The following is a 57,671-nucleotide window of genomic DNA, read 5'->3' on the forward strand; positions in this document are numbered from 1 at the left end:
TACATCAGCAGCAGGTGACGCAGATGTATCTAAATATACAACTGCTGCTTCTGAAACGGAACACGGTATTGGAGCATTCATAGGAAGTATTATTCCTGATAACTTTGTAGGTGCTCTTGCAAATGGTGAATTATTACCAACTTTATTTGCAGCGGTATTATTTGGTATGGCTGCAGCAGCACTTGGTGAAAAATCTAGACCAGTCATTTCTTTCTTTGAACAAGTTTCTGAAATCTTTTTCAGAATTGTAGGAATGGTTATGAAATTCTCTCCAATTGGTGCCTTTGGTGCGATGGCTTACACAATTGGAAACTTTGGTTTGAGCACTTTAGGTAACCTTGGTCAATTAATGGGTGCTGTATACATTACTATGTTCTTATTTATCGTATTTGTCTTAGGTTCAATCGCTGCTTATTATCGTGTAAATATCTTTAAATTTATCTCTTATATAAAAGAAGAAATCTTTTTAGTAGTTGGTACTTCTTCTTCTGAATCTGCATTACCATCTTTAATGCGTAAATTAGAACGTTTCGGATGTTCTAAACAAACGGTTGGTTTAGTGGTTCCAACTGGGTATTCATTCAACCTTGATGGTACAGCAATCTATTTATCAATGGCAGCTCTTTTCATTGCACAAGCATACGGTGTTGATTTAACTTGGATTCAAATTTTAACGCTTCTAGGAATCTTAATGATTACTTCTAAAGGGGCTGCAGGGGTAACAGGTTCAGGTTTCATTACGTTAGCTGCAACTTTAGCTGCCTTCCCTATGATTCCTGTTGAAGGTATCGCATTATTAATTGGGGTTGACCGCTTCATGTCTGAGGCTCGTGCTGTAACAAACTTAATCGGAAATGGTCTTGCTACAGTTGTAATATCAAAATCTGAAAAAGAATTCGATCAAGCTCAATACGAAGCATTAAAAGCTGAGCGTGCTCATTAATCAAACGAAAAGAATATTAATAGGGCTGTGCTTTGTGCACAGCCCTTAAATTTATTTATTACATTTAAATTCATATGATGTTGTAATGATGAAGCCACCTTTTTCAACAATAGCTTCTCCCCCATCATTTTCACAATTTGTTACGAGTTGATTGATTTGTTTTTCTGACACAATCGAGAAGATAATTTGAAATACAACTCCGATTATCACCATTAAAACACCAATCATAACCCACACTTTTCCGTTATTACTCACTTTTACACTTCCTATAATCACCTATAAAAATATAAACGGCTCTGTATTAATTTCAGATTGGATAAATTGTACTGCCAATTTCTTTTCGATGCATAACTGCTCCATCTTTTCAGCCACACCTTTAATCATAACCTTTTCCACATGATGACCTGGGTCGACAATATTTAATCCAATACTTTGTGCATCTTGCGCGACGTGGAAATACATATCTCCTGTTACAAACACATCTGCTCCCGCACGTTTAGCAGAATGGATATATTTATTTCCGTCTCCTCCAACAACAGCTACTTTGGAAACGATCTCATCTGTATTACCTACGACACGTACACATGGCACATTTAAACTCTTTTTTACATGCTCAGCAAACTCACGTAAAGTCATTGGTTGTTGTAAGGTTCCAATTCGACCTAAGCCCATTATGTTCGTCTCAACGGCTAACGTGTAAATGTCGTAAGCAGGTTCTTCATATGGATGTGCATTTAATAAAGCTTTTAACACTTTATTTTTAATAGAATGTGGGAATACGACTTCAATTTTTTCTTCATCAGTTTTTTCCATTTCACCTATATCCCCAATAAATGGATTTGCTCCTTCCAATGCTCTAAAACGACCTTGTCCGTTCGTTGAGAAACTACATGAATCATAATTGCCAATTTTCCCTGCTCCAGCTTTTGAAAGTGCAACACGAACCTTATCCGCATAGTCATCAGGAACGAAAACAGCAAGCTTCATTAAATACTCATTATACGTTTTCTCTAAAATTTCTCGATTTTCAAGTTTTAAAGCGTCTGCTAATAAGTCATTTACTCCACCTTCTGCAACGTCTAAGTTCGTATGTGCAGCATACACCGCAATATCGTTTTTAATTAATTTCTCGTATAACTTACCAGCCGGTGTGTCAGTACGTAAATTAGAGAGTTTACGGAAGATTGGTGGATGATGGGCAATGATTAATTGACATCCCTTGTTAATCGCTTCATCCGCCACTTGTTCATTGACATCAAGAGTTACAAGTACTTTTGTAATTTCTTTATTTAAAGTACCAATAGCAAGGCCAATTGGATCATTCTCCATACACGCAATCTTTTTTGGAGACCAACTTTCAAATAGCTGGATTATCTCATTTCCATTTGGATTCTTCATTACTTAATAGCCTCCTCAACAAGACTTATTAAATGTACAAGCTCTTTCTTTTTTTGGACGATTTCTGGTGTTTGCTCTGCTTGTTCAATGGACTGTAGTACACGTTTCCAATTGTCGATTTCTCTTGTCCATTTTTTCATGAAAGTATTAGATTTTTGAGCCACTAAATGGGGGCCTAAAATAATTTGCTCTTCATTTAATTTCATTTTGCCCCGTTGCAATACTAACACTTCATAAATTTTCTCATCTTCTTCCAAAATCACTTCATCTAATATTGCCCACTCATTACGCAATGCCCATTCTCTAATTACTTTTGCATGAATATTCGGCTGTAGAATGAGGCGTGTCACCGATGTTAATGCTCCTGGATTTTTCTCTAAAATCGATACGATTAATGGACCACCCATACCTGCAATTGTAATGGTATCAACTTGATCATTGTCTTCTATCGCTTGTAGACCGTCTGCTAAACGAACAATAACTTTATCTTCTAATCCTTCAAGTTTAACTTGTCTTAAAGCCGATTCATAAGGACCTTTTACTACTTCACCAGCAACAGCTTTATTCACGATATTTTGATGAACTAAGTAACATGGTAAATATGCATGGTCACTCCCGATATCTGCAACAACTGCGCCAGTTGGTACGAAAGAAGCTACAGTTTCTAATCGTTTTGATAATTTTTGTGCGTTCATAACTTACCGCCTTTTTCTATATTTGCCACTCTATTATATAAAAAAACAAAGGGAGTGTCTGATATCTTGTTTAAGACACTCCCTTTGCGACGAGGATAGTCGAAATTTAGTTCGACTACCACAGGAGCAAAGCTATTATATAAATTTTTACTATATGAGAAGAAGGCTGTTCAGTAAAGTTTACTTACTAAACAGCCCTTTGCGAAAAAATTATTATTCTAATGAAGAAATGTACTCAGCGATTGCTTGTGCTTCGTCTGGAGTTTTTAGACCTGGAGTCATTGGAGTACCTTCAATACCGTTTGTTAATACGTCAACGATATGATCAGCTTCTAAACCAACAAGGCTTGGCCCCGTACCACCAGTTAAGTCACCACCGTGACATCCGATACAAGCGCTTACTAATGCTTCACCATCAGCACCACCAGCTGTTTCGCCGCCTTCTTCAGTTCCTTCGTGTCCACCAGCGATTTCTTCTTTGTTCCCTACACCTTCTAATGACATGAAGAAGATAAGTCCGATACCGAATACCATGATTAGAATATAAGGAATAATTGGATTGTTTTTCATTGGTTACCCTCCCTTTTATTATCAATTTTTCTACATCTATTAATATAGAATCTAGTCAACAATCATTATTGTACTGCATATTTCCAAAAACGAAAAGACCTAAACGACAACTTTTACAGGGTTTGACACAAATTCGACAATTAAAAGTCAAAGTTGTAAAATTTGTCTAGCTATTACCAACTTTTGGACCTCTGAAGTGCCTTCACCAATCTCTGTTAATTTAGCGTCCCTTAAATATCTTTCCACTTCATACTCTTTAATATACCCATAACCACCATGAATTTGAATAGCTTCGTCACAAACTTCCATCGCAATTTCTGATGCATAGTATTTGGCCATGGATGCTTCTTTACTAAATGGTCTACCTTGATCTTTTAACCACGCTGCTTTATACATCATATTGCGAGCTAGCTCAATTTTCACTGCCATATCAGCTAATTTAAATTGTGTGGCTTGGAAATCTGCTAATGTTTTTCCAAATTGTTTTCTCTGCTTAGAATAGCTAATTGCCTTATCAAAAGCCGCTTGTGCTATTCCTACAGCCATTGCAGCAATCCCTATTCTTCCCCCATCTAACGTTATTAAAAACTGTTTAAATCCATCGCCTCTTTTTCCCAAAAGGTTTTCTTTTGGAACTTTCACATTTTCAAATACTAATTCAGTTGTATTTGAAGCATTAAGACCCATTTTTTCATAGTCACTTTTAATTGTGAATCCTTCAGCATCGGTTGGTACAATAATTGCACTGATTTCTTTTTTTCCATTATTCATGCCGGTAATGGCTGTAATCGCAACATGCTTTGCAAAACTCGCATTCGTAATAAAAACTTTCGATCCATTAATGAGATAGTAATCACCCTTATCTTCTGCTTTTGTCTCTGTTCCCCCTGCATCTGACCCTGCATTAGGTTCTGTTAATCCAAAAGCACCAAAGGATTCTCCTGTACAAATTGGCACTAAATATTTTTCTTTTTGTTCTTTTGTACCGAAAAGGGATATAGGTGCACCACCTAGTGATATATGTGCCGAATAAGTGATTCCTGTTGAAGCACAAGCGCGGCTTAACTGCTCCGTAACAATGGCAAAACTAATAGTGTCTGCCCCTGCTCCACCAAATTCCTCAGGAAATGGTAGACCCATAATCCCCATTTCAGCTAACTGTTTAAAAACATCTATTGGAAATGTTTTTGTGCGATCCCTTTCTGCCGCGCCTGGAGCAACGACTTGATCTGCAAAATCTCGAATCATTTTATATAACATCGTTTGTTCTTCTGTCAGGTCGAAATTCAATATAAGTCACCCCTAGTTAAGGAAATTTTTCAATATCATAATAGATATATTCTTTCAACTATCGAAAAATTAGCTTAACATTTGGGGAATTTAAGAAGTTTGAATTTAAACAAGTATATAAATTTGATATCCAATTAAAATGACTAGTCCTAAAACACCAGATAGTGTAAAATACATCAATTTTAATTTAATACCTGAAACAAGCCACATTACACAATTCACAATAAGTAGTATATACAGAATGACTAATTGATCCGTAAAATATGTAAGACTTACCTTTACAGAGAGAGCTAAAATGAGCAATGCGGCTATTACTTGCAAGATGGGCGTAATAAGAGCATTTTTCTTTGCTAGGAGATATGCACTAATGATGAATGCACATGCAGCAACTCCAGTTAATAAGATAATTATCCAAACATAACTCGTAATGAACAATACGAGAGCAATAAGTACCAACGCGATAGTAGACAAGGAAATACTTAGTGTAATATGTTTGCGTTTCTCCTTAGCTTTTACTGCCTTTTTATGGCTAATTTCCTCTTCAGTTTCAACCTCATTCCCTTCTGAGTAGAGAGTCATGAGAAAATCACAATAGTGCTCAGGTAACAGTTTATTTTGTTTCCAAAAAAGCACTTCATTTAGAATAATTTTTTTTCTATTATTTGGCATAATCTTTTTCTCCAAATATGTTTAATTATGTATATTAATTATTTTATCTTAAATTTTCCATCTACACATGCATATAAAGTCGTGGTCTGGAAAATTTTACAGCAACATTTCCTATTACCATTTTCACTATAAATGTAAAAAAGAAAGGCATCCAAAATTTTGGATGCCTTCTCAATATTATTCTAAGAAATCTTTTAGACGTTTACTTCTAGATGGATGACGAAGTTTTCTTAATGCTTTCGCTTCAATTTGGCGAATACGTTCACGCGTTACACCGAAGACTTTTCCTACCTCTTCTAATGTACGAGTACGACCATCATCTAAACCAAATCGAAGGCGAAGTACATTTTCTTCTCGATCCGTTAAAGTATCTAGCACATCTTCTAATTGCTCTTTTAGTAACTCATAAGCAGCATGATCAGAAGGTGATTGTGCTTCGTGGTCTTCAATGAAGTCTCCTAAATGTGAATCGTCTTCTTCCCCAATTGGCGTTTCAAGTGAAACAGGTTCTTGAGCAATTTTTAAGATTTCACGAACTTTTTCAGGAGTTAAATCCATTTCTTCTCCAATTTCTTCAGGAGTTGGTTCGCGCCCTAAATCTTGAAGTAATTGACGTTGCACACGGATTAATTTATTGATTGTTTCAACCATGTGCACAGGGATACGTATTGTACGGGCTTGGTCAGCGATTGCACGAGTAATTGCTTGACGAATCCACCATGTCGCATACGTAGAAAATTTAAATCCTTTTCGATAGTCAAATTTCTCAACAGCTTTAATAAGCCCCATATTACCTTCTTGAATTAAATCAAGGAACAACATCCCTCTACCAACATAACGTTTCGCAATCGATACAACTAAACGTAAGTTCGCTTCAGCTAAACGTTTACGCGCCTCTTCATCGCCATTTTCAATACGTTCTGCAAGACTAATTTCTTCTTCTGCAGATAATAAATCAACTCGACCTATCTCTTTTAGGTACATACGAACCGGGTCATTAATTTTAACACCAGGAGGAACACTTAAGTCATTTAAATCAAATGCTTCTTCACTTTCTTCGTGTTTTGCAAGCACTTCATCTTCAAATTCTTCTTTTCCTTCAACTTGAATACCATAGCTTTTCTCTATGTCTTCAGCAAAGTGGAAAATCTCCTCATTCTCCAACTCATATTGTGCAAGATTATTTGAAATTTCCTTCATTGAAATTTCATTATTCATTTTTGCTTTTTCTTGAAGAATTGTTTTTACTTCTTCAACTGTAAGTCCATTCACAACTTCTTTTGATTGTTCTGACTTGTCCGCCATAAACCTTCCTCCTTAAACAAAACGAATCGGTTTAAATTGCCGATAATGATTTCTTTAATTGAATAATTTGCATTGCGATTTCAAGAGCGCGTCTATGCTCGTGTAATTTTTCCGCTTCTTGGGATTCATGAAGTAATTTTTTAATTTGCATTTCAATTTTATGTTTTTTTAATTGTTTTAGACAGTCTGCAATTTCAGCTTCAGCATGTTCAGGATCTCTTTCAACTAGTGCTGCTTCCATCGCAATTTTCCTTAAAGCAGGGTCTTCGATAATTTCCAAAAACCTTTGATAATCTGCTGATGAATGTTCTTCATAAAATCCAATTAGTCGTACAAATACTGCCGCATAATCATCCTTTGCAAAGGGCTGCGGGTCTTCACTTTTTAAGATTTTATCTACAACTTCATAATTACTTAACATATGAGACAATAATAATCGTTCAGCTCGATCTGTGGCTGATAGGGTTTTTTTCTGCTGTATTTCAAATGGTTTTGTTTGATTTCTTTGTTCAGCTCGTTTAAAATTTTTCTCATTATCAGCTGTAAATTTTCGAAATTGTGCTTTAATTGCTTCTTCGGATATATTAGTTTCACTTGATAGCTGTTTTATATACAAATCACGTTCAATTGGAGAAGATCTCCCTACAAGTTGCTCTAACACTTCCTGAATATATTGAAGAACATCATTTTCAAACTGAAAATTTTTATTTCGCCTTGCATGCATCATCATAAAAGAAATATATGCATGAGGTTTTTCTAAAATTTGTTTTTCAAAAGATTCTGATCCAAATTTTCGGATATATTCGTCTGGATCTAATTCTTGTGGTAATACAGCGACTTCTACTTTAAAGTTTTCCGTATATAGCATCTCTGCAGCTCTTTTTGCAGCATCCCAACCTGCATTATCACCGTCATAACAAATAATAATTTGCTCACTTAAGCGTTTCAACTTTGTGATATGTTGCCCGGTTAACGATGTACCCATTGTTGCTACAGCATTGTATACACCAGCTTGATTTGCTGCCAGTACGTCCATAAAACCTTCCATCAAGATAGTTTGACGCTTTTTACGAATATAAGTTCTTGCCTTATCCAAATTAAAAAGAACTTGGCTTTTATGAAAAATTGGTGACTCGGGACTATTTAAATACTTCGCATCATCTGAAGAATCAATTATTCGCCCAGAAAATGCAATTACCTTTCCATTTTCATCCCGAATAGGAAACATGACTCGGTTTCTAAATCGATCAAAGTAAGTATGGTCACTTTCCTTCTGTATGATGAGTCCGCACTCAGCCATTTCTTCTAAGTCATAGCCATTTCTTTTTAACAAAACTGACAATGTATCCCACGATGGCATTGACCAACCTATACCATTCGTTTCGATAAGTTCCTTAGTAAATCCTCTTTTTAGGAGATAATTTAGCGCTTTTTCACCGTCTTCCGTATTCATCAACAAATGATGATAAAATTGCGCAGCAAATTCATGTGCCTCAATCATTTTTTCTTCTTTTTTTGAATAACTTTGGCTATCTTTGTTCATACTATCGTATTGGATGTCTAAATGAATACCGACACGTTCCCCTAGTTTTGCAACGGCATTTGGAAACGGAATGTTCTCAATATCCATAACAAAAGTGATAGCATTTCCACCCGCGCTACATCCAAAGCAATGGAAAATTTGTTTATCTTGAGACACAGAAAATGAAGGTGTATTTTCTCCGTGAAATGGGCATAATCCAAACCAGTTACGTCCTCTTTTTGTTAACTGCATGTAATCACTAATTACATCCACTATATCAACTTGAGAACGAATTTGTTCTATCATTTCCTCAGGTATTTTCCCGTTCACTTTAACCACCAACTTCATTTGCTAATAACAATATTCGCGATGAATTTTAAAAATCCTCTATTTTACGACAAAAAATAGCGAATTAAAAAATCATGATTTTTTAATAATATTTTTACCACAATTCTTTTATTATAAAACAATTTCTGCATATTTTCCACTTTTTTATGAAAAAAATTAATAAATACACGTTAATTCACAACAAAAAACCCCTCTTATGTTATAAGAGGTGGTTTTTGTCATTTATTTTGTTCAATTCGTTCAATAATATCGTTTGCAGTTTCTTCTACCGCTTTATTCGTTACATCAATTACTGCACAACCAATTCGTTCTACCACTTTATTAAAATGTGCTATTTCTTGTTTAATCCGTTCTTGTTTAGCATAAATCGCATCATCATTTAAACCTAGTGCAATTAATCGCTCTTTTCGAATAATATTTAATTTTTCAGGTGAAATCACTAACCCAAAACATTTTTTAGGATCTACTAAAAAAAGTTCTTCGGGTGGATTTATTTCTGGAACGAGTGGAACATTTGCAACTTTATATCGTTTATGTGCTAAATATTGGGACAGTGGAGTTTTAGATGTTCGTGAAACACCTACAAGAACAACATCTGCCAATAATAATCCCCTTGGATCACGTCCATCATCATATTTCACGGCAAACTCGACTGCCTCGATTTTTCTAAAATAGTCATCATCTAACTTATGGACAAGTCCCGCTTCTTCTAATGGTAGTTCCCCAATTTTATCTTGAACTACTTGGATAACTGGACCTAATAAATCCACTGATTGGATATTATTTTGTTGACATTGCCCATGCATTTTCTGTCTCATTATTTCTTCAGCCAATGTATAAACAATTAGTGCATCTTGAGCTTTAGCAATTTCGACAATATTTTTAATCTGATCTTCGTTTTCTATATGAGGAAATCTTCTAATTACTGTGTCTTCAAAGTTAGGTCTAAATTGGGCTACAACAGCTTTTACAACATGCTCTCCTGTTTCACCTACAGAATCCGAAACAACAAATACTTTTAAACTCTTCAAATTAGCACTCCTTATAAGTCATGGGTTTCAGCTAAAGAAATAAATGCTTTCGTTATATTGGTTTTTGTAAGTCGGCCTACAATTTCTAAACCTTTATCAGTCTCATGAACTACTGGTAAGGAGTCGACTTGTCGTTCAATTAATTTTTTAGCAGCAACAATTAATGAATCCGTTTTTTTACAATAAACAATGTTCGGCATTCTAGTCATAATAATATGAACCGGTATTGTATTTAAGTCTTGGCTCCCTATACTTGTTCTTAATAAATCTTTTCTGGACAATACACCCTGTAACATTGTGTTTTCATCTACAACAAACAAAGTACCGACATCTTCTAAAAACATATGTACAATCGCATCGTACACAGTCATATTTTCAGAAACAACTACTGGTAATGACTGAAAATCCTTTACTTTTAAGTTCATCATCGACTCTGTAACCGTAGTCATCGTTTTCTTACCAGAGTAAAAATAACCGACACGGGGCCTTGCGTCTAAAAAGCCAGCCATTGTTAAAATAGCTAAATCTGGTCTAAGCGTTGCCCTAGTCAAATTAAGGCGCTCAGCTATTTGCTCACCCGTTATTGGACCGTTCTCCTTAACTATTTGCAGAATTGTATCCTGCCGTTTATTGAGTTCTATTGGACTCACCCACTTCAAATAGTGTTATACTGATTACCTAATTATTATATACTATTCTGCGTAATATTGCGAAAAAAAGTGTTGGTGCTACAATATTGACACAGTTACAATACTTAACATAAAATATCATATAGAACTTAATATTAGGCAATGAGAGGAAATATAAGTACCTTTTCAACAAAAGCGAGTAGGAACTGGTGAAAGCCTACAAGAAAAGCGAAACGGCACCCTTGAGCCAATTTTTATAAAAGAGGTTTAAAACTGTTTGTAATCGATTAGCATTTGGATAAACGCTGTTCAGGAATCAAAACTGATTGAAAGCGTTTGTCAATCAAGGAACGAGAAACAGCACAACCGGAGCGAACATTATAGTTCGTGAGGATTGGGATGATTCGAGTGACGCAGAGTGCGAACGCTTGCTAACAGTTTTGACAAGCGGGGTGGAACCGCGGGTGTAAGCACTCGTCCCCGGGCATTCAAACGCCCGGAGACGGGTGCTTTTATTATTAATACATGGAGGAATTATTATGACACAAAAATCAATGGAAACAATCGTAAGCCTAGCAAAACATCGTGGTTTTGTATTCCCGGGTTCTGAAATTTACGGTGGTCTTGCAAACACTTGGGATTATGGTCCGCTAGGTGTGGAATTAAAAAACAATGTAAAAAAAGCTTGGTGGCAAAAATTCGTTCAAGAATCTGAATACAATGTTGGTCTTGATGCAGCAATTCTTATGAACCCTCGTACTTGGGTAGCTTCAGGCCATGTTGGAAACTTTAATGACCCAATGATCGATTGTAAATCTTGTAAAGCTCGCCACCGCGCAGATAAATTAATCGAAGAAGCATCATTAGAAAAAACAGGTAAAGAAATTATTGTGGATGGTATGAGCTTCGATCAAATGAAAGCGAAAATGGAAGAACTATCTGTTACTTGTCCAGAATGTGGTAAAAATGATTTTACTGATATTCGTCAGTTCAATTTAATGTTTAAAACATTCCAAGGTGTAACAGAAAGCTCTGCTAACGAAATTTTCCTTCGTCCGGAAACAGCACAAGGTATCTTCGTTAACTTTAAAAATGTACAACGCTCAATGCGTAAACGTACACCATTTGGTATTGCCCAAATCGGTAAGTCTTTCCGTAACGAAATTACTCCAGGGAACTTTACTTTCCGTACTCGTGAATTCGAGCAAATGGAACTTGAGTTCTTCTGTAAACCTGGTGAAGATCTACAATGGCAAGAATATTGGAAAGAATTCTGTAAAAACTGGTTATTAAATTTAGGTATGAAAGAAGATAGTATTCGTCTACGTGATCATGAAGAAGATGAACTTTCACACTATTCAAATGCAACAACAGATATCGAATTCCGCTTCCCATTCGGTTGGGGTGAATTATGGGGTATCGCTGACCGCACTGACTATGACTTAAAACAACATATGGAACATTCAGGTGAAGATTTCACTTATATTGATCCTGTATCAAATGAACGTTATGTACCTTATTGTATTGAACCATCTTTAGGGGCAGACCGTGTTACATTAGCATTCCTATGTGATGCTTATGATGAAGAGGAATTAGAAGGTGGCGACTCTCGTACTGTTCTTCGATTCCACCCAGCATTAGCTCCGTTTAAAGCGGCTGTTCTTCCTTTATCGAAAAAACTTGGTGATGAAGCTGCTGAAGTTTGGGCAGAGTTACGTAAATCATTCCCAGTTGATTATGATGAATCACAATCAATCGGAAAACGTTACCGCCGTCAAGACGAAATTGGTACACCATTCTGTATCACTTATGACTTTGACTCGAAAGAAGACGGCCAAGTAACTGTACGTCACCGCGACTCAATGGAACAAACTCGTATGCCTATCACTGAAGTAAAGGCTTATATTGAAAAACATTTACAATTCTAATAAGCGTAAAATTGAAGGCACTGAACATACAAACCCGTATGTTCAGTGCCTTTTTATTTCAAAAAAGTTAATTTTGTTCATTTAGTTCAATTTATTCATGATTTGTTAGAATATTTAGATTATAATGTAAACAAAAAAGAGGTGAAGATTGATGTTCATTCAAACGCTATTTAAACAAGAGCGAAAAGCTACTTCTCTAGAAAAAACTCCTGCAGATAAGTTATTAGAAATTATCTTAACATTACTAAATAAAGAATTACCTCAACATCAATCCCAACACCATATATTATTTACAGCGAATTCCAATTTAGAGTATTTAAAAAATCTATTAAACTATCATCGTAAACAAATAAATCCAGATTTCCATACCGGTCAATATCATCAAAACGTATATGCGCAATTACAAAAACAAATAAGTCAATTACAAATGTTAGTAGATGGTTACATGGAACTAAGTATCGATATTCAACAAATGAATCATCGTCTACATTTCCACCACGATGCAATTCATTATTTATATAACAACTATAAACAAACTAAGGAACAAAACTTTTATAAGGAAACGGAACCAATGTTTTGGCAATGTCTTAAAGAGGATGTGTTAGAAATCATAAAAAAAATGCTTTAGTTTTCTTTATCCTCACTTTGTTTACGCGTTAGCAGTGGGGTTCTTTCTAATTGTTCAATGAAAGAACGAGATTTTAAACGCATGCCTGTTTGTTCTTCGTAAATAGTTGTTACGATTTTTTTAATAAATTGTTTAGTTTCTCGCTTTAAATCTAACTTCCCTACATGCTCAATAGGTACACTATAAAACATTCTAATTAACTTTAACTGCTTGGGAGATAGTCGAATAATATAAGGGTCGACATGAAAACAACGGTGACATAAAAATCCTCCTTGTGAAAACGAGAAAGCAAATTCACCTGCTACTTCACCACAAGCTGCACATGCATGTAAAATTGGCTGTACTCCTGTAAACGGTAATAACTTCCAATCTACAAAAAGGGTGATTGCTTCTGGATCATATCCTTCTTCAATTGCTTGTAGAGCTTGATATAAAACATCATAGGCAAATGGTTCAGGTCTACCTTCTTCAACGAGTCGATCTATGAGCTCTACAATATAACTAGCATATGCTGTTGATATAATATCCGTCTGTAAATTTCGCATCGAGCTAATATGTTCTCCTTGCTGAAGCGTTCCCATACCCGAAGTTCTTTGCACCATGAACATTGCATGCATAAAAGTTTGTGTCACTCCTGCTAACCTACTCGTTGGTTTTTTTGCACCACGAGCCATAACCGCCACTTTGCCTGCTTCTCTAGTCATAATTGTTACGATTTTATTGGATTCTCCATAAGGACGGGTCTTTAAAACAATGCCTTCCCATTTGTTTAACATTTTGGCGGCACTTCCTTTTCATTATTTCCTTTCATCATTATACAATAGAAAACTTATCCTATTATCACTTTTGTTTTGGCACAAAAAAAGAATACCTACATATATGCAAGTATTCTTTCTTTATCATTAGTATTCGTCTTCTCGGTATCCAAAATCTCGTAAATGTGTCATCTTATTACGCCAGTCTTTTTGTACTTTTACCCATAACTCTAAGAATACTTTTGAACCTAATAGCATTTCAATATCTTTTCTTGCTAGGGTACCAACTTCTTTTAATAAAGCACCACGTTTACCGATTACGATACCTTTTTGAGAATCGCGCTCAACCATGATTGTTGCCTGAACGCGAATCATATTTTCGTTTTCTTCATCACGTTTAATTTTGTCGATCACAACGGCAATTGAATGAGGTATTTCTTCTCTAGTTAAATGAAGAACTTTTTCTCGAATCAATTCAGAAATGATAAAACGTTCTGGATGGTCCGTTATTTGGTCAGCTGGATAATATTGTGGTCCTTCAGGTAAATAATTTTCAATCGTAGCTAATAGATTTTCAATATTATTTCCTTCTAGAGCTGAAATTGGAATAATCTCGGCAAAATCAAATTTTCCTTTATAAGAATCGATGATGCCAATTAATTCATCAGGATGTATTTGATCGATTTTGTTAATGACCAGAAAGACAGGAGTTTTCGTTCCTTCTAGAAGTTCTAGAATAAATTCATCTCCCTTACCAATCGCTTGTTCAGCGTTCACCATAAACATAATCACATCGACTTCTCGCAACGTATTTTTCGATACTTTAATCATAAATTCGCCAAGTTTATGCTTTGGTTTATGAATTCCAGGAGTATCAATAAATACCATTTGTGATTGTTCTCGTGTTAAAACACCTTGAATTTTATTTCGTGTAGTTTGTGGTTTATCTGACATAATAGCGATCTTTTGGCCAATTACTCTATTTAAAAATGTTGATTTCCCAACATTTGGTCGACCAATAATAGAAATAAATCCTGATTTATAGTTACTGATGTTTTCCTGCATTATCTAAATCCTCCGGTGTAAAGGCGCCTGGTAAAAGTTCGCCTACTGTTGTATGTTGTATATTGCCTTTTAAGTTTGTTAAGTAGACAGGCATGTCAGGTGCACAAAACTCGGAAATTACTTGTCGACAAGCACCACATGGAGAACAAGGACCCACAGTATCAGCTACGATAGCGATTGCTGCAAATCTTTTAACTCCTTCTGAAACTGCTTTAAAAATCGCTGTTCGTTCTGCACAGTTCGCAAGGCCGTAACTAGAATTTTCAATATTACATCCATGATAAACCTTGCCGTCTTCTGTTAATAGAGCAGCACCTACTTTAAATTTTGAATAAGGAACATATGCATTTTCCCTTGCAACTTTTGATTGAGCTATTAAATCATTAATATCAATTTTCATAATATCCCCCACTTCTCTTGCTACTCTTTATTGTTCAAACCATTTAGGTATAAAAATTAATAACCCGATGATAGCACTTGCAATCGCAAATACCAGTACTGCCCCAGCAGCTACATCCTTAGCTTTTTTTGCTAGGGGATGAAATTCTGGGGAAACTAAGTTTACAACTGTCTCAATTGCAGTATTGACCATTTCTGTACTAATTACTAATGCAATTAGAAGAATAATCACTAACCACTCAGAAATGCTCAAACCTGTAAAAAATCCCGCAATAATGACAACCACTGCACTAACAAAATGAATTTTCAAATTTTGTTCTGTTAGTGCAGTAAATATGCCGTAAAATGCGTATCGAAAAGATTTGATTAGTTTAAGAAGGTCCACTTAATCACGACCTAAACCAAAAGATGAAAGAATTTCGTCTTGCTTTCCAAACATAACTTTTTCATCCTCAGGAGTCATATGGTCATAACCTAATAGATGTAAAAAACCATGAACAGCTAAGAATCCTAATTCTCGTTCAAAGGAATGTCCATATTCTTCAGCTTGTTCCCGTGTACGGTCAATGGAAATAATTATATCCCCCAATATTCTTGGCAAATCTTCACCTACAATTTCAATTTCACCTTCACCCATTTCTTCTAACGCAAAGGAAATGACGTCTGTAGGTTGATCTTTATCACGATATTCTCGATTGATTTCATGGATCGCTTCGTTCGTTACAAACGTAATAGAAACTTCACTACCATCTTCTATCGATAATTCATTTGCCGCATGTTGAAGTAATTTCTCAACAAGTTCAATATGACTCTCCTGTACTTGATTTGTTTCATCTAAAAAATCAATATTTAACATTATGTCCTCCTACTTTTCATCTTTCGGATATTCAATTCTTGAGTGGAATATTCCATTTAACGTTTCACATAATACTTTTTCAATTTTCTTTAACTCTCTTAAGGATACATCACATTCATCAAATTGATGTTCTTGAACCCGGCCTTGAATGATTGAATGTACAAGTTTTTGAATTTTTTCTGCATTAGGTTGCTTCATAGAACGAACTGCAGCTTCTACACTATCTGCAATACTAATTACAGCTGCCTCTTTTGTTTGTGGTTTTGGTCCAGGGTAAGAAAATACTTTTTCATCAATTTCTCTACCTTCTTCTTTAGCTTTATGTAAGAAGTATTTTAATGTACTAGTACCATGATGTTGTAAGGCAATATCAATAATTTCCTTAGGCATTTTATATTGACGTAATAAATTTGCTCCATCAGTAGTATGTGCAATAATAATTTCAGCACTTCTTTCAGGTGGTAAAGAATCGTGAGGGTTAATCCCCGACATTTGATTTTCAATGAAAAAGGCAGGTCGTTTAGTTTTACCTAAGTCATGATAATAACAGCCAACCCTCGCTAGTAATCCATCAGCACCTATAGCTTCACATGCTGCTTCTGCCAAGTTTGCCACCATTACACTATGATGGTAAGTCCCCGGTGTTTCAGTTAATAATTTTTTCAATAATGGATGATTAGGGTTTGATAGTTCAATTAATTTCATTGTCGACAAAATTCCAAATGCTGATTCAAAGAATGGTAATAATCCCATTGTTAATGCGCCAGAAAGCATACCTGATGTAATACCAGCAACACCGTAAAATACTAACTCACTTAAACCATAATCAGATTGAGACATTAATAAGTAGAATGCTATAAATAAAATATTGACGATTGAAACGACTCCACAAGCTTTTAACAAATCAGATCGTTTTTCAATATTACGCATAAAGTAAATACTTGCGAGTCCACCAAAAATGATATATAAAGCAATATCCATTTGAAGAACAGCAGCATACCCTTCATGGAACATAATCCCTGCAGATGCAGCAGTTAATACTGTAACTAGTGCAGCTGCTTTTTCATTTGCCAATAGTCTTACGAGCATTGTGGCTAGGGCAGTAGGATAAAGGAAAGTAATCGTTTCATCGAATTGGTCTATTAATTGACTTAATATTTTCATTACAACAATAGACATAGAATAAACAATTGCTGTAACAAACACCGTATTACGTCTTTTTTCAAGTTCGACTTTTGATCGTTCAAACAAAATAAACATAAAGGACATTTGCAAAATAACTAAAATTGCTAATCCGATAACTGGTTTTACAGTTGTATCATTATTTAACAGGCCAAGAAGTTCCAGCTGTCTGTATACTTCACGATTAACCAATTCTCCTTCTGAAACAATGATTTGCCCCTGTAATATACGTGTAGGCTCCACTTCTTCTCGAGCTTGGTGAATTAATTCTTTGGTTTTTTCTTCATCCAACATTTCTGTTTCAACGACTGCAGCTCTTCCGATGACAATTACCGCATTTAATATATTTTCATCAATATTCGTTGATTGGCGAATTTTTGATTCAATTTCGTTCCTTTTTAATGTTACTTCTTCTACTCGTATTGGCTCACTTAAAATTGTCTCTATTAAATCAGTCAATACTTTTGTTGCGTTATAGATTGCAGAATCCTGTACTGTTAATAGTGAGTGTAACTGACTATTTGTAAAAACTAATTGCGATTGACTATCGGTAATTTCTTTAAGTTTGTTTCGTAATTGACCTACTTGTGTGTCAGTAATTTTTTCAGATTTTATTTCTTTTCGAAAATCAGAAATAATTTCAAATATAGAATTCGCTAATGCAACCCGATGTTCAGCCGTTTCTTTATTAAAGACATATACCGGCTCCACATTATTCTCAGCATTGTCTCGATCTTGTTCAGTTTTCAATGTATCCTCAACGGTTTTAACGGCACGAATTGTTTCTGGCGCTAATTGAAATGCCTGGATATCGTAGGTTGTACCCCGAACATTGCCCAGCATTAATAAAAACTGAAGCAATCCTGTAAATAGTAGTACAACTATTAATAACGTTCGAAAACTTATCATATCTATAATTTTTTTATAGTGCTTACTCATTATGCACCCCCAAAAAATTCTATATATAATAGTTTACCAATTTATTAATATAATTTCATGAAATGTTACAAGAAAAAGAAAAAAATGTGTACGATTTACGCACACATTTTTCCATCTAAGTGTTATCAGGAAAAAACTATTCATTACTGTAGAGTCTTCCAAAGTTAAACGTGTAGCTTCAATTTTTTATAATTCCTGGTCCGTGTATGCTTGAATAATTTTCGCAACAAGAGGGTGACGTACAACATCACCAGCTTCTAAGATTTGGAAATTAATATCTTTGACATATTTCAATGTGCGTTCAGCAACAATTAATCCAGATTCAGTATTTTTTGGTAAGTCGATTTGGGATTTATCCCCAGTAATCACCATTTTAGATCCAAAACCTAAACGTGTTAAAAACATTTTCATTTGAGCATGAGTCGTATTTTGAGCCTCATCAAGTATAACAAAAGCATCATCAAGTGTACGACCGCGCATATAGGCTAACGGTGCAATTTCAATTGTACCTCGCTCGATTAGTCGTTGCGTTTGTTCCGGCCCGTAAATATCATGCAATGCATCATATAACGGTCTAAGATAAGGATCTACTTTTTCTTTTAAATCACCAGGTAGAAACCCTAATGATTCACCTGCTTCTACAGCAGGTCGCGTTAAAATGATTCGTTTCACGTGTCCATTTTTTAAACTTTGTGTTGCCATTACTACAGCTAAATAAGTTTTACCAGTACCAGCTGGCCCAATTCCAAATACAAGGTCATTATGACGAATCGCTTTTATGTACTCGCGTTGACCAATTGTTTTTGCTCGTATTGGCTTCCCTTTGTAGTTTCTGGCAATTTCTTCTTGATATAATTCAGCAAAATATTCGATTGTCCCTTTATTTACCATTTCTATTGCAGTCGAAACATCACGTAAATCAATATTAATACCTTTTCGAATGACTTTTAATAATGCATGAAGAAGACTTGTAACTTGTTCTTTCTTTTCAGCTTCCCCTGCAATTTGAATTACTTCACCACGGGTAATAATTTGAACTTGAAATGTTTCTTCGATTAACTTTAGATTAGCATCACTCATTCCAAGTAACATTACAGCTTCGTTTGGGTTTTCTACTTGTAATTCTGATAATTGTTCTGTCATAATCAATCTCCTTGGACAATAGGGTAGTTTTTAGCAATATTTTCATTTACCAAAAATAGGACTTTCCCTTTAACTTTATCATCATCGAATGTAACGTGCAAAATGTTTTCTTTTTTTATAATCGTTTTCGGTGGTAAAGATTTTAATATTTTTTCGTGCAATAGCGGCAAAATGAACGATTCTAGTCGTTCTTCGGTAATCTCTTCCGTTACTGTAGTGTACTTTTGAGTCTTTTTGATTTCGATAAATTTTGAAAGCCACTCTGGCAAATCGACTTTTTGAAACGATTTTCCTTGCTCCTTTTCATTATTTATTTTGAAATCAAATACCCACTCCCGATTACTAGCTGAAATATATGTTACTTTCCTTGGTATACTAAATTCTGTTTCAAGCCAGTAATCTGCATAAACTTCTCCAGAAGCCCCTATTACAATCGATTTATCTCCAACTGTAATAACACCTGATACCAGTGTATCCCCTTTATATACAGTTGTATTCGGTAATACACGACGTTCTCCACTCGCGATTTCAAAATGTGTTATGACACCACTTTTAGCAGCTACTAAATGATTTTTGCCTTTTGTTTTATTTTCTTTATTATCTGTAATAGGTGCGAGCTGTGGAACGATCGTCATGCTACTACCTGTTTTTATTATATGCACCCAAGACAAGTCTCTTAACTGTTCCATGATAGTTTGTCGTATTTCAAAATCTGATTTTACTTTTCCTTTGAGTGTTGGATAATCAAAATCTAAATTTTCTTTAATAACTTTTTCGACTGCCACACGAAGTTCAGGTGTTTCTGCTTCAACTTTCACATCCCATATAAATCGAGAGAAAAGAATAGGTATGCAAATTAAAAACAATAACCCTAAAGCTGTCCAACTATTTTTTTGTAAGATTCGCGATTCTTGTAAATAGCGAATCTTAACTTTCAAACGATATTTCTTTCTCGAAGCTCGAATAATCGGTATATCTTTTCGTGTCACTTCAAAGCGGATTTCTTGATCAAGATGTGCTAAATTTTTTATTTTCACATTTTTAACATGTAGATGTTGGATAAAAGCGTTTGCTCCGCTACCTTTATTTATTCGAATTTCAACAGGTCGATTATCGTATTTTTTCATAGTCATTCACCTGTCTCTTCATTTCAAAACTTTGTAGTCCTTCTACATGGATAATGAATTCTTCCTCTTTTAATACATCTATATGTACTTCCTCCGCTTTTATTAAAATTGAAAAATCCTCATATAAAAATGCACAATGTCTATCAGAAGCTTCTAGAAATTTATATGTCCCAATCAATCTTAATTGGCGACAATTTGATATTTCAATTAATGGATCACTTTGGAATAATTTTTTCAAATTAAAATGCCCCCTTTCGCAAAGTATATGCTTATGCGAAAAGGGACATGATTTCAAATTCACGATTTGGTATTTTATTAAATAGATTTTACATTTAATAAAATTAGCGCTGTTTTGCCTTAGGAGGACCTAATATTTCTGAAGTGATAATCGCCTGTACAAGAGATTCTCTATCTTTGGGAATAATGCTTCCAATTTCTTTACTTTTAATTGGATCTTGGAGCTTAGCTTCTTTTCCTTTAGAGATTTGTTTAGTAGAACGATTTACATCAAATTTAGGTCTTGTATTTTCCTTTTTTTCAATAACTACTGGTGTTTCTATTTTTACTTCTGGTTCTGGTTGAACGGTTGGATTTGCTTTTTCATTAAGTTGTTGAAAGATTTCACTAGCAAAATCCTCCAATGTTCTAGCTTTTTTAGGTTGATGTTGTTTTTGATCAAAAACTGGTTCTTTTTTATTATTAAAAGGTGGCATCCCTTTTTGTTCTTTACTTTTTTTATTACCACTAAATAAAGAACTAATGATGAAAAGTACCACCATCATGATTATACCTTCCAAATTCGTACACTCCCTTCATGAGGTGTGTGAAAATTTCTATTTATCTGGTGTATCATTTTTTTCATTTGTCACTTTTGCAATGGAATCACGCATAGATGTATCTGCTTGAATATTTTTATAGTTCATATAATCCATAATTCCAAAGTTTCCAGAACGTAATGCTTCTGCCATCGCCATTGGTACTTCAGCCTCTGCTTCTACTACTTTTGCTTTCATTTCCTGAACTTTTGCTACCATCTCTTGCTCTTTTGCTACGGCCATTGCACGGCGTTCTTCCGCTTTCGCTTGTGCAATATTTTTATCAGCTTGTGCTTGCTCGATTTGTAATTCAGCACCGATATTTTTACCAACATCAACGTCCGCAATATCAATGGATAAGATTTCAAAGGCCGTTCCTGAATCTAAACCTTTTGCAAGTACTGTTTGAGAAATTAAATCTGGATTTTCTAAAACTTTTGAATGGCTTTCACTTGAACCAATTGTCGATACAATCCCCTCACCTACACGGGCGATGATTGTATCTTCCCCGGCACCACCAACAAGGCGATCTAAGTTTGCGCGTACAGTAATACGAGCTTTCGCTTTTACTTCAATCCCGTTAATTGCAACCCCTGCAATAAATGGCGTTTCAATAACTTTAGGGTTAACAGACATTTGCACTGCCTCTAATACATCACGACCAGCTAAGTCAATAGCTGCACAACGTTCAAAAGATAACTCAATATTTGCACGTTGAGCGGCAATTAAAGCATTAATTACTCGGTCTACATTACCACCTGCTAAGTAATGGGACTCTAATTGGTTAATTGTCACATCAAGTCCAGCTTTATGCGCCTTAATTAAAGGATTCACTACTCTTGCTGGAATTACTCGACGTAATCTCATCCCAATTAAAGTAAAGATACTAACTCTAACACCTGCTGCTATAGCACTAATCCATAGCGCTACCGGTACAAATGTAAAGAATACTGATAAAACAATAATAACTACAACTATGCCGATAATTAAACTAATGGCTGCTGCATCAAAAATCATACTTCTTCCACTCCTTTTTTCAGTTCTCTCACTACTATTCTTGACCCTTCAACTCGAATTACTTCAATTTTTTTATTTACATCAATATAGCTACCCTCTGACACAACATCAATTCGTTCATTTCCAATTAAAACTGTTCCCGCAGGACGAAGAGGTGTAATTGTGTCACCGATTTTTCCTAGTAACTCAATACGGTTCACATTCGATACATACCCTTCTTCCGTTGTCGTGGCATCTCTTAAAATAAGCTTGTTGAAAACATGAAGATTTTTTCCGAAGAATTTCATTAGTACCACCATTCCTATAACAGAAATAATCAGTGCGATTAAAATCGAATACGCCATATGAACCACACTTTCTCCTGCAAATAATAAACTTATAATCATCAATGCGCCACCAATAATACCAACAATACCACCTGGTACAAATAGTTCTGCAATTAATAATATAAAGCCTATTGCAAAAATCAATATTGATTCATACCCTGCAAATCCGGCAATAAAATGTCCAAAGAAAAATGCTGCAAACGAAGTAAGTCCAACAATACCCGGTATGCCAAATCCTGGTGAAAATAATTCAATCACTAACCCAAAACTCGCAATTGTTAATAGCAACGTTACAACAATTGGATTTGTTATAAATCGAGCTAGTTTTTCAGCAAAAGTTGGTTCAATGGACACAACTTCACTTTTTGACAAACCAAGTTCAGCGAGAAGTTCATTTAAATTAGCAACTGTACCATCTGAATAACCTACTTCAAGTGCTTCTTCCGCGGATAAAGTTAATAGTTTTCCAATTGGTGCTCGAAATTTTGGTAAATTAATTGATTCATCTGCCATGGCTTGTGCATAAAGCGGATCCTTACCAGAAGATTCTGCAGCAGCCCTCATTTCTGCAATCCACGCACTATTTGCTTTTTTACTAGCTGCATTTCCAGCACTATCAATAATAGCTGCCGCCCCAATTGTTCCATTCGGCACCATGTAGATTTTATCAGCGTGTAAGCTTAAATAGGCTCCTGCTGAATGCGCTTTCGAATTTACAAAAGCGATAATATTCAATGGTGTACTATCCATAAGTTTCGCTATATCCTCAGCGGCATCTGTAAAACCTCCTGGGGTATGTATCTCTAATATGACTGTTTTAGCCTTTGCTTCAACGGCTTCATCAAATGCACGCTTTAAATAGGCATGTAACCCTTTTTCCACTTCATCTTCCAGCAGAATATGATACACTCGGTCATTTGCATGTACTGTTAAACTCGGTAAGAAAAGAACGAATGATAGCAACAACATTATAGTCCAGCTAAACATTCTCCCTTTGTTCATTGTTCCACCTCCCTTTATGTAGCAGTTTTTCATTTGTTATCTTATTTACGAATGAATGATAGGAAAGTTTCAAAATTTAATCAAATAATGTTTTATTTATGTATAAAAAATTTTTCAACCATTAGAATATTATTATCTCATGTATTTTCCCACTTTTGAAATATTTCAATTAATCCTTATAAAAATAAGAAAAAGTACATATAATACACTTTGTAAAAAAGTCCAAAAAAGTAAAATACCCCAGTATCTGTATAATTACAAATACTAGGGTATATCATTTTTTGTCCTCAGTGAATCATAAAATTGCGTGTTATGAACGTAGGGATTGTTAGGAAATTACCACTTACGTTTACGTGCAGCTTCTGATTTCTTTTTACGTTTTACGCTCGGTTTTTCATAAAATTCGCGTTTTCTAACCTCTTGAATTGTACCACTTTTAGATACAGTACGTTTGAAGCGGCGAAGAGCATCTTCAAGCGATTCGTTTTTTCTAACGACAGTTTTTGACATCTCTCTTTCCCTCCCTCCGAACACACGTCAATACACCAATAACAACTTTCCGTTACTTGTGTACTAAAGAATTATAACGTATAGTTTTTAATCAGTCAATAGAAAGAATTATAATTAATAGTTAGAATCGGAAATTAATCCTTGCATGATCGCAACACCTGAACTTGCACCTATTCTTGTTGCCCCTGCTTCAACCATTTTTTTCATATCTTCTAATGAGCGTACCCCACCAGAAGCCTTCACTCCGATAGTAGGACCAACAGTTTTTCTCATTAATGCAACATCCTCAACTGTCGCTCCACCAGTTGAAAAACCTGTAGATGTTTTTACGAAGTCAGCACCTGCTTCAACAGATAGTTCACAAGCTTTTACCTTTTCTTCGTCTGTTAATAACGAAGTTTCAATAATTACTTTTACTAGTGTACCATTCGCTGCTGCTACAACTGCTTTAATATCGTCACGGACAATATCGTATTGACCTTCTTTTAATGCTCCAATATTGATAACCATATCAATTTCTTCAGCACCATTTTCAATCGCATTTTTAGTTTCAAAAGCTTTTACTTCAGATGTAGTTGCACCTAAAGGAAATCCGATAACCGTACATACTTTTACATTAGTACCTTTTAATAATGTAGAGCTTAAGTTAACCCAAGTTGGATTTACACAAACTGATGCAAACTCATATTTTTTTGCTTCATCACAGATTTTTTCAATTTGTGACTTTGTTGCTTCTGGTTTCAGTAAAGTATGATCAATCATCGATGCATAATTTTTTGACATGAAAATTACTCCTTTTACAATTTAAGTTGTACGTACCTCTTAATAATACCATTAAAAATGAAATTATCGAATTTACAGATTGTTTATTTTCTTATTTTGTCCCAAACAGAAAAAATAAAAAGCGACAAAACGGTGCTGCACCCCAAAAGTTAGGGTTCTATATTAATTGTTGGGGTTTTCCTACAATTTTTGAAAAAGAAAATGCACAACATCATCTATTTTTCTATACTTGAATTGACTAGAAACAAGTAGAAAAAAGTGAGTTGTGCAGTATGAATTTTAACATGGAATTACCAGGATTAAAAGGTGTAAATATTGAGGATATCATCGAACAAGAAAATCGTATTTTAGTCTATGTTTCGATGCCTCTAAAAGAACATAGTTGTCCAACATGTGGTGAAAAAACGTCAAAAGTACATGATTATCGAACACGGAAAATTGGGCATCTATCGTTTTGGGGACGTTTAACAAAATTGATGTATAGATGTCGCCGTTATCGATGCACTTGCGGGAAGCGTTTTGCCGAAAAAGCTCCATTTGTCGAGCGTTATCAACGTTTTTCTAAAGAAGTGAATCAAGCGATGATTATTCAATCTGTTCAATCAAAAACTTTTAAAGATGCGGCAATGACACTTGGTACATCTATTTCAACAATCATTCGAAGATTTATCAAACAAGCAAAAGCAGCGTTACCAGAAGGATTCCGTTTACCAAAGGCGATTGCCATTGACGAATATAAGGCAGATACAGATGCCGGAAAATATCAGCTTATTATAGCGAATGCGGAAACACATGAACCCATTGATATTCTGCCAAATCGCCGACTCCAAACGATAAAAACATACCTCCAAAAATACGGACAAGATGTGGAAATCGTAGTGATGGATATGAATGGTAGCTTTAAAGCAGCGGTCCATCAAGCCTTGGCCAAACCAATTATTGTAGCGGATCGATTCCATTATTGTCGTTATATTCATTGGGCTCTGGATGATGTCCGAAGAAAAGTTCAAAAAGAAATGCATGCCTATGATCGTAAAAAGTGTAAGCGAATGCGATTTGTTTTACATAAAAATTCTGCCAAACTATCAGATGATGAGCGTTGGTATTTAAATCGCTATCTAAGTTTATCACCTGAATTGAAAAAGGCATATGAATTAAAAGAAGCGTATAAACAGTGGTTTACACAAGCGAAAGAAGAAAACAATATTCAGAAGATTAAAGAGGGGTTAGAAGCATTTTACCGCAAGGTAGAAGAAGCAAGTATCCCTTCATTTAAAAAACGTATCCAAACACTAAAAAACTGGCAAATAGAAATCTTGAACAGTTTTGTATTTGATTATTCAAATGGCTTTTTAGAAGGAATTAATAATAAAACAAAAGTGCTCAAGCGAAATGCTTATGGATTCCACAAATATGAGCACTTTAAAGCAAAAATTTTATTAGGTCACATGTATAAAAAAATAGGGTTGCATGTTGGATAAGAGAGCGAAGCGAGCCGCGACCTGCCATCTATTCCTTACTCGCTACGCTTCGGAAGAAATAGATGGCAGGAAAGTTACCGTACAAATAGATTTTCTTGTTCTCTCATGTCTTACCCCAACATTTGACAAAGGACCAAAGTTAGAGTAAAAAACTAACTTTTGGGGTGTTTTTTATGGTTAAATATAATGATGATTTGAAATTAGCTGTGGTACTAGATTATCTAAATAATTCATTGAGTTATCAACAACTAGCTAAGAAATATGGAGTAGTTGATAGAACACAAATATCACGTTGGGTTCGTGCATTTAAAGAATATGGTATAGAGGGCTTAGCTAGGAAGAGTAAGAAGCAGTTTTATACTGTTCAATTTAAATTGGATGTATTAAACTTTATGAAACAAACAGGCGCTTCTTATCAAGATACAGCGTTTCAATTTATGATGAATAATCCAAGTTTAATCGTTAACTGGAACCGTAAATTTTTAGAACAAGGATTGGAAGGCCTGCAAGAAAAATCAAAGGGGCGGCCATCTATGTCTAAAAATAGAAATTCAAAGGCAAGTAAACAAGAAAAAGAAATGTCACGTGAGGAGCAGTTAGAACATGAAAATGAATTGCTTCGTTTGGAGGTGGCGTTTCTAAAAAAGTTGAAGGCTTTTCGAGAGAATCCGAACGCCTTCCTCGAAAAGTCCAAGCAGTCATCGCCTTTGAACTCAAACAAGAAGGATTTACATTAAAAGATATCTTGAAACGAGTAGATATTCCAGAGGCAACTTATCACTATCAAATTAAACAAATGAAAAAGGAAGACCCAGATCAAGGGTGGAAAGCTTTGATTTTAAAGACGTTTGAAAAACATGAAGGTCGATATGGTTACCGTCGTATTCATGCAGAATTGAAAGCACAAGGATACAAAATTAATCATAAAAAAGTGCAACGTATCATGCAGGAATTAAACCTAAAATGCGAAAAATTTGTACGCAAATCACGCTATAAATCTTATAAAGGGTCGGTAGGAAAAGTGGCAAAAAACCGTTTAAATCGCCGTTTCAACACACCGTACCCCCTTCAAAAACTAGTAACAGACGTAACAGAATTTAAATGTACAAATGATGAAAAACTGTATTTAAGTCCTATCATGGATTTATATAATGGTGAAATTATTGGATTTAGTATATCAAAACGTCCAACACTAGATTTTGTGATAGATTCATTGAAACAAGCATTACCTATTATTCATGAACGAGCAGAATATCGGACAACGATTCATTCTGATCAAGGTTGGCACTATCAACATAATACATGGGTAAAAACATTAAAGCAGAACAAAATTTTTCAAAGCATGTCTCGTAAAGCAACGTGTGCAGACAATGCGGCAATGGAAAACTTTTTTGGTTTACTTAAACAGGAAATGTATTATGGGGAAGAATTACTCTCTTATGAAGAATTAAAAAAGAAAATTGAACAGTACATCGATTACTATAATAATGATCGTATTAAACAAAAATTGGCAGGCATGAGTCCGGTGCAATACCGAATCCATACCAGCCAATTAGCTGTATAATAAAAACTCTAACTTTAAGGGGTCACTACCAACCGTTTTATTGTTTTGTCGCTTAAAATTATTGTACTTGTTCTGCTAAAACTCTAACAAATTGTCCTTCATTATAAGGATAACCTGCTTTTAAAATTTTTACTTTAATTAATTTTCCAATAAGGTCTTCTGAACCTTCAAATACAACACGTAAATAGTTATCTGTATAACCTACGAAAAGATTTGGATTGTCACTTTCTTTATAGTGCTCTTCTGGAATAATTTCTAATACTTCACCTTCAAAACGAGATGCATATTCTTTTGCAAGTTGGTCGTTTAACGTTAATAAACGGTGTACTCGCTCATTTTTTACATCTTCATCGATTTGGTCTTCCATTCGCGCTGCCGGTGTTCCAGTACGTTTAGAGAATGGGAATACATGAAGTTCAGCAAATTTATGTTTCGCAATAAAATTATAAGTCTCCATGAATTCTTCTTCAGTTTCACCAGGGAAACCAACAATTACATCAGAAGTAATCGCTAAATCTGGTAACGCATCATTTAAACGCTCTAGACGTTCTGCAAAGAAGTCCATCGTATATTTACGACGCATACGCTTTAATACTGTATCTGAACCAGATTGAATTGGAATGTGTAAATGGCGAACAACAATATTTGAATTTTTTAATACATCTATCACTTCATCTGTTAATTGAGATGCTTCAATCGATGAAATACGTAAACGTTTAAGCCCCTTAACGTTTGCTTCTAAATCTCGTAAAAGTTGAGCTAAGTTATAATCTTTGAAATCTTGTCCATATCCACCTGTATGGATACCTGTTAATACAATTTCAAGATATCCTGCATCTACAAGTTGTTGTGCCTGTTTAATTACTTCTTGTGGGTCACGTGAACGCATTAAACCACGTGCCCATGGAATAATACAGAACGTACAGAAGTTATTACAGCCTTCTTGGATTTTTAAAGATGCTCTCGTACGGTCAGTAAAATACGGCACATCTAATTCTTCATATACACGGTTTTTCATGATATTACGAACCGCGTTGATTGGTTGACGTTCTTGTCTATATTGATCTATGTACCCCAACATTTTCTGACGATCTTGAGTACCTACAACAATATCAACACCTGGTATTGCCATGATCTCAGCTGGAGAAGTTTGTGCATAACAGCCTGTTACACAAATTACTGCATCTGGATTTTGACGTACTGCACGACGAATTACTTGGCGTGATTTTTTATCACCAGTATTTGTTACAGTACATGTATTAATAACATAAACGTCCGCTTGGTGTTCAAAATCAGTACGTTCATATCCATGCTCTTTAAAAAGTTGCCATATTGCTTCTGTTTCATAATGGTTTACTTTACAGCCTAATGTATGAAAAGCCACCGTTGACATTTATTTAACACCTCTTTCATTCAAATTCATATGAAATAGCAGAAAGCGCATATAATGGCGCAGTTTCTGCTCGTAATATTCGAGGTCCAAGAGACATAGTTTCACTACCAGCTTCTATTAAGCTTTTTGCCTCATTACGAGATATTCCACCTTCAGGACCGAAAATTAATAAAATAGACTTCGATTCATTATCATACACTTTTTTTAGTTTATCCGCAAATCTTGTACGTATTTCTTGTTTGGCATCTTCTTCATCTGCAATAAAAACTGCATCATAATTCGGGATAATCGATAATAATTGTTTAAATGAGATAGGACTCATAATTTCAGGTATTTGTGTTCGCTGTGATTGTTCAGCAGCTTCTTTTGCAATTTTTTGTAATCGCTCTGTCTTCTTTTCACCCTTTTTGTCATCCCATTTCACGATCGAACGTTCAGCTGCAAAAGGAATCAAGGCATGCATACCGAGTTCTGTTCCTTTTTGAGTAATTAAATCTAGTTTATCCCCTTTTGGTAAACCACAAGCAATCGTTACTTGGACAGGCATCTCCGGTGAAGGAATTGTTTCTCCCGTTTGCTTTACGATAACATTTTGTCCCACTGATACAATTTTGCAAATATAGGCAGTATTATTTTGTACAACAATCAATGATTCGCCGATTTCCATTCGCATCACTTTTAAAATGTGTTTCGCATTTTCCCCTGTTATAATCACTTCATTTTGGTCGTTAAATTGTTCATCTATGAAATAACGCTGCATTTTGCACCTCAGTCGAAAGTAATATGTAATGAAAAAGAAGGAGTTGACCCACGGGTTTGGGACAACTCCTGTACATTATGGTCGTCTTGCAATAATTGCTACCCAATCTTCCATCATTAATACTTCCTCAATTACAAATCCTGAATTGATAAGAGCTGATTTTACATCTTCTTTTTTAGCACCGATAATACCCGATGTTACGTATAGCCCACCAGGTTTTACAATTGAGAAGGCATCATCTGTGAAAGTCATAATAATTTCAGCAAGGATATTTGCTACTACCACATCAGCTGGATCTGATACAGTTTCTAGTAAATTGCCATGAAATACTTCCGCAATATGTTGCACTTTATTTAATTCGATATTTTCTCGAGCTGATTTGACCGCAACTTCATCTAAATCAAGGGCATGAACTTTTTTTGCTCCTAACATCGCTGCAGCAATCGCTAGAACACCAGAACCAGTACCAACATCGACAACAACATCATCAGGTTTCACGACTTTTTCTAAGGCTTGTAAACACATAACTGTCGTTGGATGTGTACCAGTACCAAAAGCCATGCCTGGATCTAGTTCGATCATTAATTCATCCGTGTTAACTGGAGTATAGTCTTCCCAAGTTGGAACAATTGTAAAACGCTCCGAAATTTTCACTGGATGATAGTACTGCTTCCAAGCTGTTGCCCAATCTTCTTCATTAACTTCAGTTGTCGTAAAGTTATTTTCCCCAATATTTATATCAAAATTACTTAGATTTGCGATTGCAAGCTTTATTTCTTCAACTGTTTCAGCTAAAAAACTAGACGCAGGTAAATAAGCTTTTACCACTACTCCACTTGTTGGGTAATCATTTGGATTCAATGCATATATTTCTCCAAATTGATCTACTCTCTCTTTTCCTAATTCAGTTGAATCTTCTATGACAACACCACTCGCGCCTGCTTCATGTAGAATATTTGAAATAGCCTCAACCGCTTCGTTTGTTGTTAATATAGACAGTTCTGTCCATGTCACTTGCAATCAGCTCCTCCTAAAATTTGTAATACATTTTGAATCTTATTCACCTTTGAATGTTTTTTTAATTTTATCAAATAGTGAACTACTTTGTTCTTCTGGGATATCTCCGCTTATTTCAGCAAAGTCACGTAATAATTGCTTTTGTTTTTCAGTTAATTTAGTAGGTGTAACAACTTTTACAATGACATATTGGTGTCCTGTACCATAACCATGTACATTTTTTACACCTTTATCTTTAATTCGGAATTGTGCACCAGATTGTGTACCTGCTGGAATTTTTAATTTTACTTTCCCATGGACTGTAGGAACTTCAATTTCATCACCAAGAGCAGCTTGTGGGAATGTTAGTTTTAATTCGTAATAAATATCATCGCCGTCACGTTCAAAGTATGGATGCTCTTTTACATTGAAGACAATATATAAGTCACCTGCTGGACCACCGTTAATTCCTGGTTCACCTTGACCAGAAACACGTAATTGTTGGCCATCATCTACACCTGCAGGAATTGTAACTTTAATTTTCTTACGTTTTTGAACTGTACCTGCGCCATGACAAGTTGAACATTTTTCCACAATAATTTTCCCGTTACCACGGCATGTGCTACATGTGCGTCTGTTTACCATACGGCCGAATGGCGTTTCAACAGTTTGATTAATTTGACCAGTTCCACTACATGTTGTACATGTTTTTGGATTAGTTCCTGGTTTTGCACCAGATCCTTTACATGTATCACATGTTTCATCTTTTGGAATTTCTATTTCTGTTTGTTTACCGAAGACCGCATCTTCAAATGAAATATTCATGCGATATTGTAAGTCATCACCTTTTCTAGGTGCGTTAGGGTCTTGTCGGCGACTACCTCCACCAAAGAAGGAACTGAAAATATCTTCAAATCCACCGAATCCAGAGCCTCCGAAGCCTCCAAAACCACCTTGACTTGGACCTTCATGACCAAATTGATCATATTGGGCACGTTTGTTTTGATCACTTAATACTTCATACGCTTCTGCTATTTCTTTAAATTTTTCATCTGCACCAGGTTCTTTATTGATATCAGGATGATATTGTTTTGACAGCTTACGATATGCCTTTTTGATTTCATCTTGGCTCGCAGTTTTGCTGACACCTAGTACTTCATAATAATCCCGTTTACTCATACCTCACACTCCGCTCTATTACATAACCAATATTGTATCATAGAATATACTTCATCTGTGCAATGAAAAAGTCAAAGACAAATTCGGTCTTTGACTTTTTACTTTCCTAATTTATACGAATAATCATTGTATTGCTACTATGGTTAGATACTAGTCATTCTACTTTGTCAGTAAGTGCTGCAAACAACACTTCTAATATTCGAGACTAGTCGCTTTTAGCACATTCGTGATTATTTATCGTCTTTTACTTCTTCAAAGTCAGCATCTACTACACCGTCATCTTTTTTACCAGCATCAGCGTTAGCATCTGCGCCACCTTGTGCTGCTTGAGCAGCTGCTGCAGCTTGTTCGTAAACTTTCATAACAAGTGGTTGTAGGATACCTTCTAATTTTTCTTTAGCAGATTTGATTCCTTCGATTTCACCCGCTTCTAATGCTTTTTTCAATTCTTCTTTTGCATCTTCAACAGATTTTTTCTCATCTTCTGAGATTTGTTCACCAAGATCAGTAATTGTTTTATCTACTTGGAATACTAATTGATCTGCTTCGTTTCGTAATTCCGCTTCTTCTTTACGTTTCGCATCTGCTTCTGCGTTCGCTTCAGCATCTTTTACCATACGTTCGATTTCTTCGTCTGTTAAACCAGAATCAGATTGAATAACGATTGTTTGTTCTTTTTGAGTACCTAAGTCTTTTGCTTTTACAGAAACAATACCGTTTTTATCAATATCGAACGTTACTTCAATTTGAGGTACTCCACGTGGAGCTGGTGGAATGTCAGCTAATTGGAAACGACCAAGTGTTTTGTTATCTGCAGCCATTGGACGTTCACCTTGTAACACGTGAATATCTACTGCTGGTTGGTTGTCAGCTGCTGTAGAGAATACTTGTGATTTAGATGTTGGAATTGTAGTATTTCGGTCGATTAATTTCGTGAATACTCCACCCATTGTTTCAATACCAAGAGAAAGTGGTGTTACGTCAAGTAATACGATATCTTTCACATCACCAGTTAATACCCCACCTTGAACTGCTGCACCCATTGCAACTACTTCGTCTGGGTTAACACCTTTGTGTGGCTCTTGGTTTGTTTCTCTCTTCACAGCATCTTGTACTGCTGGAATACGAGTAGATCCACCTACTAGAATTACTTTGTCTAAATCTGAAGCAGAAAGACCGGCATCAGATAACGCTTGACGTGTTGGAATAATTGTACGTTCTACTAAGTCACGAGTAATTTCATCAAATTTCGCACGAGTTAAGTTAAGTTCTAAGTGTAATGGACCATCAGCACCAGCTGTGATGAATGGTAATGAAATTTGAGTTGATGTTACACCAGATAAATCTTTTTTCGCTTTTTCTGCTGCATCTTTTAAACGTTGCATTGCCATTTTATCTTTTGATAAATCAATGCCGTTTTCTTTTTTGAACTCTTCAACTAAATAATCCATTACCTTTTGGTCGAAGTCGTCCCCACCTAGTTTGTTATCACCAGCTGTTGCTAAAACTTCAAATACACCGTCACCTAATTCTAGGATAGATACGTCAAACGTACCACCACCAAGGTCAAATACTAGGATTTTTTGATCTACGTCTTGTTTGTCTAAACCATATGCTAATGCAGCAGCTGTTGGTTCGTTAATGATACGCTCTACTTCAAGACCTGCAATTTTACCAGCGTCTTTTGTTGCTTGACGTTGAGCATCGTTAAAGTAAGCGGGAACTGTAATAACCGCTTTTGTTACTTTTTCACCTAAGTAGTCTTCAGCATAACCTTTTAAGTATTGTAAAATCATTGCTGATACTTCTTGTGGAGTATATTCTTTATCTTCAATTTTAACTTTTTCAGAAGTACCCATTTTTGATTTAATAGACAAAATAGTATTTGGGTTTGTGATTGATTGACGTTTTGCTACTTCACCAACTTGACGTTCGCCATTTTTAAATGAAACAGCAGAAGGAGTAGTACGGTTTCCTTCTGGGTTTGGAATTACTTTTGGTTCGCCGCCTTCTAATACAGCTACACAAGAGTTTGTTGTTCCTAAGTCAATACCAATAATTTTGCTCATATTAAATTTTTCCTCCTATTATTAAAAAAACAACTAAGTTATTTTCTAAAATTACTATTATTCATTTACTGAAACCATTGAAGGTCGCAGTACACGATCTTTTAATTTATAACCTTTTTGAAGCTCACGAAGTACAATTCCAGATTCTTTTTCTGAATCTGCTTCCTGCATAACAGCTTGGTGTACTGTAGGATCAAAGACTTGACCTTCAGCTGGAATAACCTCCAAGCCTTCTTGTTTTGTAGCTTCAATAAATGTTTTATAAACCATTTCAATTCCTTTATATAAAGCTTGAGCATCATCAGAACTTACTTCTACTTGTAATGCACGTTCGAAGTTATCGATTACCGGCAATAGATCTGTTAAAAGCTTTTGAGCGCGATATTTTTCCGCTGCTTCGCGATCTAATTGTGTTCTTCGACGTAAGTTATCAAAATCAGCTCTGAGGCGAAGGAAACGATTTTCTTCTTCTTCTAATTTTGCTTTCAATTCAGCCACTTCTGCACTAAGTTTTTCTTCAGCAGTCAGTTCTACCTCATTTGTTTGCTCATCTTGTGCATTGTTCTCATTATTTAATTCTGTTTCAGTAGTTTGAGAAATTTGCTGCTCTTGCTGCTCTTTGTTTTCTGTCGTTTCAGACACCTGTATATCCTCCTTATAACCCATCATTAAGTTTATTTGAAAGTACACGAGATAGCCCATTACGCATAACGTCTAGTAATGTAATAACACGCTGATAATCCATTCGAGTTGGACCAATGATTGCAATGGATCCTTCTTGATCTTTGCCAACAGAATAACTTGCGGTAATGACGCTTAAATCGTCCATTGCTAAGTGATTATTTTCAGAACCAATTCGAATATGAATACCTGAATTACTCGGTTGGAATAGTGAAATCACTTGACTTTCCTTATCCATTAACTCCATTAGTGCGCGGACTTTATTTAAATCGTGAAACTCGGGTTGATTTAACATATTAGTTTTACCGCCAAAGTAAATTTTGTTTTCATTTTGAACGGCAGTAACATTTTTTAAAGATTGGAAAATTGCATCTGCTGTATGAATATGTTGTTTTAATACTTCAAATGTCTCCAATTCTAGTTTGGATTGTAGCTCTAATAATGGAACACCAACTAAACGTTCGTTTAAGATATTAACTGTTTTTTCAATATCTGATGGATTAAATCCTTCTGGTAACGTGATTGTACGGTTTTCAACGTGACCATTATCCGTGACGATAATTGCTACAGCAGTGTCTCTAGATAAAGGTACAATTTGAAACCTTTTTACTCGATGCTTCCCAACATTTGGTCCAAGTAAAATCGTTGTATATGAAGTTAAATCAGACAAAATGTTAGCAGATTCACGAATTACTTGTTCCATTTCTACAATTTGACTTTTAAAAATTGATTGAATTAAACCAATATCTTCAAAGGACATTGATTTGGGTTGTAACAAGTGGTCAACATAAAAACGATATCCTTTTTCAGATGGGACACGACCAGAAGAAGTGTGGGTTTTTTCTAAATAACCTAACTCCTCTAAATCCGCCATCTCGTTGCGAATTGTCGCAGGACTAAAAGGAATCCATTCTTTTTTTGAAATTTGACGTGACCCTACTGGCTGAGCTGAAATAACAAAATCATCAACGATTACCTGCAATATTTGTAATTGTCGATTTGTTAACATGTCTTCACCTCTGTTAGCACTCGTTTATTCAGAGTGCTAATACTTATTTTAAATTATCAAATCTCTAAAATTATGTCAACGAAAACAACCTTAATCTTAAAGTAAAAATTGCTGAAACACTTCATTACCAATAAAACGACCTTTTCTTGATAACCTGACAAACCGTCCATCATCAATCAATAAACCATTATTCACTAATTGCTGAATTGTATCAACGAATAAACTTTTTAAAGGAGTACCGAATTTCCTTTCAAACTCATCAAATGAAACACCTTCATTTTTCCTTAAACCTAAAAACATCTGTTCCTCAATCATTTCTTCCTTGGTTACTTTATGAGTACTTAATAATGGACGACTCGAATCATTAATTGAAGAAATGTATTTTTTAATCGGTCCAATGTTTGAATACCGATCTCCATTTAAATAACCATGGGCCCCAGCTCCGAATCCTGCATATTCATCATTATCCCAATAAATTTTATTATGTGTAGATTGGTAACCATCTAACGCAAAATTACTAATTTCATACTGTTTAAGGCCATTCTGTTCCATTTTATTCATTAGTAGATCATACATATCCGCCTCTAATTCTTCTGTTGGTAGATTTAACTTTCCTTTAGCATAGCGAATATAAAAAATCGTCTTTGGTTCAACAATTAAAGAATATGCTGAATAATGTGGGAGTTTTAATTGGAAAGCTTTATTTAAAGTGTCTTCCCACTGTTCCATTGTTTGACCAGGTAACCCATACATTAGATCGATACTAATATTTTCAAAACCAACTGCTTTAGCGTGCTCTATCGTTTCATAAACATGTTCATTTGAATGAGTTCTACCTAATTTTTTTAATAATTGTTCATCAAAGGATTGAACTCCCATGCTTAATCGATTAACTCCACCACTTTTTAAAGCTTTTAATTTATCAATAGTCAATTCATCAGGATTTGCTTCAGAACTGAATTCAATTACCTTATTTGTTGGCAAGTATTTAGCAATTAAATCTAGTAGACGTTTGATTTGTTCTGCTGATAAAGCAGTTGGCGTTCCTCCACCTAAGAAAATTGTTTCGATGTTATCAAATTTCCCCGGCATCTGTTGAACGACCAATTCCATTTCTTTTCCGACTGCTTCAATATATTCATCGACTGGCTGATTTTTAAAGAATACTTTATTAAAATCACAGTAATTACAAATTTGATGACAGAAAGGAATATGTATATAGACACCGCGCGCCATTTGTTTCCCTTCTTTCCTTAATTTCTAGTGCTAACCTTTATTGTACCCTTAGACTATAAAAATTCAATTTAATCGCACATAAAATAACAAAATACAACATTTAACTGCAGAAAACTATAGTACTTCACTGATTCTAAATGGGTAACTTTTTTAAAAAGTTCATCCTTATTGGTAGTGTAACAGCACTATATAACTTGTCCTAATCAAAAAAGCCCCAATAATTTGCTTATAGGCAAACTTGGGGACATTTCAAATTAAATCGCATATGCAACTTGTTCACTGTGAAGTTTATGTAATAATTCAACTGCGCTTATTGTAGAAAATTTTTCTGAAAAATCTAGTGCTTCATTTTGTGTTTTAAAAGTAAATGAGCCTAATTCTTTTTCAATATTAAATTTATCGTTATCTAATTTTATTAAATATACACGAATTCTAGGACGATATGGTTTTTCAAGATTAATATTATCACTTGCAATTAATGTGCCAAAAGTCGGATTTTCCTCATTAACTATTGTGTTAATTACAACCAAATCATCTAGTTCAAACCAACTTGGAATATTGACTACTACGTTACTCATTGTTCATAACTCCTCCCTGTTGTTCTTCACATGAAGCTAAACACCCATAAATATCCAGTTTCCAGATATTCACTCACCTTCCACTAATAATATTGTACTATATTTGTTTAGGTAGAGGGAAGGAATTTTTGAAATATTCCACCAATTCAAAATTTCTATTTTAAAAAAACCGCCACATTTTCGTGACGGTTCCATTTTTTACTTTTTATTCGTGTCATCCATTTTCAACACAGCCATGAATGCTTCTTGTGGTACTTCTACAGAACCAACTTGCTTCATACGTTTTTTACCTTCTTTTTGTTTATCAAGAAGTTTACGTTTACGCGAAATGTCACCACCGTAACATTTTGCTAATACGTTTTTACGTATTGCTTTAATTGTTGAACGAGCAATAATTTTTTGACCAACAGCCGCTTGAACTGGGACTTCAAATTGTTGACGTGGGATTAGCTCCTTCAATTTCTCTACGATTACTTTTCCTCGTTCATAAGCAAAGTCACGGTGTACGATAAAGCTTAACGCATCGACTTGTTCACCGTTAAGTAGAATATCCATTTTACTTAACTTAGAAGGCTTGTACCCTGCTAATTCATAATCGAAGGATGCATAACCTTTTGTATTTGATTTTAAATAATCGAAGAAGTCATATACGATTTCCGCTAACGGCATATCATATTGAATACTTACACGCGTTGTATCGATATAGTCCATACCGATGAAATTACCGCGCTTTAATTGACAAAGTTCCATAACAGCACCGACAAAATCGTTCGGTACCATAATTGTCGCTTTTACATAAGGTTCTTCAATGCGATCAATTTTTTGTGGGTCTGGCATCATAGATGGGTTATCGATTTTAATTGATGTTCCATCTGTTAAGAATACTTCATAAATTACGGATGGAGCTGTCGTAATTAAATCAATGTTAAATTCACGTTCAATACGCTCTTGAATGATTTCCATGTGTAATAATCCTAAAAAACCACAACGGAAACCAAAGCCTAATGCTTGTGAAGTTTCTGGTTCATATTGTAATGCTGAGTCATTTAACTCCAATTTTTCTAGTGCCTCACGTAAGTCATTGTAACGTGCTGTATCAATCGGATATAGACCACAATATACCATTGGATTTAATTTACGGTAACCTGGTAACGGTGCTGCAGCAGGATTAGTTGCAGATGTTACTGTGTCCCCTACACGTGTATCTCCTACATTTTTAATAGATGCAGTTAAATAACCAACATCCCCAACAGTTAATTCTGTTTGAGGTACAGCTTTTGGTGTGTGGATACCCACTTCAACAACTTCAAACTCTGCACCTGTTGCCATCATGCGAATTGTATCGCCTGGTTTTACAGTACCATTTACAATACGTATAGAAATAATTACACCTTTATAAGGGTCATATAAAGAGTCGAAAATTAATGCTTGCAATGGTGCATCTGGATCCCCACTTGGCGCAGGAACTTTTTCAACAATTTGTTCTAGAATTTCTTCTATACCGATACCTGCTTTTGCAGAAGCTAAAACTGCTTCTGAAGCGTCTAGCCCAATCACATCTTCTATTTCTTGGCGTACACGTTCTGGATCAGCAGCAGGTAAATCAATTTTATTAATAACAGGTAAAATTTCTAAATCATTATCTAATGCAAGGTAAACATTCGCTAATGTTTGAGCCTCGATTCCTTGAGCAGCATCAACTACTAATATTGCACCTTCACATGCTGCTAATGAACGAGATACTTCATAAGTAAAATCGACGTGTCCTGGTGTGTCGATTAGATGGAATGTATATGTCTCGCCATCTTTTGCTTTGTACTTTAATTGTACTGCATTTAATTTAATTGTAATTCCTCGTTCACGCTCTAAATCCATCGAGTCCAATAATTGGGCTTTCATTTCACGTTGCGTAACCGATTTTGTCTGCTCTAAAATACGGTCAGCTAAAGTAGATTTACCGTGATCGATATGTGCAATTATAGAAAAATTTCGTATGTTTTCTTGGCGTTTTAAACGTTCTTCCCGATTCATGTTATGTCCACTCCCAATCAAATACGCCTCCCGCGCTTATTCTACACACTTGTAGAAATAATGCCTTAAATACAATCTTAGGCATGCGCTGGAGGCTTTAACCTTTATCAGTATAAATTTTACTAATAAATTATTTTAGAAACTTTCTTGTGAGAAAGTCTTTATTACTATTTTAAAAAAGGCTAAACTAATTTGAATTATAGCAGTGAGACATAACCTTTAGCAATGTTGAGTGAGAAAAAAATTTACAAACAAATAAATACACAGTTATTTTTTAGCTATTTGCTGATTGACGAAAGATTTTGAGATTGCCTGTGCCAAAACAGCAATTGTTCGATATACTTCATCTTCTGTGTTATCAATACCACCAATTTCGATTAAAAGCAGGGATTTAGATAAGTCTTGATTATAAACCCCGTCTACTCCGGCACCTTTCTTTTCGATAATGCCTCTTGATAGATTCGGAACGATTTTATTTAATGTTTGACTCAGAGTATTTGCATAAGAAAGGTTTGACTTATAATTTGGATTTTCCGCACCAATAACAAAGGCTACCTTAGCATACTTTACCTTATTATGCGTAATAGTCGATTTATCAGCCCCTGTTGCATCCCTATGAATATCTAATATGAGGTCATAACTATTTTGTTCCAATTCCTTACTAATATAAGGTCGAACTGTTTTGTATGCTGATGCCATTGTCACGCCCTTTTGTTTCATTACTGACATAACATCAACATCAAGAGTCTTTGCATTAAGCCCGTTTAACCGAAAATAATCTTCCATCACTTGGGACATGGTAAACAAATTTGTTTGATCATCATAAACAGCTACCTTGCCCTTTTCGGTTTTTACAAATGGCTTATAGGTTTCATGAGAATGCGTAAATACAAATAATACATCAAAAGAATCTACTGAAGGGGTAACGTCTGTTTCCGTTTGGGTTTGCTCCTCGGGTGTAATCTCTACAGGTGTGTCTGTTGGAGAAGCTTCTTGTGTACTAATATCCGCTGATGCAAAGACGACTTGCTTTTCTTCAACTTGAGGAGGTTCATATTTTTCGTTGTTTGGAAAAGGCAATAGTCCTGCAATGATGGGTAACATAAAAAAGAAGAATAAAAAAACTGCTAGAACTTGAACTTTTTTTAACATGACATCCTCTCCTTCCACTACATTATGGAGAGAAGAGGATGTTTAGAACTACTTTGATTTTTTAACTTTTTGATCCAACCAACTAAATAAACATTTACTAATTAATAGAGAATATTTAGTAATCCATACGTCTACTTCTTTAGGAGTTACAATCAATCTTTCAGGATGAGATGCAAAAGCTTCTTCAAATAATTGAAGTCGATCATTTGTAGACCATGTAGACCATTCACCAAAAATAGGTTTAATTAAATCTAAATTTACTTGAGCATTTGGGTCTGGAGTCCATGAGCGAACAGACAATTTACCAGAAGGCTTATTTTTTTCCTCAATTCTTGCAGCTATGGATCTAAATACATGGTCAATTGCATCAGCAATAATGACTGTCGCATCAACTACAGTAGGAACACCAATCGCTGTTACAGGTACTCCCATTACTTCCTTTGAAACTTCTGTTCGTTGATTCCCTACCCCTGAACCTGGATGGATACCAGTGTCTGTAATTTGAATCGTTTTACATAACCTTGAGCTACCTCTAGTTGCTAAAGCATCGATTACCAGAACAAGGGATGGTTTTATTTTTTCTGTTAAGGCAAGAATAAAATCACTTGTTTCAAAACCAGTTTGACCAGTTACTCCAGGTGCGTACATAACGAAATGGTCACTAGGATTTTCCGATTGCTCCGTTTGCATCGCATCAATAGCAAATGGCCCAACTGCATCAGGTGTAATTGTCTTATTACCAAGACCTACAACAAGAATTTTACTATCTTGTTTAATTTCAATATCTTTATGGATATCATCTAAATATTTTGTGAAGGCTTTTTCTAATTGTTCAAAACCATTTTGGTCATCTATTGTTAAAGTCGGAACAGAGAGCGTAATATATTTCCCTTCTTTTTTACCAATTTGCTCCTGCCCTATTTTATCTACATTAACTCTAGTTATTTTGACTCGACCTTCGTTAAATTCCTCAATATTGACACCGCTCGATTGTTGTAATCTTTCCTTTTGTTGCTTGGTCTGATGCTCAACTACCTCTTTTGATTCATCAATTAAATCGGTTCTGCTCCAGTTAACTTCTATCATTATTAATCACCTCATAAATATGTTGGTCAAACTGTCAAGTAAATATTCTTTGCATTTATGTATTGCAATTATTCTCATGGTTTGGTAGAATGATTTTTGTTGTATTGACAAACGCAATAGTTGAGAAGATACTCATCTCGTACCTTATTTAGGAGGTGAAAGATATGCCAAACATTAAATCTGCAATTAAACGTGTTAAAGTTGCTGAAAAAGCAAACGTTGCTAACTCTCAAGCAAAATCTGCAATGCGTACTACAGTGAAAAAAGCTGAACAAGCTATCGCTACAGGCGCTGATAACGCTAAAGAATTAGTTGTAGCAGCTTCTAAAGCTCTTGACACAGCAGCTTCTAAAGGTCTTATCCACAAAAATGCAGCTGCTCGTAAAAAATCACGTCTAGCTAAAAAAGCTAACTAATGAAACTGCGAAGATCAATTCTCTTATGGGAATTGATCTTTTTTCATTTGGCTATTTCTCCAAAATCTATCATAAGAAACAAAAAACCACCCTCTTAAGGATGGTCTTTTTCATCGGTCTTTATAGAGCTCTTAATAAAAACATTTCTAATAATCGCTCTCGATTTCCCCCAGTAGATTTTAATTTCAAATCGATTTCAGCTAAATTATGTAACGCTTTTAGTAATCTTTCTTCACTTGGTCGATTGCGATTTTCCAACATCAACTTTACACGGTAAGGATGTATTTTTAATTGTTTTGAGATTTGAGTTGGATGATAGCCCTTTTTTTGCAAGTAATAAACATTGTTCATTGTACGAATATTAGATGAAAGAAGACCAACAAGCATAATAGGCTCTTCCTTTTGACGAAGTAAATCATGATAAATCTGTACAGCCTCCGCATTTTGACGGGATAAATAAGCATTTAACATTTTAAAAGCATCATGCTCCAACGTTTTAGCAACAAGGTTTTCTACAATATCTACTGTAATATAACTCTCTTCCCCTAAATACAAACATATTTTTTCAATTTCAATCTGTAATTGAAGCATATTTGCTCCAACCATTTCTACCAATTTATCTACTGCTTCATCATAAATATTTTTATTAAAACGACTTACTTCTGTTCGAATCCAAACTGCCAAATCGTTTTCTTTCGGTGTTTCTGCATGAAGCATCACACTTTTTTCTTTCATTAATTTTGTTATTTTCTTCCGTTCATCTAATTTTTCATAAGGAGCAATCAGAATTGTTACTGAAAAATCAGATGGGTGGTTTAACCAGTTTTCAAGCCGTTTTAAATCATGTTCTATCTTTTCTTTACCTTTTTCAGCTGCTTTTAAAAATGAAGCATTTTTAGCAATCACAAGTTTTCTTTCTGAGAAAAAAGGAAATGTATCAGCTTCATCCATCATCAAATCAACAGGAGACTCTTCTAAATCAAAAATGGATGTTTCAACTTCTTCTGTAGTACTTAAAGCATTCTTTATACGTTTTACAGTTTCATCTACAAAATAGGATTCCTCACCATAGATGCAATAAACAGGAGCGATTTGTCCATTATTAATATCTTTCCATACTTTTGTAAACATTTTGTGCACTCCTTATTGTTATACTAATATTAGTATACATGTTTTTTTATTTTTGGTCGTAGGTATGTATAAATTGTGTCAACAATACAAAAGGTAGTTAATAGAATTTGGCAGATTCTATATAGATTTTTACTATGTATTGACTTATAATTACTTTGAGTAGGAGGGATAGGTATGGCTTCACATAATGAAAACGTTGTAACACACAATCCTTTTGAAGGTAAAAATGGCGCTTCAATGCGTAACCAAGCAACAGATGCTGCAGTAGGATTTGGTGTTTCTTTCGTATTCTTCGCACTTATGTTTATTATTGCAACAATTATTGATGTAGCATCTTAATGCTATTAGGAAAAAGGACTTCTCTTTTCGAGATGTCCTTTTTTCTCTTATTTAGGATAACTGATATCCATTTGGTTATCCTTAACTGATACTTCGATAGTTCCTACTTCACCGGTTGTTAGTATATTCAAATTTAGCTTTTGAAATCTTTCTACTACTTCATTATGAGGATGTCCGTAACGATTATTTTCACCTGCACTGAAGATTGTTAAATTAGGTTTTAAATTCGAAACAAATTCTTCACTACTTGATGTTTTACTGCCATGATGTCCTGCTTTTAATAGCTGAATATCTTTTAAATAAGGGTACAGTCGTAACATCACTTCTTCCCCCTCTTTCTCAAGGTCACCTGTAAATAAACCTCGAAACGTCCCGCTTGTAATTAAAAGCACAAGAGAATCATTATTCCCTTCATAATTAGTCTCTACTGGCCATAGATAACTAAATGAAATCTCATCAATTTTCCAAGAGTTGGATGCCATTTGTTCTTTAACCGGAACCTTTTGATTTTTAGCTTCGGCTAATAAGTCCTTCATCACGTCTTTATGATAAGAATTAGGACTAATGTGTATTTCTCCTATTCTAATCTCTTCTAAAACCTCCTCTGCACCTTCAACATGGTCTGCATCTGCATGGGTAATAATTAACTTATCTATTTTTGTTATTCCCTTCCCTTTTAAATAGGGTACTACGACTTGTCTCCCCACTTCATATGGGCGATTATTTACTTTCCAGGCATCTTGATCAAATCTTAATAATCCACCAGTATCAATCATGTAAACGGCCTTTCTCCGTGGCAATTCCACAAGAATACAATCCCCTTGTCCAACATTAATAAAAGTTATTTTCAAATCGCTAAATAGCTTTCCTGAGAAATGGAGTATTACTAGCGGTATACACAATAGCAAAATGGTTTTAACTAATTTTGATTCGTTCTCTAGCATATAAAAAACGATAAAAATTGATAGATATGCCACAATCATTAATACAACTGTTGGTTTCCCTGGGTTCCACATTTGATAGGGAAGGCTTTGTAAGAAATTAATAATATTAGTTAATAACTCCCGAATAGGTTCATATAATGTGAATAATAAATTAGACAATAACCTTGGAGCAAATGATGCGACTAATAAAAGTATATTAATAGGTAAAATAACAAAACTAAATAGAGGTACAAAGAGAATATTAACAAAAAAGGATGAGATACTTATCTCATAAAAGTGGAAAAGTAAAAGAGGATAAACGAGTAACTGACATACAAAAGTAATGAAAAAAGACTGTACAAGCCAAGAAGAAAATCGTTGAAGAATTTTTCCTGAATAAATTAAACTTGCTGTCGCTAAATAAGACAGTTGAAATCCTATCTGGTAAATAGACCATGGCTCAATAAATACAAATAGAATAAACGTTATCGATAATGCATCATCCACTGTTAAACGCCATTTTAAACGGCTTATGAGTAGTAGCTCGACTACAGTTACTGCCCGCCAAACGGAAGGGGCACCACCGGCAAGTATGCCGTATATCGGAAGGATAACTAGAAGAATCAACGTTGCGAATTCTCTTCTTATTCTTAAACGTATTAATCCTTGAAAAAATATGAGTGTTACAATAGCAACATGTAGCCCAGAAATCGCAAATAAATGGGTGATCCCAAGCTTTTGGTAGGCTCTAGTCATCTCATCATCAACTTGTTCTTGTAACCCTATGAGCAAGGCTTGTGCTTCGCCTATAAGGGATTCAGGAAATGCTTGTTCTATATGCATTTTTAGTTTAAAACGTTGTTGATTTATTTTCTGAGCGATGGATTTTTTTGTACCAACATAAGACCATTTTGATATTTCTAGAGTCCCGATAGCACCGTTACTTTTTAAATATTTTTTCATATTAAAAGCATATTGATGTGCTGGTCTATTTGGCTCTACAAGTTCACCAGAGACTATAAATTGTTCTCCAGCTAATGAAATATGTTTATATTGTTCTATTTCGTTTTCAGAGGAGAAAGTATTCACTACATAAATCTTTCTACCTTGTGAGTCTTCCATAAAACCGCGCAATTTATTACCACTAAATTTATATTCATGTGTCCAAGTTAAAGTTTCCGGCAAAGGTAGTGGCATTTCTAATTTCTTTACCTCATCTGAAACATAATAATAGAATACGAAACAAGTGATGATTACACCGATTATATGTGCAAAATGCAATTTCTTATAGATGAGAAATAAAACTAGAAGAATTAGTATAAACAAAAGCCTCACCGATTCGAAGGCTGCTATTATGGCAACTAGAATTGATAAGGCATAGTAAATCCATTTACATTTGAACGATATCAAATAACGATTTCACCTTCTCTTCAAAAGGTTTTAATTCTTCTTCTGATGCACCAAGACTCCGAAGTTTCGTTAGCATCTCAATAGCTAAATCTAACTTTTCATCCTTTAAAAAATCGATTTTTGACTCTTCAAAAGGAATTTGAACGACATTTACTTTTGCTTTTTCAAATAGTTCCATAGCATATGGACTATTTTTATAATCGTTGGAATAGTAAACATTTTTAATTCCTGCTTGAATGATGGTCTTTGTACAATGTAGACATGGAAAATGAGTAACATAAATATCAGCACCATTGGATGATGTTCCATATTTTGCACATTGTAATAATGCGTTCGTTTCTGCATGTATAGTACGAACACAATGATTATCTACGACATAACACCCTTTTTCAATGCAATGTTCATCGCCTGAAATCGACCCGTTGTAGCCGCCACCAATAATTCTTTTATCTCGAACTATCGTTGCCCCAACAGCAAGTCTTGTACAAGTGCTTCGTAAAGCTAATAAATGACTTTGTGCCATAAAAAACTGATCCCAAGTAATTCGCTCCATATGACTACCTCCAAACTCTATTACACTTAGTTTAGATGTAAAAAAAGAATCATGCAATGTCATATCTACTTAATATCTATTAATTCTTTTAATTTTTCGAAGGTTTTGTCACCAATACCAGAGACATTTGTCAAATCTTCAATATTTTTAAATGAACCAGTTTCTTCTCTGTACGCTATTATCGCTTGAGCTTTAGATGGTCCGATGCCAGGAAGAGTTGTAAGTTGTGATTCATCTGCTGTATTAATATTTATTTTCCCGGCCGAATTTTTTGATGCTTGTCCTCTCGTAACAGTTTGTTCTATTGGAAGATCTGCTAGTTCTTCTCCCTTTTTAGGAATATAGATGACCATTTCATCTTGAAGCTTTTGTGCATGATTTACTAGGTTTGTTTCTGCTTCATTTGTATATCCACCAGCAAGTTGGATTGCATCAATTACTCGATCTTCCGTTGTTAACTCGTATACACCAGGAGAAACTACTTCACCTTTCACATCAACCATAATATTCAAAATAGTAGGCTGTTCATCGATTTTATTGTCAGTATTAAATTGTTCGCTTTGTTGTTGTGGAATTGTTGTTATACTTTCAAAGGATTCTTCCTTTGAGTCTTGTTGAAGGTAATAAAAAAGGATAAGGATTAAAACAAAGCCGGGGAATAGCAGTGTTTTAGTATATTTTTGCAAAAGATGCTTAAACATAAAAACACCTCACAACAGAAGGTGTCATATGGAGTATACAAATAATATACATAATTTCCCTTCTGTTGAAAAGGTGTTTTTTTATTTAATTGCACGTATAAAGATTCGTTCACTTTCATCTGTTGGATTTTCATTATGCCAATCAGCTGTAATTTCAACTTTAGAAAAGCCAATATTCGTCAACCATTCAACATATGTCTCTAATGGAAAAGTTCTTTGAAAATGTTCTTCGTCAAACCGTTCAAAAAGTTCTGTCGTTTCATCTTTTACAAAGAAAGTCATCTGATGATAAACCGAATGTTCATAATCAGCAGGTTCAGTATACCAAATATAAGTAATATTTCCATCATCATAAGTAAAAGGACTATCCATGAAAATTTCATCCATCTTATAAAGGGAATGCACATCAAAAAATAATTGTCCACCATCCCGTAAAATGGTATAGATTCTTTTCAATGTTTCTACTACCGAACTTTCCTCATGTAAATAGTTAATTGAATCAATCGGTATCGTAACAACATCTATTTCTGAAAAACCTTCAATTTGGTCCATCGACATTGCAAACAGAGGTATTGAAACCCCTACCTCTTGAAAGCGATCATTTGCAACAGCCAACATTTCCTCAGATAAATCAATGCCTGTTACATCATATCCAGCTTGATGAAATTGTAAGGTAAGAGTACCTGTACCACAGCCCACATCTATTAAAGTCGGGTAGTCATTACTTGGTGCATATTTCATAACCCAATTGACATATTCATCGTAAGGTATATCTTGCATTAGCTCATCATAAATATGAGCGAATCGTTGATAACTACTTTGTGACATAATTATTGAATATCCAATTGAGGAGCATCTCCCCAAAGTCTTTCTAAATTGTAAAATGCTCGTTCATCTTTATGGAAGATGTGTACAACTATATCTCCAAGATCGACTAAAATCCAACGAGCTGAATCAAATCCTTCCACTCGTTTAATGCTATAACCATTTTCTTCAGCTTTTTCTTGAACTTCTCTTGCAATAGCTTGAAGTTGACGGTCTGAATTACCGTGACAAATAATGAAATAATCTGCTAATAAGGAGATATTTTGCATATTTAGGACAACAATATCTTCCCCATGTTTATCGTCTATTGCTTTATAAGCTATTTGTAATAAGTTTTCTGACATTCTTCACTGTTCCTCTCTTTTATGCGTTCATCATTTCAAATTTTTAGGAAATGATGTCGTTAAAGCATTCAACTGATACTGGAAAAATTGGTTGCTTTGTTTGCACTAAAAATGTTAATGAGTGACTAACACAAGCTTCCAAAGCTAAATCTAAATTATCCTTTGCAATTTGGCGCAAATTCTCAACACCTGGAAATTTACGATTTGGTTCAATCATATCTGCAATGTAAATAATTTTTTCCAACTTTGACATTCCAGCTCTACCTGTTGTATGGAAACGAATCGCATTCAAAATATCTTCGTTAGTAATATTAAATTCATGTTGCGCTATCCATGCTCCTACAGGGCCATGCAAAATTTCTGAACCCCATTCGAGGAGTCTAGAATCAAGTCCATTCGTTTGAACTATCTCACGCATCCAATCTTCATCTGCGTATTTTGCAATATCATGTAAAATGGCTGCAGTTTCAGCTTTTTTTTCATCTTCACCGTATTGTTTTGCTAAAGATATAGCTGTTTCCATTACACCAATAGTATGAATATATCTTTTTTCAGGCATACGTGTTTTCACGATAGCTAAATAATCATCTCGCTCCATACAAACCTTCCTCTCGAATATATTCTTGAACACCTTCTGGCAACAAAAATTTTAACGTTCCACCATTTTTTAACCGTTTCCGAATTAACGTGGAAGATAAATTCAGCTCTGGAGCCTCTACCATCGTGATGTCATAGGAAGTTGTAGATTTCGTACCAGGTCGCTTTAAACCTACAAACTTAACAATTTGAACTAATTCATCGATATTGTGCCAAGTATGGAGGGAGTCGATCATATCGCCGCCAATAATAAAATAAAACTGAACATCCGGCTCTCTTCTACATAATTCAACCATTGTTTGATATGTATAAGAAATGCCTCCCATTTCTAACTCAATTGTTTCCATTTTAAAATGTTCATACGGTTCGATTGCAATTTCAACCATACGCAATCGGTTTTCCATAGAGGCATCCTCAATCATCTGCTTATGTGGAGCAATAGCATTTGGCATAAAACGGACTTCATCTAGTTGCAAAGCATCGTACGCCTCATTTGCCATTATTAAATGTCCAATATGAGGAGGATTAAATGTTCCTCCCAAAATGCCAACTTTTTTCATCCGATAATACACCTTACTTTTGGCTCGGTTTTGGTAATACAATTTTTTTATTATTTCGTGATTCCTTATAAAGCACAACAGTTAAACCAATTAATTGAACTAACTCAGCACCTGTTCCTGCTGCAAGAGCTTCTGCAACATCATCTTTTTCTTCTTCACAATTGTCTAGAATTCGTACTTTTATTAACTCGCGAGCTTCCAATGCATCACGTAATTGACGGAGCATTTGATCATTTACCCCACCTTTTCCAACTTGAAAAATTGGTGTTAAATGATGAGCCTCAGCTCGTAAAAATCGTTTTTGTTTGCCAGTTAGCAATTTTAGTTCCTCCTAAATTTAACAGGTTGTTACCTGTAATTCATCTATTAATTTTTTTGTTGTATGTTCTGTATTTGGGTATTGTCCTAACCAATGATTAAAGGCAATCGCTCCTTGATGAACGAACATCCCTAGCCCAGTTACAACAATTGCGTCTTTTCTTTGAGCTTCCAATAAAAATGGCGTCATTAAAGGATTATACACAATATCAGCCACAATTGTCCCTTGTTGTAATTTTTCTAAAGAAAGTGGTAGGCTAAATTCACCATTTGCTAAGCCAGCAGAAGTACATTGAATTATAATACCAAAATCGTCTAATCTTTGTTCTGCATCAGCTAATGATAACGCTTGTCCTTCACCTAGTTCACGAATGATTTCTTTAGCCTTTGCAACGGTACGATTTGTAATTGTTAGATTACGATAACCATAAAATTGAAGAGCAAACGCAATCCCTCTTGCAGCCCCACCTGCTCCAATTAACAGTACTGATTTTCCCTTTTGACCATCCCCAACTGCTTCTTCAAGAGAATGAACAAAACCTGGACCATCCGTATTGTAGCCCTTTAATTTCCCATCAGCAGTACGAACAACTGTATTAACAGCCCCCATTTTTTCCGCCATTTCGTCCAGTTCATCTAGAAATGGAATAATCGCCTGTTTATGAGGAATCGTCACGTTCCAACCACTTGCTCCTAAAGTTTTTAAAGAAGCGATTGCTTGTTCTAATTGTTCACTCTTTACATGAATTGGAATATAGGTTGCATCAATATTCAGTTCATCAAACCAACCATTATGCATGGCTGGTGATTTCGAATGCGCTATTGGATCACCAATAACAGCAAACCATCTCTTCATAATCATCAAACCCCTTTATATAGAAATGCGGAAGCGGCTCGTTTAGGCTCGACACGCGCTGGAAACTTCGACAAGAAGGCGCTTTTTGCCTTCGTAGGAGAAGTTGAAGCGACGCGAGAGTCTAGCCGCTGTAGCTAGACAATCCGAAATGCGGAGCGCGTTCGTTCATCCGTGAAAGAAACTGGCCGACAAAACGCCACATCCTGTGTCATTGTCGGCACTCGTACATCCTTGTACTTCGGAGACTTCTGACAAGTGTGCTTGCACACGTAGGAAGAAGTTGAAGTTTCCGAACGGCTAACGCGCGGAGCTAGACATCTCCGAAATGCGGAGAACGCTTGCCCAGCTCTGACAACAACTGGAGGAATCGACAAAAGGGCGCTTTTTGCCCTTGAAGGCGATTCTGAAGTTGTCGAAGAGCTAGCGTTCGCAGCTAGACAATCCGAAATGCGGAGAACGCTTGCCCAGCTCTGACAACAACTAGAGGAATCGACAAAAGGGCGCTTTTTGCCCTTGAAGGCGATTCTGAAGTTGTCGAAGAGCTAGCGTTCGCAGCTAGACATCTCCGAAATGCGGAAGCGGCTCGTTTAGCCTCGACACGCGCTGGAAACTTCGACAAGAAGGCGCTTTTTGCCTTCGTAGGAGAAGTTGAAGCGGCGCGAGAGCCTAGCCGCTGTAGCTAGACAATCCGAAATGCGGAGCGCGTTCGTTCAGCCGTGAAAGAAGCTGGCCGACAGAATGCCACATCACGGAGCATTGTCGGCACTCGTACATCCTTGTACTTCGGAGACTTCGACAAGAAGGCGCTTTTGCCTTCGTAGGAGAAGTTGAAGCGGCGCGAGAGCCTAGTCGCTATAGCTAAACATCTAGAAATGCAGAAGTGGCTCGTCCGCGCTCCGAAAGAACAGTTCAAATTACCCCATTATATTAACGAAGGACGAATAAACACTTCTACCCCTTTTGGAGCATGGGCTGCAACGACTACATTCGGATGTTGAACCGTAATCCAGCCTAGTCCTGAAATAACAACGTCCGTTTTTCCTTCTTTCACTGCAAATTCATGACGAACAAGTTCAGGTAGTTGATCAATATACTTTTCAGATGGTGGTGACAGTAATTCACCTTTATGTTCTTCATATAAGGCATCGGCTTTTTCAAGTTTTGTCCGATGAATTGGTAAATCATTTGCGACATAAACTGTAAAAGCAGAACGTTCGCCTTTAATGAAATCAAATCTTGCAAGTGCGCCGATATATAAAGTTTGACCTGCGTTTTGTTGATAAACTTTTGGTTTGATTTCTTTTTTCGGTGTAATGTATTTTAATTCACTATTATCTATATGATGTGCCATTTGGTGATGATTAATTATACCAGGCGTGTCAAATAGTGAAGCGCCATCATCTAATGGAATTTCAATCATATCAAGAGTAGTACCAGGGAAATGAGATGTCGTAATTACATTTCCTTCTCCAGTTGCTTGTTTAATAATTCGGTTAATGAACGTTGATTTACCTACATTTGTACAACCAACAACAAATACATTCTTGCCTTCACGATAATTTTCAATGGCATCAACAACTTCTCTCATACCCATTCCTTTGTGGGCACTTACTAACATAACATCAATAGGTTGTAGTCCTAAATTTTTTGCTTCACGTTTTAGCCAATTGATTACCTTTTTTGGTTTTACCGACTTTGGTAATAAGTCTGCTTTATTCGCAACAAGTAAAACTGGATTTTTTCCAACGAATCGATGCAAACCAGGCAACCAACTACCGTTAAAGTCAAATATATCTACAATTTTTACGATTAAGCCATTTTGCCCACCTAGTCCATTTAAAATTCGTAGAAAATCATCATCCGTTAAACTTACTGGTTGAATTTCATTATAATTTTTCAAACGGAAACAACGTTGGCAAATAACGGTTTCTTTATCAAGAGAAGAAGCTGGAGCATAGCCAACTTCTTTAGGATTTTCTGTTTGAATTACTGCTCCACAGCCAATACAATTTGGCATTTCATTCATTTTTGTTCCTCCCAAGTCTTAATTCCTTTACGCTTTAACATATTAAATACTCGACGTTCTACAAAACGATTAAAAAGCGTAACAAAACCATCCGACTCTGCAACAGGTCGGACTAAGAAAGTATATAAGCTTAAACGATTGGCACCCATAATATCCGTTAACAATTGATCTCCCACCATGGCAACCTCATTTGTTTTTAAACGGATTTCTTTTAATGCTGCATAATAGGCATTTCCCAATGGTTTTCTCGCACGGTAAATAAAAGGAATACCTAATGGTTCTGCAAACCTTTTAACACGTTCCTCATTGTTATTTGATGCAATAATTACTCGAATGCCAGCTTCCTGTAATATGCCTAGCCATTCTGCAATTTCTTCTGTTGCATCAGGTCTGTCCCATTCAATGAGCGTATTATCTAAGTCTGTAATAATTCCACGTATTCCTAGTTTTTCAAGTTTTTCTGGTGTAATTTCAAAAACAGTATTTACATATTCATTCGGCAATAGAAAATTATACAACACTTTAACCCCTTAATTAAATTTTTTCACAATACTGACTTAACAAGCTTTTAAAAGATTTATTAATCAGTAGTTCGTTTAAATACGTTTCAATGAGGAAAATAATCCCCTCAAATCATAAATTTGGTTAACTTTTATTTTTCGATTATATCATAATTGCTATTCGTTCACCCATTTTCACTTCATTGCCATGTTGGATGTTTTCTGTGAAGGATATCGTATTCTCCTCAAAAAACATGACTACCGTTGAACCAAAAGCAAAATAACCAATTTCTTCGCCTTTTTTCCACTGCTTAGACGTATTCGTTAATTTGATACTATTTACAAACATTGCTCCTACTTTTACTAAAGTAAAATTTTTATTATTTTGGTATTGTAACTCACTAATCATACGATAGTTATGGCTTAATGGTGTTTTTCCATATGTTAACCCCATTTTGTTGACTGGGTATGACTTGTTCCCTAAAACATATTGACGAATAACGGCAGCATCTAAAGGGCTATGAATGCGATGATAATTTGCTGGGCTTAAATAAAAGACAATATAACTACCGTTGATATATTTCTTAGCCAATTCTTCCTTACCAAACAGATCCGTTAATGTGTATGGTTTCTCTTTTACAGTAAAAACCGCATTTTCACGGATTGTACCAAAGGATTCAATTTTCGCATCAACCGGACTTACAAACGTTTTATCGTTAGCATCTATAGGTCTAGCATCAGTTTTTAGTTGTCTGGTGAAAAAATCTTGTAAACTTGTAAAACTGTTTATTTCCTTTGAAACTTCTTCAAGTTGTATTTCGTATACTTTACTATACTCTCGAATAAGCTTCTTACTAAATGAAGAGGTTACAAGTCGTTTTAACAAAAAGGAGCTATATTTTCCATTTGTTAATTCGATTAATCGTTGATATATTTTTTCTTTCATTGGTACCTCCAAGTTCTATAGAACCAAATATCCAAATAATTTAAAAGAATATAACATTTATAGGATATTTTGATTTACTTACAATTTATTATTTTTCGAAGTATAATATAAAAATACTAAGAGCGTAAAGGAGTGTTCCCCCATGTTTCTTATTCATATGGTGGATTCCACGATTAAAAAAGTAAAATCGAACGCTGCTAATTTAATTACCATTTGTAATTTGTCATTTGGTGGTGCCTCTATTTTGGCCACATTAAATGAATCTTATAGTTATAGCGTATTATTTATTTTTGTTGCGGCTTTTCTGGACCGTTATGACGGCAAAGTAGCACGAAAATTTAATCTAGAATCAGAATTAGGAAAACAATTAGACTCTATGGGTGATATTATATCATTTGGGGTTGCACCCGCCCTACTAATGTATGAAAATATCATGACGGATTTTGGTATGGTTGGAATGATTTTAACGATTTTGTACATTGCTTGTGGAGCTTTTCGTTTAGCACGATTTAATATAATGGATACTAAAGGATATTTCATTGGCTTACCAATTACTGTAGCCGGTACTTTCCTAACATTTTCTTACTTCTTCACAAAACTCGTAGAACCCCAAAGTTATTTATTTTTATTCCCAATCCTATCAATTTTAATGATTAGCACATTTAAATTAAAAAAAGTGTAAATACGATCGATGCATCATCTATACGTATGCATCGGTCATTTTTTTACTATAAAATATTAATCATTTTCTATAAGAGTTTATCATATAATGTCGAAAAAGGCAGAAAGGATGACGTAATTTGAGCGGTATTTTTGCGTCACTCATGCAGCTCTGGCTCGATATTCCATCATTTTTAGGCTACTTAAAGGGGCAGGCATTTCATCGTCCTTTCACAAAAGAAGAAGAAGCAAAATGTATCGAACGATTTATGGCAGGAGACGAACAAGCGCGGCTTGATTTGATTGAACGAAATATGAGATTGGTCGCCCATGTCGTTAAAAAATTCCATCCACAACACGAACAATTAGATGATTATATATCAATTGGTACAATAGGATTAATGAAAGCAGTTAGCAGTTATACACCAGATAAAAAAACAAGACTTGCAACGTATGCTGCACGATGTATTGAAAACGAAATACTGATGCATTTAAGAGCACAAAAGAAAGTTCAAAAAGATGTATCGCTATTTGAACCAATTGGAGTGGATAAAGAAGGACAATCTTTGCAAATTCGAGACCTGTTGCAACTTGATGAACAACCAGCAATCGATAAAATTGAACAAAAAGAGAGTTTCGAACAACTTTATGAATATTTAGGAACACTAGAACCACGGGAATTAGAAATAATAGTCTATCGCTATGGATTAAATAATAATGAACCATTAACGCAAAAAGAGATCGCTAAAAAATTGAAGATTTCTCGTAGTTATGTTTCACGTATTGAAAAAAGAGCACTTGTTAAACTGTATCAGCAATTCAAACATAACCAGGCTGAACGTGAAAATAAAAAAAATGAAAATGAATTACGTTTCTCAAAGATTGATTAAATCCTTGGTAAAACTGAAAAAATAAAAGCTCATTTAATCTGTTTTGCAGGTTAAATGAGCTTTTTGATTAATGATTTGTTGACTGGCTATTTGCACCGAAGTAAATAAGAATTCCTAGAAGTGCTGTAATTGCTACTGACCCACCCATTAATAATAACATTGCGTAGACCTCCTTATTGTCTTTTTAACCTGCTTTTAATTACCATTCTATCTTACTTGCATTTTTTCAATTTCTCAAGTGCGTTTGTAAATATGCATAAGCTTATAATTTTTCGATTGTTTTTAAAACAATTTCTGTAGAATGTTTTGCTGCAACTGGTAAAAATTCATCGAAACTGATATTTGACTCTTTTCCAGCTATATCAGATAACGCACGAATTACAACAAATGGTGTATTAAATTGATAGCATACTTGCGCTACTGCAGCAGCTTCCATTTCAACAGCTTTCATTTGTGGGAAATAAGATCTTACTTTCTCAACTCGTTCTGGATCATTCATAAATGAATCTCCTGAACAAACTAATCCAACACCAACTTGATGCTCTCCAATTTCTTTTACAGCTTCTTGAGCCATTTTTATTAGTGTTTCATCGGATTTAAAAGCTGGAGGCATTTGTGGGACTTGCCCCATTTCATAATCAAAAATCGTTACATCAACATCGTGATGACGTACTTCATCAGATATAACAATTGCTCCTACATCCAAGCTAGGATCATACCCACCAGCAGAGCCAGTATTAATTACAACATCAGGTTTGTATTCGTGTAATAAAATTGTTGTTGACATTGCTGCATTGACTTTACCAATACCGCTTTTTAATAAAATAACTTCTTTATTTTGATATGTACCTATCGTATATTCACTATTAGCAATTGTCGTTACTTCTGGATTTTCTATGGCTTTGCGTAATAGTTCTACTTCTTCTTCCATTGCTCCAATTACTGCGATTTTCATAATTTCCTCCATTCTGCATCAACTTAACGATATATATTTTTCCACATTACGTCAATATTATTAATAGGAATTTGCTAGTTGATTTAGTTTTTCTACTTTTACAGGTTTCCATCCCTCATTTTCTATCCATTCAATATGAATACGATATTTATAAGCACGATTAGAATCATTTGAGGAAATAACTGCAACAGAGGAATTTGGATTGCCATTATTTTTTATTGACCAATAAATAACCTCATCTTCACTAAGTCCTACAACATTGCGGAAGGTTTCCTTTTTCTCTTCATAATCAATATGTCCTTCTTCATAAGCAGATACATGTTCACCTGTTTGTTTTGTCGGCGTAACTTGCCAGCTTGGGTTGACGATTACCTCGTCCACAATTGGATCATTTGATGGTTGAACAATTTGCTCACTTGCACTTACTACATACACATTTTCATTTTCATCAGACATATTTTCTGTTGAATAGTCATTGTTTGTTGGCTCATCATCTTCTGATTTATCAGTAACAACTTCCTTGGAGTCATCATTTTTTTTACTTTCAGTCACCTGATTTGTTTCTTTTGCATTTTGTTTTTTGTCATCCCCCGTAAAAATACTTACCAAGTTCAGCACAATCAAAATCGAA

General features: G+C 35.1%; 61 protein-coding genes (2 of these 61 cut by a window edge). 10 read left to right on the forward strand and 51 right to left on the reverse strand.

The window, feature by feature from the left end; genetic code table 11:
• On the forward strand, positions 1-943 hold the 3' portion of the coding sequence (locus tag NKR20_RS11240; RefSeq protein ID WP_121213305.1) for a dicarboxylate/amino acid:cation symporter. The gene continues 311 nt to the left of window position 1, outside the view; only the last 943 of its 1,254 coding nucleotides appear in the window; its start codon lies beyond the left edge, outside the window; the stop codon is at positions 941-943.
• A 51-nt stretch (positions 944-994) separates the two neighbouring features.
• Here the strand turns inward: NKR20_RS11240 and NKR20_RS11245 are convergent, their stop codons facing one another.
• From NKR20_RS11245 to NKR20_RS11290, 10 genes are all read right to left on the reverse strand, one after another.
• Positions 995-1,198 carry a hypothetical protein gene (locus NKR20_RS11245; protein ID WP_121213306.1) on the reverse strand — a complete coding sequence of 68 codons (204 nt, stop codon included), beginning with the start codon at positions 1,196-1,198 and terminating at the stop codon, positions 995-997.
• Between the two features lie 21 nt (positions 1,199-1,219).
• Positions 1,220-2,341: a Nif3-like dinuclear metal center hexameric protein gene (locus tag NKR20_RS11250; RefSeq protein ID WP_253426717.1), complete on the reverse strand. Its 1,122-nt coding sequence runs from the start codon at positions 2,339-2,341 to the stop codon at positions 1,220-1,222.
• Positions 2,341-3,036 carry a tRNA (adenine(22)-N(1))-methyltransferase gene (locus NKR20_RS11255; protein WP_253426720.1) on the reverse strand — a complete coding sequence of 232 codons (696 nt, stop codon included), beginning with the start codon at positions 3,034-3,036 and terminating at the stop codon, positions 2,341-2,343. Before NKR20_RS11255 ends, NKR20_RS11250 begins: the two co-directional genes overlap by 1 nt.
• Before the next feature lie 213 nt (positions 3,037-3,249).
• Positions 3,250-3,606: a cytochrome c550 gene (cccA, locus tag NKR20_RS11260; protein ID WP_253426735.1), complete on the reverse strand. Its 357-nt coding sequence runs from the start codon at positions 3,604-3,606 to the stop codon at positions 3,250-3,252.
• A 147-nt stretch (positions 3,607-3,753) separates the two neighbouring features.
• On the reverse strand, positions 3,754-4,896 hold the full coding sequence (locus NKR20_RS11265; protein WP_253426752.1) for an acyl-CoA dehydrogenase family protein: 1,143 nt from the start codon (positions 4,894-4,896) through the stop codon (positions 3,754-3,756).
• 105 nt (positions 4,897-5,001) lie between these two features.
• Positions 5,002-5,565, reverse strand: coding sequence for a hypothetical protein (locus tag NKR20_RS11270; RefSeq protein WP_253426755.1), 564 nt, complete (start codon positions 5,563-5,565; stop codon positions 5,002-5,004).
• Positions 5,566-5,742: 177 nt separating this feature from the next.
• Positions 5,743-6,870: an RNA polymerase sigma factor RpoD gene (gene rpoD / locus NKR20_RS11275; RefSeq protein ID WP_121213312.1), complete on the reverse strand. Its 1,128-nt coding sequence runs from the start codon at positions 6,868-6,870 to the stop codon at positions 5,743-5,745.
• Between the two features lie 31 nt (positions 6,871-6,901).
• Entirely contained in the window at positions 6,902-8,740 is a 1,839-nt protein-coding gene (gene dnaG / locus NKR20_RS11280) for a DNA primase (RefSeq protein WP_253426758.1), read from the reverse strand.
• Between the two features lie 218 nt (positions 8,741-8,958).
• Positions 8,959-9,771, reverse strand: a complete 813-nt coding sequence (locus tag NKR20_RS11285; protein ID WP_253426761.1) for a pyruvate, water dikinase regulatory protein — start codon at positions 9,769-9,771, stop codon at positions 8,959-8,961.
• Between the two features lie 11 nt (positions 9,772-9,782).
• Entirely contained in the window at positions 9,783-10,421 is a 639-nt protein-coding gene (locus NKR20_RS11290) for a transcriptional regulator CcpN (protein ID WP_121213315.1), read from the reverse strand.
• A gap of 518 nt (positions 10,422-10,939) precedes the next feature.
• Between NKR20_RS11290 and NKR20_RS11295 the strand changes: the two genes are divergently transcribed.
• Both NKR20_RS11295 and NKR20_RS11300 read left to right on the forward strand, forming a co-directional pair.
• A complete protein-coding gene (locus NKR20_RS11295; RefSeq protein WP_121213316.1) occupies positions 10,940-12,328 on the forward strand; it encodes a glycine--tRNA ligase in 1,389 nt (462 codons plus the stop codon).
• A gap of 151 nt (positions 12,329-12,479) precedes the next feature.
• The gene (locus NKR20_RS11300; protein ID WP_253426764.1) at positions 12,480-12,956 is read left to right on the forward strand and encodes a hypothetical protein; all 477 of its coding nucleotides are present in this window, start codon (positions 12,480-12,482) and stop codon (positions 12,954-12,956) included.
• On the opposite strand, the gene recO is transcribed toward NKR20_RS11300, so the two are convergent.
• From recO to deoC, 14 genes are all read right to left on the reverse strand, one after another.
• On the reverse strand, positions 12,953-13,732 hold the full coding sequence (gene recO / locus NKR20_RS11305; protein WP_253426779.1) for a DNA repair protein RecO: 780 nt from the start codon (positions 13,730-13,732) through the stop codon (positions 12,953-12,955). The genes NKR20_RS11300 and recO overlap by 4 nt on opposite strands.
• A 126-nt stretch (positions 13,733-13,858) precedes the next feature.
• On the reverse strand, positions 13,859-14,776 hold the full coding sequence (gene era / locus NKR20_RS11310) for a GTPase Era (RefSeq protein WP_121213319.1): 918 nt from the start codon (positions 14,774-14,776) through the stop codon (positions 13,859-13,861).
• Positions 14,757-15,176 (reverse strand): cytidine deaminase, encoded by a 420-nt coding sequence (locus NKR20_RS11315; RefSeq protein ID WP_253426783.1) that lies wholly within the window; start codon positions 15,174-15,176, stop codon positions 14,757-14,759. The genes era and NKR20_RS11315 overlap by 20 nt, the downstream gene beginning before the upstream one ends.
• Positions 15,177-15,203: 27 nt before the next feature.
• Positions 15,204-15,560 (reverse strand): diacylglycerol kinase family protein, encoded by a 357-nt coding sequence (locus NKR20_RS11320; RefSeq protein WP_253426787.1) that lies wholly within the window; start codon positions 15,558-15,560, stop codon positions 15,204-15,206.
• The gene (ybeY, locus tag NKR20_RS11325) at positions 15,561-16,034 is read right to left on the reverse strand and encodes an rRNA maturation RNase YbeY (RefSeq protein ID WP_170148376.1); all 474 of its coding nucleotides are present in this window, start codon (positions 16,032-16,034) and stop codon (positions 15,561-15,563) included.
• A gap of 6 nt (positions 16,035-16,040) precedes the next feature.
• On the reverse strand, positions 16,041-18,152 hold the full coding sequence (locus NKR20_RS11330; protein WP_253426790.1) for an HD family phosphohydrolase: 2,112 nt from the start codon (positions 18,150-18,152) through the stop codon (positions 16,041-16,043).
• A 186-nt stretch (positions 18,153-18,338) separates the two neighbouring features.
• Positions 18,339-19,295: a PhoH family protein gene (locus NKR20_RS11335; RefSeq protein WP_121213323.1), complete on the reverse strand. Its 957-nt coding sequence runs from the start codon at positions 19,293-19,295 to the stop codon at positions 18,339-18,341.
• Positions 19,296-19,297: 2 nt separating this feature from the next.
• Entirely contained in the window at positions 19,298-20,422 is a 1,125-nt protein-coding gene (locus NKR20_RS11340) for a sporulation protein YqfD (RefSeq protein WP_170148375.1), read from the reverse strand.
• Entirely contained in the window at positions 20,406-20,660 is a 255-nt protein-coding gene (locus NKR20_RS11345; RefSeq protein WP_121213325.1) for a hypothetical protein, read from the reverse strand. The genes NKR20_RS11340 and NKR20_RS11345 overlap by 17 nt, the downstream gene beginning before the upstream one ends.
• A gap of 103 nt (positions 20,661-20,763) precedes the next feature.
• Complete coding sequence (locus tag NKR20_RS11350; RefSeq protein ID WP_253426793.1) at positions 20,764-21,219, reverse strand: hypothetical protein; 456 nt, start codon at positions 21,217-21,219, stop codon at positions 20,764-20,766.
• Between the two features lie 36 nt (positions 21,220-21,255).
• Positions 21,256-22,254: a flotillin-like protein FloA gene (floA, locus tag NKR20_RS11355; protein WP_121213327.1), complete on the reverse strand. Its 999-nt coding sequence runs from the start codon at positions 22,252-22,254 to the stop codon at positions 21,256-21,258.
• Positions 22,251-23,582 (reverse strand): NfeD family protein, encoded by a 1,332-nt coding sequence (locus NKR20_RS11360; protein WP_121213328.1) that lies wholly within the window; start codon positions 23,580-23,582, stop codon positions 22,251-22,253. Before NKR20_RS11360 ends, floA begins: the two co-directional genes overlap by 4 nt.
• Positions 23,583-23,918: 336 nt before the next feature.
• Complete coding sequence (rpsU, locus tag NKR20_RS11365; RefSeq protein ID WP_004227078.1) at positions 23,919-24,092, reverse strand: 30S ribosomal protein S21; 174 nt, start codon at positions 24,090-24,092, stop codon at positions 23,919-23,921.
• A 114-nt stretch (positions 24,093-24,206) separates the two neighbouring features.
• Positions 24,207-24,875 carry a deoxyribose-phosphate aldolase gene (deoC, locus tag NKR20_RS11370; protein ID WP_121213329.1) on the reverse strand — a complete coding sequence of 223 codons (669 nt, stop codon included), beginning with the start codon at positions 24,873-24,875 and terminating at the stop codon, positions 24,207-24,209.
• Positions 24,876-25,147: 272 nt separating this feature from the next.
• Between deoC and NKR20_RS11375 the strand changes: the two genes are divergently transcribed.
• The 3 genes from NKR20_RS11375 (at position 25,148) to NKR20_RS11385 (ending at position 27,920) form a co-directional block, all read left to right on the forward strand.
• Positions 25,148-26,356 (forward strand): ISL3 family transposase, encoded by a 1,209-nt coding sequence (locus NKR20_RS11375; RefSeq protein WP_121215853.1) that lies wholly within the window; start codon positions 25,148-25,150, stop codon positions 26,354-26,356.
• A 173-nt stretch (positions 26,357-26,529) separates the two neighbouring features.
• A complete protein-coding gene (locus tag NKR20_RS11380) occupies positions 26,530-27,093 on the forward strand; it encodes a helix-turn-helix domain-containing protein (RefSeq protein ID WP_253426796.1) in 564 nt (187 codons plus the stop codon).
• Positions 27,057-27,920 (forward strand): IS3 family transposase, encoded by an 864-nt coding sequence (locus tag NKR20_RS11385; RefSeq protein ID WP_253428122.1) that lies wholly within the window; start codon positions 27,057-27,059, stop codon positions 27,918-27,920. Before NKR20_RS11380 ends, NKR20_RS11385 begins: the two co-directional genes overlap by 37 nt.
• Before the next feature lie 58 nt (positions 27,921-27,978).
• On the opposite strand, the gene mtaB is transcribed toward NKR20_RS11385, so the two are convergent.
• The 12 genes from mtaB to gpr all read right to left on the reverse strand — a co-directional run bounded on the left by mtaB (position 27,979) and on the right by gpr (position 42,090).
• Entirely contained in the window at positions 27,979-29,313 is a 1,335-nt protein-coding gene (gene mtaB / locus NKR20_RS11390) for a tRNA (N(6)-L-threonylcarbamoyladenosine(37)-C(2))-methylthiotransferase MtaB (protein WP_121213330.1), read from the reverse strand.
• A gap of 16 nt (positions 29,314-29,329) precedes the next feature.
• The gene (locus tag NKR20_RS11395; protein WP_253426799.1) at positions 29,330-30,073 is read right to left on the reverse strand and encodes a 16S rRNA (uracil(1498)-N(3))-methyltransferase; all 744 of its coding nucleotides are present in this window, start codon (positions 30,071-30,073) and stop codon (positions 29,330-29,332) included.
• 75 nt (positions 30,074-30,148) lie between these two features.
• A complete protein-coding gene (gene prmA, locus NKR20_RS11400; RefSeq protein WP_253428124.1) occupies positions 30,149-31,087 on the reverse strand; it encodes a 50S ribosomal protein L11 methyltransferase in 939 nt (312 codons plus the stop codon).
• A gap of 42 nt (positions 31,088-31,129) precedes the next feature.
• A complete protein-coding gene (gene dnaJ, locus NKR20_RS11405; RefSeq protein ID WP_121213332.1) occupies positions 31,130-32,248 on the reverse strand; it encodes a molecular chaperone DnaJ in 1,119 nt (372 codons plus the stop codon).
• Positions 32,249-32,478: 230 nt separating this feature from the next.
• The gene (gene dnaK, locus NKR20_RS11410; protein ID WP_253426816.1) at positions 32,479-34,317 is read right to left on the reverse strand and encodes a molecular chaperone DnaK; all 1,839 of its coding nucleotides are present in this window, start codon (positions 34,315-34,317) and stop codon (positions 32,479-32,481) included.
• A 57-nt stretch (positions 34,318-34,374) separates the two neighbouring features.
• On the reverse strand, positions 34,375-34,986 hold the full coding sequence (grpE, locus tag NKR20_RS11415; RefSeq protein WP_414674143.1) for a nucleotide exchange factor GrpE: 612 nt from the start codon (positions 34,984-34,986) through the stop codon (positions 34,375-34,377).
• Complete coding sequence (gene hrcA / locus NKR20_RS11420; RefSeq protein WP_121213335.1) at positions 34,973-36,007, reverse strand: heat-inducible transcriptional repressor HrcA; 1,035 nt, start codon at positions 36,005-36,007, stop codon at positions 34,973-34,975. The genes grpE and hrcA overlap by 14 nt, the downstream gene beginning before the upstream one ends.
• A 96-nt stretch (positions 36,008-36,103) precedes the next feature.
• A complete protein-coding gene (hemW, locus tag NKR20_RS11425; RefSeq protein ID WP_121213336.1) occupies positions 36,104-37,243 on the reverse strand; it encodes a radical SAM family heme chaperone HemW in 1,140 nt (379 codons plus the stop codon).
• A gap of 254 nt (positions 37,244-37,497) precedes the next feature.
• Positions 37,498-37,821, reverse strand: a complete 324-nt coding sequence (locus tag NKR20_RS11430; RefSeq protein WP_253426833.1) for a hypothetical protein — start codon at positions 37,819-37,821, stop codon at positions 37,498-37,500.
• 198 nt (positions 37,822-38,019) lie between these two features.
• A complete protein-coding gene (gene lepA, locus NKR20_RS11435) occupies positions 38,020-39,852 on the reverse strand; it encodes a translation elongation factor 4 (RefSeq protein WP_253426849.1) in 1,833 nt (610 codons plus the stop codon).
• A 267-nt stretch (positions 39,853-40,119) separates the two neighbouring features.
• Positions 40,120-41,004 carry a stage II sporulation protein P gene (spoIIP, locus tag NKR20_RS11440; RefSeq protein ID WP_253426853.1) on the reverse strand — a complete coding sequence of 295 codons (885 nt, stop codon included), beginning with the start codon at positions 41,002-41,004 and terminating at the stop codon, positions 40,120-40,122.
• A 48-nt stretch (positions 41,005-41,052) separates the two neighbouring features.
• Positions 41,053-42,090 (reverse strand): GPR endopeptidase, encoded by a 1,038-nt coding sequence (gpr, locus tag NKR20_RS11445; protein ID WP_253426856.1) that lies wholly within the window; start codon positions 42,088-42,090, stop codon positions 41,053-41,055.
• Positions 42,091-42,254: 164 nt separating this feature from the next.
• On the opposite strand from gpr, the gene rpsT reads away from it, so the two are divergent.
• Complete coding sequence (gene rpsT / locus NKR20_RS11450) at positions 42,255-42,506, forward strand: 30S ribosomal protein S20 (RefSeq protein WP_121213340.1); 252 nt, start codon at positions 42,255-42,257, stop codon at positions 42,504-42,506.
• A gap of 120 nt (positions 42,507-42,626) precedes the next feature.
• Here rpsT and holA read toward each other — a convergent pair whose 3' ends face one another.
• Positions 42,627-43,637 carry a DNA polymerase III subunit delta gene (gene holA / locus NKR20_RS11455; protein WP_253426867.1) on the reverse strand — a complete coding sequence of 337 codons (1,011 nt, stop codon included), beginning with the start codon at positions 43,635-43,637 and terminating at the stop codon, positions 42,627-42,629.
• Positions 43,638-43,811: 174 nt separating this feature from the next.
• On the opposite strand from holA, the gene NKR20_RS11460 reads away from it, so the two are divergent.
• Complete coding sequence (locus NKR20_RS11460) at positions 43,812-43,976, forward strand: YqzM family protein (protein ID WP_121213342.1); 165 nt, start codon at positions 43,812-43,814, stop codon at positions 43,974-43,976.
• A gap of 47 nt (positions 43,977-44,023) precedes the next feature.
• Here NKR20_RS11460 and NKR20_RS11465 read toward each other — a convergent pair whose 3' ends face one another.
• From NKR20_RS11465 to NKR20_RS11520, 12 genes are all read right to left on the reverse strand, one after another.
• Positions 44,024-46,180, reverse strand: coding sequence for a DNA internalization-related competence protein ComEC/Rec2 (locus NKR20_RS11465; RefSeq protein WP_366519723.1), 2,157 nt, complete (start codon positions 46,178-46,180; stop codon positions 44,024-44,026).
• A 109-nt stretch (positions 46,181-46,289) separates the two neighbouring features.
• Entirely contained in the window at positions 46,290-46,862 is a 573-nt protein-coding gene (locus NKR20_RS11470) for a ComE operon protein 2 (RefSeq protein ID WP_253426869.1), read from the reverse strand.
• Between the two features lie 65 nt (positions 46,863-46,927).
• A complete protein-coding gene (locus tag NKR20_RS11475) occupies positions 46,928-47,563 on the reverse strand; it encodes a helix-hairpin-helix domain-containing protein (RefSeq protein ID WP_253426877.1) in 636 nt (211 codons plus the stop codon).
• Positions 47,564-47,644: 81 nt separating this feature from the next.
• Positions 47,645-48,391: a class I SAM-dependent DNA methyltransferase gene (locus NKR20_RS11480; protein ID WP_121213345.1), complete on the reverse strand. Its 747-nt coding sequence runs from the start codon at positions 48,389-48,391 to the stop codon at positions 47,645-47,647.
• Between the two features lie 2 nt (positions 48,392-48,393).
• Positions 48,394-48,732: a ribosome silencing factor gene (gene rsfS / locus NKR20_RS11485; RefSeq protein WP_121213346.1), complete on the reverse strand. Its 339-nt coding sequence runs from the start codon at positions 48,730-48,732 to the stop codon at positions 48,394-48,396.
• Between the two features lie 43 nt (positions 48,733-48,775).
• Entirely contained in the window at positions 48,776-49,330 is a 555-nt protein-coding gene (yqeK, locus tag NKR20_RS11490) for a bis(5'-nucleosyl)-tetraphosphatase (symmetrical) YqeK (RefSeq protein ID WP_121213347.1), read from the reverse strand.
• Positions 49,317-49,889: a nicotinate-nucleotide adenylyltransferase gene (locus NKR20_RS11495; protein WP_121213348.1), complete on the reverse strand. Its 573-nt coding sequence runs from the start codon at positions 49,887-49,889 to the stop codon at positions 49,317-49,319. Before NKR20_RS11495 ends, yqeK begins: the two co-directional genes overlap by 14 nt.
• A gap of 13 nt (positions 49,890-49,902) precedes the next feature.
• Complete coding sequence (gene yhbY, locus NKR20_RS11500) at positions 49,903-50,208, reverse strand: ribosome assembly RNA-binding protein YhbY (RefSeq protein WP_253426887.1); 306 nt, start codon at positions 50,206-50,208, stop codon at positions 49,903-49,905.
• 18 nt (positions 50,209-50,226) lie between these two features.
• The gene (aroE, locus tag NKR20_RS11505) at positions 50,227-51,063 is read right to left on the reverse strand and encodes a shikimate dehydrogenase (protein ID WP_253426889.1); all 837 of its coding nucleotides are present in this window, start codon (positions 51,061-51,063) and stop codon (positions 50,227-50,229) included.
• A 922-nt stretch (positions 51,064-51,985) separates the two neighbouring features.
• Positions 51,986-53,089, reverse strand: coding sequence for a ribosome biogenesis GTPase YqeH (gene yqeH, locus NKR20_RS11510; RefSeq protein ID WP_253426893.1), 1,104 nt, complete (start codon positions 53,087-53,089; stop codon positions 51,986-51,988).
• Complete coding sequence (locus NKR20_RS11515) at positions 53,086-53,610, reverse strand: YqeG family HAD IIIA-type phosphatase (RefSeq protein WP_253426895.1); 525 nt, start codon at positions 53,608-53,610, stop codon at positions 53,086-53,088. Before NKR20_RS11515 ends, yqeH begins: the two co-directional genes overlap by 4 nt.
• Positions 53,611-53,752: 142 nt before the next feature.
• Positions 53,753-54,535: a phosphatidylserine decarboxylase gene (locus NKR20_RS11520; protein ID WP_121213353.1), complete on the reverse strand. Its 783-nt coding sequence runs from the start codon at positions 54,533-54,535 to the stop codon at positions 53,753-53,755.
• 142 nt (positions 54,536-54,677) lie between these two features.
• Between NKR20_RS11520 and pssA the strand changes: the two genes are divergently transcribed.
• Positions 54,678-55,217, forward strand: a complete 540-nt coding sequence (gene pssA, locus NKR20_RS11525) for a CDP-diacylglycerol--serine O-phosphatidyltransferase (protein WP_121213354.1) — start codon at positions 54,678-54,680, stop codon at positions 55,215-55,217.
• A gap of 118 nt (positions 55,218-55,335) precedes the next feature.
• Positions 55,336-56,085 carry an RNA polymerase sporulation sigma factor SigK gene (gene sigK, locus NKR20_RS11530; protein WP_121213355.1) on the forward strand — a complete coding sequence of 250 codons (750 nt, stop codon included), beginning with the start codon at positions 55,336-55,338 and terminating at the stop codon, positions 56,083-56,085.
• Between the two features lie 262 nt (positions 56,086-56,347).
• Here the strand turns inward: sigK and mtnN are convergent, their stop codons facing one another.
• Together mtnN and NKR20_RS11540 are read right to left on the reverse strand one after the other, a co-directional pair.
• Positions 56,348-57,040 carry a 5'-methylthioadenosine/S-adenosylhomocysteine nucleosidase gene (gene mtnN, locus NKR20_RS11535; protein WP_253426898.1) on the reverse strand — a complete coding sequence of 231 codons (693 nt, stop codon included), beginning with the start codon at positions 57,038-57,040 and terminating at the stop codon, positions 56,348-56,350.
• A gap of 60 nt (positions 57,041-57,100) precedes the next feature.
• On the reverse strand, positions 57,101-57,671 hold the 3' portion of the coding sequence (locus NKR20_RS11540) for a YrrS family protein (RefSeq protein ID WP_253426899.1). It continues 113 nt past the right edge of the window; 571 of the gene's 684 nt are visible here — the last part of the coding sequence; its start codon lies beyond the right edge, outside the window — the gene reads right to left on this strand; it ends in the stop codon at positions 57,101-57,103.

Source organism: Ureibacillus endophyticus (assembly GCF_024159215.1).
Lineage (GTDB): Bacteria > Bacillota > Bacilli > Bacillales_A > Planococcaceae > Ureibacillus > Ureibacillus endophyticus.

Excerpts from the sequence above, each read along its gene's own strand:
- NKR20_RS11250 (WP_253426717.1), bottom strand. The coding sequence starts at position 2,341 with ATGAAGAATCCAAATGGAAATGAGATAATCCAGCTATTTGAAAGTTGG.
- NKR20_RS11255 (WP_253426720.1), bottom strand. The coding sequence starts at position 3,036 with ATGAACGCACAAAAATTATCAAAACGATTAGAAACTGTAGCTTCTTTC.
- cccA (WP_253426735.1), bottom strand. The coding sequence starts at position 3,606 with ATGAAAAACAATCCAATTATTCCTTATATTCTAATCATGGTATTCGGT.
- NKR20_RS11270 (WP_253426755.1), bottom strand. The coding sequence starts at position 5,565 with ATGCCAAATAATAGAAAAAAAATTATTCTAAATGAAGTGCTTTTTTGG.
- rpoD (WP_121213312.1), bottom strand. The coding sequence starts at position 6,870 with ATGGCGGACAAGTCAGAACAATCAAAAGAAGTTGTGAATGGACTTACA.
- dnaG (WP_253426758.1), bottom strand. The coding sequence starts at position 8,740 with ATGAAGTTGGTGGTTAAAGTGAACGGGAAAATACCTGAGGAAATGATA.
- NKR20_RS11295 (WP_121213316.1), top strand. The coding sequence starts at position 10,940 with ATGACACAAAAATCAATGGAAACAATCGTAAGCCTAGCAAAACATCGT.
- NKR20_RS11300 (WP_253426764.1), top strand. The coding sequence starts at position 12,480 with ATGTTCATTCAAACGCTATTTAAACAAGAGCGAAAAGCTACTTCTCTA.
- recO (WP_253426779.1), bottom strand. The coding sequence starts at position 13,732 with ATGTTAAACAAATGGGAAGGCATTGTTTTAAAGACCCGTCCTTATGGA.
- era (WP_121213319.1), bottom strand. The coding sequence starts at position 14,776 with ATGCAGGAAAACATCAGTAACTATAAATCAGGATTTATTTCTATTATT.
- NKR20_RS11315 (WP_253426783.1), bottom strand. The coding sequence starts at position 15,176 with ATGAAAATTGATATTAATGATTTAATAGCTCAATCAAAAGTTGCAAGG.
- NKR20_RS11330 (WP_253426790.1), bottom strand. The coding sequence starts at position 18,152 with ATGAGTAAGCACTATAAAAAAATTATAGATATGATAAGTTTTCGAACG.
- NKR20_RS11335 (WP_121213323.1), bottom strand. The coding sequence starts at position 19,295 with ATGACAGAACAATTATCAGAATTACAAGTAGAAAACCCAAACGAAGCT.
- NKR20_RS11340 (WP_170148375.1), bottom strand. The coding sequence starts at position 20,422 with ATGAAAAAATACGATAATCGACCTGTTGAAATTCGAATAAATAAAGGT.
- floA (WP_121213327.1), bottom strand. The coding sequence starts at position 22,254 with ATGATTTTTGATGCAGCAGCCATTAGTTTAATTATCGGCATAGTTGTA.
- NKR20_RS11360 (WP_121213328.1), bottom strand. The coding sequence starts at position 23,582 with ATGAACAAAGGGAGAATGTTTAGCTGGACTATAATGTTGTTGCTATCA.
- rpsU (WP_004227078.1), bottom strand. The coding sequence starts at position 24,092 with ATGTCAAAAACTGTCGTTAGAAAAAACGAATCGCTTGAAGATGCTCTT.
- deoC (WP_121213329.1), bottom strand. The coding sequence starts at position 24,875 with ATGTCAAAAAATTATGCATCGATGATTGATCATACTTTACTGAAACCA.
- NKR20_RS11375 (WP_121215853.1), top strand. The coding sequence starts at position 25,148 with ATGAATTTTAACATGGAATTACCAGGATTAAAAGGTGTAAATATTGAG.
- NKR20_RS11380 (WP_253426796.1), top strand. The coding sequence starts at position 26,530 with ATGGTTAAATATAATGATGATTTGAAATTAGCTGTGGTACTAGATTAT.
- mtaB (WP_121213330.1), bottom strand. The coding sequence starts at position 29,313 with ATGTCAACGGTGGCTTTTCATACATTAGGCTGTAAAGTAAACCATTAT.
- NKR20_RS11395 (WP_253426799.1), bottom strand. The coding sequence starts at position 30,073 with ATGCAGCGTTATTTCATAGATGAACAATTTAACGACCAAAATGAAGTG.
- dnaJ (WP_121213332.1), bottom strand. The coding sequence starts at position 32,248 with ATGAGTAAACGGGATTATTATGAAGTACTAGGTGTCAGCAAAACTGCG.
- dnaK (WP_253426816.1), bottom strand. The coding sequence starts at position 34,317 with ATGAGCAAAATTATTGGTATTGACTTAGGAACAACAAACTCTTGTGTA.
- grpE (WP_414674143.1), bottom strand. The coding sequence starts at position 34,986 with ATGATGGGTTATAAGGAGGATATACAGGTGTCTGAAACGACAGAAAAC.
- hrcA (WP_121213335.1), bottom strand. The coding sequence starts at position 36,007 with ATGTTAACAAATCGACAATTACAAATATTGCAGGTAATCGTTGATGAT.
- hemW (WP_121213336.1), bottom strand. The coding sequence starts at position 37,243 with ATGGCGCGCGGTGTCTATATACATATTCCTTTCTGTCATCAAATTTGT.
- NKR20_RS11430 (WP_253426833.1), bottom strand. The coding sequence starts at position 37,821 with ATGAGTAACGTAGTAGTCAATATTCCAAGTTGGTTTGAACTAGATGAT.
- lepA (WP_253426849.1), bottom strand. The coding sequence starts at position 39,852 with ATGAATCGGGAAGAACGTTTAAAACGCCAAGAAAACATACGAAATTTT.
- spoIIP (WP_253426853.1), bottom strand. The coding sequence starts at position 41,004 with ATGTTAAAAAAAGTTCAAGTTCTAGCAGTTTTTTTATTCTTCTTTTTT.
- gpr (WP_253426856.1), bottom strand. The coding sequence starts at position 42,090 with ATGATAGAAGTTAACTGGAGCAGAACCGATTTAATTGATGAATCAAAA.
- rpsT (WP_121213340.1), top strand. The coding sequence starts at position 42,255 with ATGCCAAACATTAAATCTGCAATTAAACGTGTTAAAGTTGCTGAAAAA.
- holA (WP_253426867.1), bottom strand. The coding sequence starts at position 43,637 with ATGTTTACAAAAGTATGGAAAGATATTAATAATGGACAAATCGCTCCT.
- NKR20_RS11460 (WP_121213342.1), top strand. The coding sequence starts at position 43,812 with ATGGCTTCACATAATGAAAACGTTGTAACACACAATCCTTTTGAAGGT.
- NKR20_RS11470 (WP_253426869.1), bottom strand. The coding sequence starts at position 46,862 with ATGGAGCGAATTACTTGGGATCAGTTTTTTATGGCACAAAGTCATTTA.
- NKR20_RS11475 (WP_253426877.1), bottom strand. The coding sequence starts at position 47,563 with ATGTTTAAGCATCTTTTGCAAAAATATACTAAAACACTGCTATTCCCC.
- NKR20_RS11480 (WP_121213345.1), bottom strand. The coding sequence starts at position 48,391 with ATGTCACAAAGTAGTTATCAACGATTCGCTCATATTTATGATGAGCTA.
- rsfS (WP_121213346.1), bottom strand. The coding sequence starts at position 48,732 with ATGTCAGAAAACTTATTACAAATAGCTTATAAAGCAATAGACGATAAA.
- yqeK (WP_121213347.1), bottom strand. The coding sequence starts at position 49,330 with ATGGAGCGAGATGATTATTTAGCTATCGTGAAAACACGTATGCCTGAA.
- NKR20_RS11495 (WP_121213348.1), bottom strand. The coding sequence starts at position 49,889 with ATGAAAAAAGTTGGCATTTTGGGAGGAACATTTAATCCTCCTCATATT.
- aroE (WP_253426889.1), bottom strand. The coding sequence starts at position 51,063 with ATGAAGAGATGGTTTGCTGTTATTGGTGATCCAATAGCGCATTCGAAA.
- yqeH (WP_253426893.1), bottom strand. The coding sequence starts at position 53,089 with ATGAATGAAATGCCAAATTGTATTGGCTGTGGAGCAGTAATTCAAACA.
- NKR20_RS11520 (WP_121213353.1), bottom strand. The coding sequence starts at position 54,535 with ATGAAAGAAAAAATATATCAACGATTAATCGAATTAACAAATGGAAAA.
- pssA (WP_121213354.1), top strand. The coding sequence starts at position 54,678 with ATGTTTCTTATTCATATGGTGGATTCCACGATTAAAAAAGTAAAATCG.
- mtnN (WP_253426898.1), bottom strand. The coding sequence starts at position 57,040 with ATGAAAATCGCAGTAATTGGAGCAATGGAAGAAGAAGTAGAACTATTA.